This window comes from Pseudomonas sputi (genome assembly GCF_021603585.1).
Classification (GTDB): domain Bacteria; phylum Pseudomonadota; class Gammaproteobacteria; order Pseudomonadales; family Pseudomonadaceae; genus Aquipseudomonas; species Aquipseudomonas sputi.
Map to the genome: position 1 here is coordinate 1 of NZ_BQHI01000030.1, position 54902 is coordinate 54902.

Sequence of the window (54902 nt, forward strand, 5' to 3'; positions counted from 1 at the left end):
GAAAGTATTAATATCGCGCATAAGAACGCCGGTTTGTTAGATGTGTTTGCTCGCACGAACATCATCAACCAAATCGGCGTTCTTGTTTCTATGTTTCCCGGGATTCCGTGAAGAACCTTTTTTTTGCGCCGGTTTCTTGTTTCAGGGTTTTGCCATGCAGCTTTCGCAACGGCAGACACGACAACGGCCGACCCGAAGGTCAGCCGTTGCTCGACGTGTTGCGTCAGTTATCAATTCAAACGATGCCGGTTGCGGATCTCCTGTTTCACGCCCCAGCCCTCGATGATGCCGCCCAAGGGCTCGACCACCGCCGAAAAGCCCTGCTCGAAATCGCCAATGTCATCGTAGGTTGCGTACATCACCTTGCTCAATTCCAGAGACCAGGCGCCGTCGTCGCGCGCACTGACCTGGGCATTGATGGATTCACCGCGAAACTTGCCTGCCGCCCTGCGCGCCCGCTCCTCGTCCGGGAAAATGGCGTAGAACTCGATGGGATGGAATCGTGAAAAATCGAAACCGCCTTCTTTCATGCGGCGCAGCACGCTGCTGCTGATGTCTTCTTGATAGGCTGTGCTCATGAATCGTCCCCCTCGCATAGATGGATAGACTTTCCGTATTCCCTGCACCGGCCCCATGGCCTTGGTGCTACGACAACCGCGTTGCCGGCGGGAAACAAGCATGTAGCTGACAAGACCAGACCTTAGCGATCCGTTCGCTGATCTCGCTTGCAGAGTAGCCCCAAGATAGAGCCGCTGCCAAGGCCTGGTACGTAATGTAAAAGAAGATTCAGATTGGGGTGATGCTGCGGATTTCGATGCTGTTCTGGGTTTTCAGGTTTTTAACGCCGGCATCGGCGGTGCGCCCTTCCAGATCGTTCAGGTCAAGCTCGGCGGCGACCGGCAGCAATCGTTCTTTGATGAGGCGGGCTGCCCGTTCATGGCTGGGGCATTCCTCGCACTCGAAGACTTCGTTGATCGTTTCACCATGATCGTCCACGAAAGTGACTTTCCACTTTGACATCAGAGCCTCCTCGATCAAACCCGCAAGTGGGCTTACTCCTATCTCGACTTTTGTCAGGACTGATCGTTCAAAAGGTTTACATCGCTGCAACATGAAAAAAGCCGAGGCCGGCGTGATTTCGCACACCGGCCTCGGCTTTTTCTTTACCCGTGAACGATCAGTCGTTGCTTGGCTTGTTCACCGCTTGCAGCACGTACTGCGGCAAGGCAAAAGCACCGATGTGGATTTCCGGGTTGTAGTAGCGGGTGACGATGCCGCTGCCGATGAAGCGCTGTTGCAGAACTTCACGACTCAGCTTGCGGTAGGTCGGATTGGTCGAGCCCCAGGCGAACGTCATCGAACCGCCGATGTAGGTCGGCACGGCCGCCTGATAGAAGTGCCAGTCCGGGAACAGGCTGCGCAGGCGACCGGCGGTGGTTTTCACTTCTTCGATCTGCATGAACGGCGTGCCGTTCTGGGTCACGAGGATGCCGCCCTCGTTCAGGCAGCGGTGGCAGGCCTGGTAGAAGTTTTCCGAGAACAGCACTTCGCCCGGGCCGATCGGGTCGGTGGAGTCGGAAATGATCACGTCGAACTTCTCGGTGGTGGTCGCGACAAAGCGCATGCCGTCGTCGATCACCAGGTTCAGGCGCGGATCATCGTAGGCGCCGCTGGAGTGGTTCGGCAGAAACTCTTTGCACATGTCGACCACGGTGCCGTCGATCTCGACCATGGTGATGTGCTCGACGCTGGCGTGTTTGGTCACTTCGCGCAGCATGCCGCCGTCGCCGCCGCCGATGATCAGCACGCGCTTGGCGGTGCCGTGGGCGAGGATCGGCACGTGGGTGAGCATTTCGTGGTAGATGAACTCGTCGGCTTCGGTGGTCTGGATCACGCCGTCCAGCGCCATCACCCGGCCCATGCGAGGGTTCTGGAAGATCACCAGATGCTGGTGTTCGGTGCGCACTTCGTGCAGCAGTTTTTCCATGCGAAAACGCTGGCCGTAGCCTTCGTAGAGGGTTTCCAGGTATTCGCTGGTCTTGGTGACGGTCATGGTGAAGTGCTCCGATGAATGCGCGGGCGCCAATCGTCAGGTTCGATTGCCCGGGAAAGGCGCGCATTCTACGTTGCCGAAGATGACAGGTCGAACCTCAGTTCATCGGCCCGACCCCATCAGGGTGCGAACGGTCAGATCCGCACATTGCCCCGCGGTCCGGCAATCGCCCAAATGATCAGGCCGAGCACCGGCAGCAGGATGATCAACAACACCCAGAGGATTTTCATCCCGGTCTCGGCGCCGCTTTTCAGCACATTGATGATCGCCCAGATGTCGAGCGCAAGAATGATCAGGCCGACCAGGCCGTTGAACGTGGAACCCATGGTGTCGCTCCAGAATAGTGGCGTGCACTTTTAGGATAGACGGTCGCGCCCAGGGTTCCCTTTTATTGCGTTCAGACGTGAACGGCGACCTTCAGGGCTTCCAGCGACGGCGCGGCGGCAATGCCGGCTTCGGCGCACAGTTCCAGCACGCGCGGTACATCGTTGCCGTAGACCAGCACCACTTGCAGCTCATCGTCGAGCAACTGGCTGAAGTTCATCAGCGTGTAACCGCCGTTTTCCTTGTTCAGGCTGCTCATCTGCACCTGGATACGATTGAGCGCGGTCAGCGCCTCGGTCCTGGCCAGTTGCTTGGGCTTGAGGTTGAACTCGACGCCCGGGCCGAACGACGCGACGATCTGCGCGAACAGGTCAACGTAGGTGTCGGCCTGAAACAGCACGGTCTCGGGCAGACTGCCGACCACCACCCACTCGCCCAGCGGAATCGGGAAAGTTTCGTCGTAGTTGATGTCGGGATTGGCGGTCAGAAAAGCGTCGGCATCGGCATAGGCCTGCGCCGCTTCATCGGCGACTTTCAGGATCTCGTCTTCGCCCATGCAGCCGGAGCTGATTTTGCTGATGAGTTCGGCGAGTGCGGCTTTCATGGGGGCGGATCCTGTGGCGAAGAAAATTTGAGGGCGCGAAGGATAGCGCATTCTCGCCTTCGCCACAGAGCAGGTTCCGGCCAGCGGCTTCAGCCCAGCAGCTTTTCCAGCTGTGCGGTGGTGTCCACGGCGCCCATGGTCCGGGCCGCGTCCAGGGCGGTGACGCCATTGGCATCCTTGGCTTTCGGATCGGCGCCCTGGTCGATCAGGTAATCGACGATTTCAACCCGGTTGAACATCGCCGCCATCATCAGCGCCGTGCGGCCATCGAAGGAGGCGCCTTCAATCTGCGCCCCACCCTCGACCAGAGCCTTGACCACGGCCAGATCTCCCTTGAATGCCGCGCCGGCAATCGGACTCTGGCCGTTGCCGTTGCGCTGTTCCGGATCGGCCTTGTGCTTGAGCAGCACTTGCACCGCGTCCACGTGACCGTAGTAACTGGCGAGCATCAGCAGGGTGTCGCCCTTGCTGTTGGTCAGGTTCACCGGCAGACCGGCAGTGATCAGGCGATCGAGCATCACCGCATCACCCTCGCGCGCCTTGTTGAATACCTGCTCGGTGAATTCGGCGGCTTCTTCGGGGGTCATCTGGCGGCTTTGGTCGGACATGGGGCAACTCCACTTTCGGTCAATCGGAAAGCCGACAGTTTCCCGAGCGCAGCGATAGCTGTCATCCCCTTTTTTCCAAGACCGTCGATAGCCAATATCAATAGCGGTACTTGCCTGCCCGGATATCCGCGAGGATTTCATCTGTCACCTGCACGTAGGTTTCGGTCCCCGGCAGCCAGGCATAAATCGGGTCATCTCCCGTCAGGCCGGGGTCGAAGCCTTCGTTTTTCAGGCGCGTCTTCTGGTATTTGAAGGTGCCGGTGGTTTCCATCTTGACCTTCACCCGCAGGAACAGCGGCACCGCGTAGGCCGGCATGCGTTGGCGGGCGAAGGCCAGCAGCTCGGCGAAATCCAGGGTCGCCAGCGACTCGGCCGGGGTGATCGCCGCCATGCCGGCGCGGCCATTGGTGTTGGGAATTTCCACGCCATAGGCCACCGCTTCGGAAATGTGCGGGTGCTGGAGCAGCAGATTTTCGACCTCGGTGGTCGAGACGTTCTCGCCCTTCCAGCGATAGGTGTCGCCGAGGCGGTCGACAAACTGTGCATGACCGAAACCGATGTTGCGCAGCAGGTCGCCGGTGTTGAAGAAGCGATCGCCCTTGGCGAACACGTCCTGCAGCACGACCTTGGCGGTTTTCTGTGGATCGGTGTAGCCGTCCAGCGGCGCCTTGTCGTCGATCCGCGCCAGCAACAGGCCCCGCTCGCCCCGGCCGACCTTGCGCATGAATCCGTCATCACCACGAATCGGCTCGCCGCTGTCCTGGTCGTAAGCCACCAGCTCCCAGGCCATCAGCGAGAAACCGATGGTGTTGTCGAAATTGAGAATGTTGGTGAAGCCGATATTGCCGTCGCTGGCCGCGTACAGCTCGCAGATGTGATCCACGCCGAAGCGGGTCTTGAACTCGGCCCACGCACCGGGCCGCAAACCGTTGCCGATCATCTTGCGCACGTCGTGACGACTGTCGTCGGCGCTGAGCGGCTGATCCACCAGATACCGGCACAACTCGCCGACATAACCGATGGTGGTGGCGCGATAACGCCGCACATCGCTCCAGAACTGCCGGGCGCTGAACTTGCGACGGATGGCGAAGGCCGAAGCGCCATTGACCGCCGAACCCCAGCACACACAAAGTCCGGTGGCGTGGTAGAGCGGCAAGGTGCAATAGACGATGTCGTCCGGGCGCATGTCGAGGGCGATCAGGCCGAAGCTCGCCGAACTGCGCATCCAGCGGCCGTGTTTGAACACGCCAGCCTTGGGCAAACCGGTGGTACCGGAGGTGTAGATATAGAAGCAGGGGTCGTCGAAAAAAATCTGCCGACTGCTGGCCGGGTTGTCGCCGCAAGCGTCGGCACTGGCGCTGATCAGGTTGATGTAGCCCTCGGGCGCGATGCCCGGATGGCTGAAGGTATCCTGATCGGCGACGAACCAGGCACGCGCCGCCGGTATCGACACTTGCTCGCGTACCGCCGCAAATGCCGGCAGCAACTCTTCACCGACGACAATCGCCGCCGGCGCCACCAGATTGATGCTGTGGATCAGCGTATCGCGGGTCTGCGAGGTATTGAGCAGCGCGCTGACGGCGCCCACTTTGGCCAGGGCCAGAATCGTCACCAGCAATTCCGGGCGGTTTTCGATGAACACCGCCACCACATCGCCCTTGCCGATGCCCTGCCCGATCAGGTAGTGGGCGATGCGGTTGGCCCACTGGTTGACCTGCGAATAACTCAGCACCACCTCGCCCGACAGCAGCGCGGGGCCCTCGGGATTGCGCAGGGTCGCCTGCTCGAAAGTCCAGCCCAGGCCACAGGTCTGGGTCGGATCCGTGACGTTGGCCACCTTCATGCCTTTCACCACCCGAGGGATGGCTTTGGCAATCATCGGCAGTTTGCGGAGCATCATGCCCCAGGTAATCGTGTCGCTCGGCGCGTGGCGCATGGCAGCTCCCGTTCGACCTTGACGTGCAGGCCGGATTTTTATTGTCGGGCAATCGGGTGAGGCAACCGGCGCTTCTTGCGCGAGGGTCGAGGCCGAAAATACGTCAGGGCTTCGCGGGCTGTACACGCGGTTTTTGCAATGTTTTGTATCCGCCCCGGCGCTACGACACGCAGCGTGATTACCGCCGGGGGTATTGGTTCCATCGGATCGACCATGATCCCGCAAAATGCAGGATGCACGATGGCCATTCATGCAGATTGCACGACAACCGAAATGAACTAAATTAATAACCTATTGATTTATATAGATTTTTAAAAAAAACCATACTGGCACAATCGCTGCAACTCCCTATGCATGCTTGCCATTCAAGTGCATACGGAGCTGAAAGACATGAACCTGATCCAAGAAAAATTTACTTCCCTGTTCTCTAACTTCGCCGTCACTACCCAGCCACGTCCCGATGGCGGGATCCTGCTAACGCTCAAGAGTGCCGATGGCAAAGTATTCAAGCGCGCGCTCACCTATCAGCAATTGCACACCGGTGACCAACTGTCGTGGGCGATCAGCGCGATTCGTCGTGATCTGGCGGAACAAGCCAGCGAGCTGCCGCAGATCGGCATGCTGCAAAGCCAACAGCGTTTTGCCCTGCCGACCTATCATTCGATGTAATTCGAACACCGTATAAACAAACAGGCCGTGGAGCTTTCGCTTCACGGCCTGTTTTTTTTACTCGTCGAGTGTGTGGACTCAGAACGCTTCCGGTTCGATCCCGGTGAAACTGTCGACGGTCACATGCCCTTCCAGTTCCCCACCCTCACGGGCGAGCCCGCAGGTTTGCAGGCCGGCAGCCTGGGCAGCGTCGAGTTCCTGGACAATGTCGGACAGGAACAGGATCTCCTGCGGTTCGACTCCGATGGCCTGCTGGATGTTGCTGTACGACTGCGCGTCGCGCTTGGGCCCCGACGTGGTGTCGAAGTAGCCGCTGAACAATGGCGTCAGATCCCCTGCTTCGGAGCAGCCGAAAATCAGCTTCTGCGCCTGGATCGAACCGGACGAATAAACAAACAGTTGATAGCCGGCCTGATGCCAGCGCTGGAGCGCTTCAACGGCGTCCGGGTAAACATGCCCCTTCAACTGCCCGGCCTGATAACCCTGTTCCCAGACCATGCCCTGCAACGCTTTCAGCGGTGTGGCCTTGCGGTCTTCGGCGATCCAGCTCAGCAGAATTTCCACGACCCGCTCGACGTCAGCCTGCGGTTCGTTGCTGTCGCGGCGCACCGCGTCCAGTTGTTCGGCAACATCGGCGCGCTGGGCGTTCTGGCGAACGAAGTCCGGCAGGTGTTTGGCGGCATACGGAAACAGCACGTCGAACACAAAACTCACCGCGCTGGTGGTGCCTTCGATATCGGTGAGAATGACCTTGATCGACATCGGCTCAGTCCTCCAGACGCGGGAAGCGGCCGGCGATGTCTTCGCCGGTGAAGTTGGCGACCCAGCCTTCAGGATTGTTGAACAGACGGATCGCCACGAAATGCGGGTTCTCGCCCATGTCGAACCAGTGTTTGGTGCCGGCCGGCACCGAAATCAGGTCGTTCTTTTCGCACAGCACGGCGTAGACATAATCGTCGATGTGCAGGGTGAACAGGCCACGGCCGGCGACGAAGAAACGTACTTCGTCTTCGCCATGACGATGTTCTTCGAGGAACTTGGCGCGCAACTCGGCTTTTTGCGGGTGATCGCTGTTGAGGCTGATCACATCGACCGTGATGTAACCGCGCTCGGTCATCAGTTTGTCGATCTGCTCTTTATAGGCACCGATCACTTCTTCCTGGCTGGCACCGGGCTGGATCTTTGCGGCGGCTTGCCAGCGGTCGAAGCGCACGCCCTGCTCGGCCAGGGTCGAGGCGATGTCTTCGAAATGGGTCAGCACCTTGTTCGGAATCTCGGGGCTGGAAACGTGATAGACGGACAGGCTGCTCATGGGGCATTCCTCGGTATCGGCCTTGCCGTCCGGTTCTTTCAGACCGGTCGGGCACTGCATTCATCAGGCAAATGGGCTGGTTCTGGTGAAGTCAGCCTTGGCGGTTCATGACGCTGCGGGTCTTCAACTCGCATTCAAACAGGAATTCAAAGGCCTCGATCTGGCGCAACGCATCACTCATCTGCGCGCCCCAGGTGTAGAGGCCGTGGCCGCGAATCAGATAACCCACGCAATCGGGATGGGCGTCGAGCCAAGGCTGCACCTTGGTGGCGAGGCGTGCAATGTCTTGATCGTTGTCGAAGATCGGCACCCGCACCCGGGATTCGTGGGTCGAGATGCCGCTGAAGGCTTTTTGCAGTTCGTAATCTTCGAACTCGATGAAATCTTCCGGCGTCAGGCGCGACAGCACCGTGGCGTTCACCGAGTGGGTGTGCAGCACCGCGCCGATCTCCGGGCGCCAGCTGTAGAGCTGGGTGTGCAACAGCGTTTCGGCGGACGGTTTTTTGCCCGGTTCCAGGCTGTTGCCGGACAGGTCGGTGGCGAGCACGTCGTCCAGGCCCAACTGGCCCTTGTGCTTGCCGGATACGGTCAGCAGCGCTTCGCTCGGCGACAGGCGCGTCGAGTAATTGCTGCTGGTGGCCGGCGACCAGCCGCGACCATAAAGAAAACGCCCGGCGTCGACAATTTGCCGGGCAAGCTGTTCACGGGTAAGGCTCATGGCCTGTCCTCTTGCATTCGAATGGCAATGATAACGGCAGCGGCGAGCGCTGCGAGACTGGCAATACTAAAGGTCAATGTCGCGCCAAGGGCATTCCAGCTGTAACCGGAATACAACGCGCCAAGTGCACCACCGGTGCCGGCCAGCGCGGCATACAGCGCCTGGCCCTGCCCTTGCTGGCGCGCGCCGAAGCTACGTTGCACGAACGCGATGGCAGCGGCATGAAAGCTGCCGAACGTCGCCGCGTGCAGCACCTGGGCAAACAGCAAGACCCCAAGGAATTCGGCGAAAGAACCTAGCAGCAACCAGCGCAATGCCGCCAGCAGGAAACTCGCCATCAGCACCCGCCGCAGGGAAAACCGCGCGAGAATCCGGCTCATCGCCATGAACATCAGCACTTCCGCTACCACGCCGACCGCCCAGAGCATGCCGATCACGCCACGGCTGTAGCCCAGCCGTTCGAGGTGCAGGGTCAAAAACGTGTAATACGGCCCGTGACTCAGCTGCATCAGCGCCACGCAACCGTAGAACGCCAGCACCCCGGGATTGCGCAACTGCTTGAGAAAGCCCTCCCCGGTCGGCCGATTGCCTTGGGCCGGTTGCGCGTTCGGCACCCACAGGCTACTGAGCACGATCCCGGCCATGATCAGCACCAGCGCCGCCGGGTAGATGTCGAGGCTGAGCCATTCGAACAGGCGACCGAGGGCGACCACGGTGATGATGAAACCGATCGACCCCCACAGGCGGATCTGGCTGTAGCGGGAAGTCTGGCTCTGTAAATGCGCCAGGGTGATGACTTCGAACTGTGGCAGCACTGCGTGCCAGAAGAAAGCGTGCAAAGCCATGACCATCGCCAGCCACGCGTAGGTCTTGCTGACGAAAATCAGCGAGAAAGTCAGCAGCGTGCACACCGCGCCGAAACGCACGATGGCCAGGCGCCTGCCGGTGTAATCACCGAGCCAGCCCCAGATGTTCGGCGCCACGCAGCGCATCAGCATCGGGATCGCCACCAGCTCGCCGATGCGCGCGGCGCTGAATCCCAGGTGATCGAAGTACAGCGCCAGAAACGGCGCCGTCGAACCGAGCAAGGCGAAATAGAACAGATAGAAACTGGACAGCCGCCAGTACGGGAACGCCGCCACGGTCAGACCGCGACGGCTTTGAGGTCATCCATCAAAGCTGACCCAGCACCGGGGTGCTCACCCGCACATCGGCGTTCTGACCACGGTGACGCAACAGGTGATCCATCAGCACGATGGCCATCATCGCCTCGGCAATCGGCGTGGCGCGGATGCCCACGCACGGATCGTGGCGGCCCTTGGTGATCACGTCGACCGGATTGCCATCGATGTCGATCGAGCGACCCGGGGTGGTGATGCTCGAGGTCGGCTTCAAGGCCAGGTGCGCGACGATCGGCTGACCCGAAGAGATCCCGCCGAGGATGCCGCCAGCGTTGTTGCTGAGGAAACCTTCGGGCGTCAGCTCGTCGCGGTGTTCGGTGCCGCGCTGGGCGACGCAGGCAAAACCGGCGCCGATTTCCACGCCTTTGACCGCGTTGATGCTCATCAGCGCATGGGCCAGTTCGGCATCGAGACGGTCGAAGATCGGCTCGCCCAGGCCCGGCATCACGCCTTCGGCAACCACGGTGATCTTCGCCCCGACGGAGTCCTGATCGCGGCGCAACTGATCCATGTAGGCTTCCAGCTCCGGCACTTTGTCCGGATCCGGGCTGAAGAAAGCATTCTGCTCGACCGACTCCCAGGTCTTGAACGGGATTTCGATCGGCCCGAGCTGGCTCATGTAGCCGCGAATGACGATGCCCTGACTGGCCAGGTATTTCTTGGCGATGGCGCCGGCCGCGACGCGCATGGCGGTTTCCCGCGCGGAGCTGCGACCGCCGCCGCGGTAATCGCGCTCACCGTATTTGTGGTGGTAGGTGTAGTCGGCGTGGGCCGGGCGGAACAGGTCCTTGATCGCCGAGTAGTCCTTGGACTTCTGGTCGGTGTTGCGGATCAGCAAGCCGATGGAGCAGCCCGTGGTGCGACCCTCGAACACGCCGGAGAGGATTTCGACTTCGTCGGCTTCCTGGCGCTGGGTGGTGTGGCGGCTGGTGCCCGGCTTGCGACGGTCGAGGTCGCGTTGCAGGTCCTCAAGGGAAATCTCCAGGCCCGGCGGGCAGCCGTCAACAATGGCGACCAACGCCGGACCATGGCTTTCGCCCGCGGTGGTGACAGTGAACAGCTTGCCGTAGGTATTGCCGGACATGCAGGACGCTCCGTGATATCGAACCCAAATTCGTGATGCGCGCCAGTATACGCAGGCTAACCGAGTAGTTCATCCTCGAACCTTAGCGGTGTGGGTGAGTCCAACCGACACCTTGGCAAATGATGGCGTGATGATGCTGCGAGTTTTGATCTTGAGCCTTTCCCTGTTTACCGGCTTTGTCCAGGCGACTGTCCTGCAACGTCCGGTCACGTTGACCACCGACAACGGCGAACTTTTCGGCTCGCTGTTGTTGCCAAAATCCGACAACCCCGTGCCGGTTGTCCTGATGCTTTCCGGCTCGGGTCCTACCGATCGTGACGGAAACAACCCCGACGGCGGGCGCAATGACAGCCTCAAGCGACTGGCCTGGGTGCTGGCCAAACACAATGTCGCCAGTGTGCGTTTCGACAAGCGCGGCGTGGCCGCCAGCCTGGCGGCCACGCCGGACGAGCGAAACCTGTCGGTGGAAGCCTATGTGGCGGATGCCGTGGCCTGGGGTCAGAAGCTGAAAGCCGATCCGCGCTTCGGTCCGTTGATCCTGCTCGGCCATAGTGAAGGCGCACTGATTGCCAGCCTCGCGGCTCCAAAGATCGATGCGGCTGCGGTCATTTCGCTCTCCGGCACGGCCCGACCGATCGATCAGGTACTGCGCCGGCAACTGGCCCGCAGCCTCCCTCCTCCTTTGATGCTGCGCAGCAATGAACTGCTCGACAGTCTCAAGGCCGGGCGCACCGACGACAATGTGCCGGCGCCGTTGCAGGTGATTTTCCGTCCGAGTGTGCAGCCGTACCTGATTTCGCTGTTCCGTCAGGACCCGGCGGCAGCCTTCGCCCAGCTGAAAATGCCGGCGCTGATCGTGCAAGGCAGCAACGACATTCAAGTCCAGGTCGATGATGCGAAATTGCTCAAGGCTGCCAAACCGGACGCGCAACTGGCGCTGATCGAGGGCATGAACCACGTCTTGCGCATCGTGCCAAACGACCTGAAGCGGCAACTGGCCTCCTACAAGGACCCGAATTTGCCGCTGGCGGCGGAACTGGGGACACGCGTCCTTGAGTTTATTGACGGAATTCGCACCCGTTGAACTCTTTTTGCCCTCTAGTCTTGTAGAAAACGGCCGATAAGCCTTTGTCGCCAGCGTACTGGCTGGCGGCAAGCAGCTTGGACAGGATCTCGCCGTTATGACCGATACCCAGACTTCACCCGACACCACCGCTGAAAAAGACACACCGCCAGCGGTCGAGCTGCCCTGGGCGGATGTCCACGTCGAGCACCACAAGATGCTCCGCCTGGCGCCGTTGCAGACCGACCGCACCACCGGCGGACGGCCGCTGCGCTTCGTCGAATTCGGTTACGCCGAGCGCAACAGTAAAGAACACAGCCTGATGCGCATGGCGATCAAGTTGCCTGCCCAGCGCGTGCGTAAAGAACAGAATCACCTGGATGTGTGGGTCGATCACACGACCAAACGCGTGCATTTCGGCCCGGACAGCGGTTTGCAGATCGAACCGCTGAACCGTGGCATCGGCCGCTTCATGGCCGCCCAAGGCATCAACTGGGCAAAAAAGCGCTGGCCCGCCTACACCGTCGACGGCATGGACCTGAACAACAAGGACGCGCTGAACGAAGACACTCGCCTGCGCCGCGATCATTTTTTGCGGGTGCATGGCTTTGATGTGGTGTACGCCGACGCCCAGCATTTGAAGGGCAGCGTCAAAGAAGTGAAGGTTGGAGACCTGCTTGGCGACTGGAACAGCGAAAAGCTGCAGATCGTCGAAATTCTCGAAGCTGCGCAGATGTTGCAACAGGCCGAGCAGAATCTGGCCGAGCAGGAAGTGAAGCTGAAGAAACAGGAAGACAAAGTCAGCAAGTTCAAGCGCGAAGACGCCGGGTTGCGGTTCACCATTACTTGCCTGGTGGCGTTTGCGGTGTTTCAGGCCGGGTTGCTGATCTGGATTGCGACGCACCGCTGACTGATCGATCCCAGGCTCTGCGTTCAGCCTGAGGTGGGGCGCGGAGCGTCCCGGCTGCATTCCCACGCAGAGCGTGGGAACGATCAGAGCAATTTAGACGCGGGAAGCGAACAGCGCCTGATGATCGCGGCACTGTTCGGCGGTCAGCATGAACACGCCATGTCCGCCACGCTGGAACTCCAGCCAGGCGAAATCGACTTCCGGATACAGCGCCTCGACGTGTACCTGGCTGTTGCCCACCTCGACAATCAGCAAACCTTTCTCGGTCAGGTGATCCGCCGCTTCGGCGAGCATTCGGCGTACCAGGTTCAAACCGTCATCGCCGCAAGCCAGACCCAGCTCCGGCTCGTGCTGGTATTCGTCTGGCATGTCAGCGAAATCTTCCGCATCGACGTAGGGCGGGTTCGACACGATCAGGTCGAAACGTTGACCCGGCAAACCGTCGAAACCATCGCCCTGCACGGTGAACACCCGCTCATCGACGCCATGACGTTCGATGTTCTGGTTCGCCACTTCCAGCGCTTCGAACGACAGATCCGCCAGCACCACCTCAGCGTTCTGGAACTCGTAGGCGCACGCGATGCCGATGCAGCCGGAGCCGGTGCACAGGTCGAGAATTCGCACCGGCTCGTCGCCGATCCACGGGGCAAACCGGTTTTCGATCAGCTCGCCAATCGGTGAACGCGGGATCAGCACGCGCTCATCGACGATGAACGACATGCCGCAGAACCAGGCTTCGCCCAGCAGGTAAGCGGTCGGAATGCGCTCTTCGATGCGGCGCTTGAGCAGGCGCTGAAGATTGACCAGTTCATCGTCTTCCAGTGCGCAATCGAGGTAGCTGTCGGCAATTTCCCATGGCAGGTGCAAGGCGCCAAGCACGAGCTGCCGGGCTTCGTCCCAGGCATTGTCGGTGCCATGGCCGAAAAACAGATCCTCCCCATGGAAGCGGCTGACGGCCCAACGGATGTGGTCGCGCAGGGTACGAAGTCGGGAAGTGATCACGGGGCAGAACTCCAGAAAAAACGACTGGCGATTCTAGCAGCCAAAACGCGCCACGACGACGCAGGAAAAACTCCGAGGCGACGGTAGGACTCTTCCGATTTTCTCTTCAGCTATTGAACAGATCGTGTAACTTGACAAGGCTGCAGGCCAGCAACGACGGTGCCTACGATGGTAGCGATTCACAGAACCGCTCAGCCAGAGGACAATGTCGCAAAAGCCCCACCCGAAGGAGCCCCAGAATGTCCGTTCCAAAAACGATGTTTCAACTCAGCGGTCGCGGTTACGCAGCGGCCACGTTGAGCCATGCCACCGTGGTCATCATCGATGCCCAGAAAGAGTACCTCAGCGGCCCGCTGGCCCTGAGCGGCATGGACGCGGCTGTCGCGAACATCAAGCAACTGGTTGCCGCCGCCCGCACAGCCGGCCGACCGATCGTGCACGTGCGTCACCTCGGCACCGTCGGCGGTCTGTTCGACCCGCAGGGCGAACGCGGCGAGTTCATCCCCGGCCTGGAACCCCAGGGCGATGAAACCATCATCGGCAAGTTGCTGCCGAGCGCTTTCCACGGCACCGAACTCTACGATCGCCTGCAAACCATCGGCTCGCTGGACCTGATCGTCTGCGGTTTCATGAGCCACTCCAGCGTCAGCACTACCGTACGCGCGGCGAAGAACCTGGGCTTCCGCTGCACCCTGGTCGAAGACGCCTGCGCCACCCGCGATCTGCCGTTCAAGGGCCGCGTGCTCAGCGCCGAGCAGGTGCAGGAAGCGGAAATGGCGATCATGGCCGACAACTTCGCCACTCTCGCGCTGACCCAGGATCTGATCTGATCGACCGTAAATGAGCGGCTCGGCCCGCCGCTCATCTGCAAAAGCCTCGCATTTGCTTCAATTACCCTAGCCTCAGGAACAACCCGGTCAACTCCCGGTCGAAGGGCCGATACCCATTGAGGAAGGTCGGAATGAAGTTATCCGATGGATTTGACGCACGCCGCTTGCGGCCCAAAGGCCAAAGCAACTGGCGATTTCGATTCGGCGCGGCGATCGCGGCCATTCTGGCGACGTTCGGCGTGCTGCTGGCGATGGCCGGGGTCGCCAGCCTGCTGGGGCGCCCGCCAGCGCTCGGCGACCTGAACGCAACCCCGCTCGGCTCGGCGATCATTCTCGCAGTGGGCCTGCTGTTCCTGTATTTCGGCGTGGCCCTGTGGCGTCGTTGCCGGCGTCGCGCGCGGCAATCGCGGGAGCTGAACATGTCCCCGCACCTGATGAAAAAACACGATTGAATCGACGGCCTGGCTTTTTGCCGGGCCGTTTTGTGTCTGTTTGGGTAAACTGGCCGCCCTTCGCGGAGGCTGACATGCAAGACGACGATTTTTCCCTGTTCAAAAGTGCGATCCAAGGCGTCAAGCCGATCAAGCACGACCGCGCCGACACCGGCAAACCCAAGGCTGACCGCGCACAGATCGCCAAGCTGCGCCAGTCCGCCACCGTGCGCACCGACACCACGACCGTTGACGGCCTGTCCGATCAGTTCGTGATTGACGTCGGCCCCGAAGACGAGCTGATGTGGGCCCGTGACGGCGTGCAGGAAAGCCAGATGCGCAAGCTCAAGATCGGGCAGATTCCATTCGAAGGCAGCCTTGACCTGCACGGCATGAGCGTCGAAAAGGCCCGCGAAACCCTCTGGGCGTTTCTCGCCGAAGCCACCAAATTCGAAATCCGCTGCGTGCGCGTCACCCACGGCAAGGCTGTGCGTCTGGAGGGCAAGCGACCGATGATCAAAAGCCACGTCAACACCTGGCTGCGCCAGCATGCGCAAGTGCTGGGTTTCTGCTCGTGCCAGGCGAAACATGGCGGCGCCGGCGCGGTTTACGTGATGCTCAAACGCACCATGATGGAAGGTCGCGACGAATAAACCCGTCACACCGAACTTGCAGGGTCGTGTCCGCCACCGTACCCTTGCCCTTTGCGAAAATCCCCACAGGTAGTTTCATGTCCCTGGAACAGAATTACACCGCGATTCTCGGCCAATTGGGCGAGGACGTCTCCCGCGAGGGCCTGCTCGACACGCCAAAGCGTGCCGCCAAAGCCATGCAGTACCTCTGCCGCGGTTATGAACAGACGCTCGAAGAGGTCACCAATGGTGCCCTGTTCAGCTCCGACAACAGCGAAATGGTGCTGGTCAAGGACATCGAGCTCTACTCGTTGTGCGAACACCACCTGCTGCCGTTCATCGGCAAGGCCCACGTCGCGTACATCCCGAGCGGCAAAGTGCTGGGCCTGTCGAAGGTCGCACGGATCGTCGACATGTACGCCCGCCGCCTGCAGATCCAGGAAAACCTGAGCCGCCAGATCGCCGATGCGGTCCAGCAGGTCACCGGCGCGCTGGGCGTGGCCGTGGTGATCGAGGCCAAGCACATGTGCATGATGATGCGCGGTGTCGAGAAACAGAATTCGTCGATGATCACCTCGGTGATGCTCGGTGAGTTCCGTGAAAACGCGGCGACTCGCAGCGAGTTTCTCAGCCTGATCAAGTAATTCGCGACAGAAAAAAACCGGCGTTGATCGCCGGTTTTTTTTCGTCCGTGAAAAATCGGGTAAGCTGCGCGCCTTCTTCAATGTCCCTGTGAGGCTTGTAACGTGTTCGTCAAAGCGCTTCGTGTCGGTCTCGGCCAACTGATCATCTTCGTTGATTTCCTGACCCGCCCGGGCAAGAAACAGCGCCCCGCCGCTGCCCAGGCTCAGGTTGATGCTGCCGCCAAGGACCTGACGCTGTATCAGTTCCACGCCTGCCCGTTCTGCGTGAAGACCCGCCGCAGCCTGCGCCGCCTTAATGTGCCGGTGGCCCTGAAGGATGCGAAGAACAACGAGCAGGATCGCCAGACCCTGCTGGAACAGGGCGGCAAGATCAAGGTGCCGTGCCTGCGCATTGAAGAGAACGGCCAGACCACCTGGATGTACGAGTCCAACACGATCATCGACTATCTGAACCAGCGGTTCGCCGCAGTCTGAATCAAAAAAAACCGGCCTGATGGCCGGTTTGTTTATGCGGCCTGCGCGGCCTGGGCCTGGCGCACCACCGCCGCCAGACGTTTGAGCCCTTCGTCCAGTCGGGCCGGGTCGATGTGACTGAAGTTCAGGCGCAGATGCCCGGGGTTGCGATCCGGCTCGGGGAAGAAAGGTTCGCCCGGCATGAACGCCACATCGTTGGCCAGCGCGGTATTGAGCAACGTGCGGGTGTCCAACGGTTGCTTCAGGGTCAGCCAGAAAAACAACCCGCCCTGCGGTGTGTTCCAGTCCGCCAGATCGGCGAAGTGAGTTTCCAGTGCCGCTTGAAAGGCGTCGCGGCGCTGACGATAGAAGCCGCGCAATTCACTCAAGTGCTGCTGATATTGCTCACTGCCGATCCACTGCAACGCCTGCCACTGACCGATGCGGTTGGTGTGCAGATCCGCTGACTGCTTGAGTTTGAGCAGGTGCGGGAACAGATCCGGGCTGGCAATCAGATAACCGACACGCAGGCCCGGCAACAGGGTTTTCGACACGGTGCCGGTGTAGATCCAGCTGGACTTCTTCAGGCGCCCGGCAATCGGCTGGGCGCTGCCGCCGTCGAAGGTCAGTTCGCGATAAGGCTCGTCTTCGATCAGGATCACGCCGAATTCGTCGAGCAATGCCGCGACGGCCTCGCGCTTGGCCTCGCTGTATCGCACGGCGGACGGGTTCTGGAAGGTCGGAATCAAATAAATGAACGCCGGGCGGTGCTGTTCCAGACGCTGGCGCAATTGCGCCAGGTTCGGTCCATCAGCCTCCAGCGGCACGGTCAGGCAATCGGCGCCGAACAGCTGGAAGATCTGCAAGGCCGCCAGATACGTTGGCGCTTCGAGCAGGATTTCGGTGCCTTTGTCGATATATAGCTTGGCCGCCAGGTCGAGGGTTTGCTGGGAACCACTGACCACCAGCACCTGACTCGACTCGCACGACAAACCCAGCGCCCTCGCCTCTGCCGCCAGCGCTTCGCGCAGTGCCGGCTCGCCTTCACTCATGCCGTACTGGCCGAGAGACAGCGGCATGTCAGCCCACTCAACCTTCGGCAACATCGCTTCAGCCGGCAAACCGCCGGCGAACGACATGACTTCCGGGCGCTGGGCCGCGGCAAGGATTTCACGGATCAGAGAACTTTTGAGGCGCGAGACACGTTCGGAAAAAGCCATGGAAGTCACCGCTAGCGAGGCATGGGAAAAATGAGTCAAACTTGTTGACTGAAATTACGACACCCCACTCGGAAACGTCAATATGCTTGACCTTAAAAACTGCGCCAGCCAACAACAAGCCATGGAAGCGTTTTTCTTCGGTTACCAGGCGTTCACCGCCAAGGCCGACGAAATGCTCGAGCGTCGTGGGCTGTCCCGCGTGCATCAACGCATCGTGTTTTTTATCGCCCGCTATCCGAATCTGAGCGTCAAGGAGTTGCTAGCGCTGCTCGGCGTGAGCAAGCAGGCGCTGAACATGCCATTGCGCCAATTGCAGCAAATGCATCTGGTGGACAGCGTGGCGTCCGAGGCCGACAAGCGTAAACGCCTGCTGGAACTGACCGTCGAAGGTGCGAAATTTGAGCAGGCGCTGCGTCGTGAACAGGTGACATTGCTTGAACGCGTCTTTGCCGAAGCCGGCGAAACGGCGGTCAACGGATGGCTGGCGGTGAATCTGGCGCTGGGAGCCAACCGCCCGAACAAGTGATATAGCTCGATCACCAGTCTTTTCGTCTACAAAACCAAAAACAATATTTGCTTTATTTGTACACAAAAGCATAATCCACTGCGTGCGAGTTCCTGACCTTATGGTCAACAAATTCGCGTATGCCTCAAAGGGCCGCTGCCACCCCTCATGGGTCCGGCCCTGGAAATAACAATAAAACTCTTGAGGAGTACTCGCTGTGGAAAGCCGCAAATCCGAAGCATCGACGCTGGAACTCTCGCCGCCGTTACGCACTGGCCTGCTTGAGCGCATCTTCAAACTCAGCTTGCATGGCACCACGGTGAAGACCGAGCTGATTGCCGGTCTGACAACCTTCATCACCATGGCCTACATCATTTTCGTCAACCCGAACATCATGGCCGATGCCGGGATCGATCACGGTGCAGCCTTCGTCGCCACCTGTATCGCCGCCGCGCTGGGCTGCCTGCTGATGGGCCTTTACGCCAACTGGCCCGTGGGTCTTGCACCGGGCATGGGCCTCAACGCGTTCTTCACCTACACCGTGGTCGGCACCATGGGCTACAACTGGGAAACCGCTCTCGGTGCGGTGTTCGTCTCGGGCGTGCTGTTCATGATCCTGACCTTTTCGCGGATTCGCGAATGGCTGCTCAACAGCATTCCGGTCAGCCTGCGCTATGCAATGGGCGCCGGTGTCGGTCTGTTTCTCGGGCTGATCGGCCTGAAAACCGCCGGCATTGTCGTCGACAGTCCGGCCACCCTGATCAAGCTCGGCTCGTTGCACGAACCCGGCCCGCTGCTTGCCGCCATCTGCTTTCTGATGATCGCGATCCTCAGCTACCACAAGGTGTTCGGTGCGATTCTCATCAGCATCATCACCGTGACGCTCGCCGGTTGGGGAATGGATCTGGTGCACTACGAGGGCATCATGTCCGCCCCGCCAAGCCTGGCGCCGACCTTCATGGCCATGAACGTCGCCGGCGTATTCAACGTCAGCATGATCAGCGTGGTGCTGGCCTTCCTTTTCGTGCACATGTTCGACACCGCCGGCACACTGATGGGCGTCGCCCAGCGCGCCAACCTGGTGAACCCTGACGGCCGCATCGAGAACCTCTCCCGTGCGATGAAAGCCGACAGCGCCTCCAGCGTATTCGGCGCGGTAGTCGGCGTTCCGCCGGTCACCAGCTACGTAGAAAGTGCCGCCGGAGTGGCCGCTGGCGGTCGGACTGGTCTTACCGCAGTCACCGTGGGTGTGCTATTTATAGCCGCGATGTTCTTTGCACCGCTGGCCGGCATGATTCCCGCTTATGCCACCGCCGGTGCGCTGATTTATGTAGCGATGCTGATGATGGGCGGCATGGCGCACATCGAATGGGACGAAGCGACCGACAGCATTCCGGCAATCGTCACCGCGATCATGATGCCGCTGACTTTTTCGGTCGCCGACGGTATCGCGCTGGGCTTCATTACCTATGTCGCACTGAAAGCCGGCACCGGTAAATACAAAGAGATCTCGGTCAGCCTGTGGGTGCTCTGCGCGATCTTCATCGCCAAGTTCATTTTCCTGTAAGCGCCAGGCCGTTCTCGCTTCAAAACAGCCTCACCCGACCGGGTGGGGCTTTTGCACATTCTTGATAACGATAAAAAGGAGCACGTGATGAGTCTGGAAACCTGGCTGCTGTTCAGCGGCGCTGCGCTGGTGGTGATCCTGATTCCGGGGCCACTGTCGTTGCTGATGATCAGCAACAGTCTGAATTACGGTTTGCGTCGTTCGTACCCGGCGTTTCTCGGTGGTGTGTTCGCCTCGATCTGCCTGCTCAGTGCCTCGGCCCTGGGGCTGGGTGCCCTGCTGCTGGCGTCCGAGAAACTGTTCAGCGCCCTGAAAATCGTCGGCGCGATCTACCTGTTCTACCTCGCCTGGCAGAGCTGGCAGCAATCGCGCCAGCCTGCGGTGGGCGCCACAGTACCGGACGCAGCGCCTGTTCCGCGCTTTCGCGCACTGTTTGGGCGCGCCTTTGTACTCGGCGCCAGCAATCCGAAAGACATCCTGTTCTTTGCCGCTTTCCTCCCGCAATTCCTCAGCGCCGAGCAGCCTTTCCTGCCGCAGTTGCTGGTGATGATCGCGACCTGGACGGTACTCGATCTGCTGTGCAAGTTGACCTACGGCCTTGGCGCTCATGGCGCTGCGCGCTATTTGCGCAGCGGCAAGGGCCAGAGCTGGTTCAACCGCATCAGCGCCGGTCTGTTTGGTGGTGCGGGTGCAGCTTCGCTCCTGAGCAGTCACTGAGACCTCCAAGAGCACATGATGAACGGCAACATTTCGCCTGACACCTAGATATATGCACCGCACTGCGCAGCGTTGATTCACCGAACATCCGGGCTCTTCTGGCCAGATCAACGTGAATCGACCTTGCGAGTGAAATAATCCATGAGCCCCAAAAAACCGCTGAAACCCGGTACCAATACGCCCTCACCCGACGCCCCCTTCCACCTTTCCGACGTTGGGCCTCCAGCACTGCACCGGCTGCCACTGGACACTCATGCGGCAGACCAGGCATCTGTAGACCAGCCCGGCACCCCTGCTCAATCAACCCCCTCTCGTCCCGTGCCTCTGGAGATCGTCGACCTTCCGCTCGAAACGCATATCACCCCGGTCATTGTCCATGCGCCGATCGAGCATTTTTTTCTACCGCCCAATCAGTTATCCAGACTGCCGGCGCCGAATGCACTTTCCGGCATTCGAGAGCTCGGGACGCAAAGGCATTTCGTTGATCTTCAGGAAGGAGGAACCGTGCTGCTGGGCATCGACTCGGAAAATCATTACCGGGCCAGATTGAACAGCGACTACAACCCCTCCGGCCCACGTATCGAGCGGGTGGAAGGCACCCTCACCTGGCGCGTGAAGCCCTCCGACGAGAGCGCCGGCGACAATGACTCCAGATTGACTTTCAAGCGCCTGCGCACCCCGGATGACGATCCTGGGGAGGTTGTCGCGTCCAAACGCCCTTCCACTTCTACGGGTGATGACGGGTCAGATCCCTGGAAAAGATGGGCAGCGCCCCCTCAGCATGCATCCTTCGGCAGCCTCGAAATTGATGGCACCCAGTTTCTGCTGGTACCACGCGGAACCGATCCGGATCACCCGATCGTTTACATCAAGAATCCGGAGCACTGGGTTTACGATTTCGATTACCTGGAGCGCATCCTCGACACTGACTTGATGCAGCAACCCCGGGGCGCCATCCGAGTTCCACCGGCCAATCAATGGGAAGTAGACCCGAACCTTCCCTTTCAACACCCGCTGAAACAATACGTTGCCGCCTATTTTCCGCGGTTGTCGGAGACCTCAGTGGCTAAAGTGGCGCGACACCAGTTCAGCCTGGCCAACGATGGCGACATGGCAACAGGTGTCGGCCTGACCCGCCTCCGTCAAACGTTCAATGACTGGAAAAGTGGCAACAGCGCACCTCGCCCGCGGCTGGCTGATCCCCTGCTGATGCTCCCGGTATTACCAACGTCCGGCAGCGGTTCGGGATTCTCCCGGACCCTGGATTTGCCGAATGCATCCCCGCAAGGCCCTCTGGAGCGGCTGGACTTCGATCTGACGAGGCAGGAATGGGACCATTTCACGAAAACGCAATCGGGTACCGAACTCAAACGGATGATGACCGGCATCCTGACACGGCAGGGCTATGATGTTTTCCCGCCGACCATGGCGAATGCCTTTCCGGCGTTGGTCTTTCGTCGAAAAAATCACCCCTTCGTCTTTTTCATCAGCCTGTATCGCGTCAAGGGCAGAAAAATTCACCAGCCTTTGAATTCCGATCCGAATGCGACCGATGCCCGGCTGAATACCCAGATCGGATACGCAGCACTGCAGGAAATCCTCCAGGCACACGCGGAGAAAAAACTGGTCTGGCTCAAGGGCGGTTCGCAGGTGCTGACTTCGCAAACGGATACCGTTTTCATTGTGAGGGATGACGAGTCGAGACTCGGAACGCTTGCCAATCTGTAATCAGGAACGCCTTTTGCGAAACGAAAAAAAGCCCGCAGTGTGAGCGGGCGAAAGACCAAAGAAGCTATATGCGCAGTCGCTTCCCGGCAGGGGCAGCTGCTTGGGGGTCAGCTGCCCCGATAGGTGGAATAGCTGTAAGGCGAGATCAGCAACGGTACGTGGTAGTGATCCTGTTCGGCAGAAATGCCGAACCGCAGCACCACCACGTCCAGGAATGCCGGCTCCGGCAACTGGACGCCACGGGCGCGGTAGTAATCGCCGGCGTGGAACTGAACCTGATAGACACCGGTACGGTAGTCATCGCCTTGCAGCAGCGGCGCATCGACCCGGCCATCGCTGTTGGTAAATGCACTGGCGACCAATTCCAGGTGCGAACCTTCAACGCGGTACAGCTCGACCTTGATCGAGCTGCCCGGGCAACCGTGTGCAGCGTCCAAAACGTGTGTTGTCAAACGTCCCATTGATTCTGCGCGCCTGCCTGCGTGGAGCAGTCAGACCTCGCGCCTCCCGAAGTCAGTTGAAAAGGAGACCGCACCGTTTCGGAGCACGAAAAGCTGCGGCGAGCGATTGATTAAGACACTTTTCAAAAAAATTGTACACAATAAAAACGACATTTTTCCTCCTACCCCCGCCATCCTTCGATTTCCCGGTGGTTTGCCCTTCAACCTTGCATTCATTGAACCCCCAATCCATTAGCTGACTGGTCAGGCAGGTTTCTTGCAGGCTCAGGCCATTAACAGCAAAAGATGACAGCCGGTGAAAAATGCGAAAATTCAGGCTTACAAAATGAGAATAAAGTTGTATACAATCAGCCCATCGCTGTGACGCCAGCCTGCCATCCAGACCTCAGGGCGCCACACAATCTGTCAACGAATAAGAAGGAAGACTGCAGTGAGCGCTGACTACCCACGCGACCTGATCGGTTACGGCAGTAACCCTCCTCACCCACACTGGCCGGGGAATGCCCGGATCGCCCTGTCCTTCGTACTCAATTACGAGGAAGGTGGCGAGCGCAATATCCTGCACGGCGACAAGGAATCGGAAGCCTTTCTCTCGGAAATGGTCGCGGCCCAGCCTCTGCAAGGCGCGCGCAACATGAGCATGGAATCGCTTTACGAGTATGGCAGCCGTGCCGGCGTCTGGCGGATCCTGAAACTGTTCAAGGAATTCGACATTCCGCTGACCATCTTCGCCGTGGCCATGGCCGCCCAGCGCCACCCGGATGTGATCCGCGCGATGGTCGAAGCCGGTCACGAGATCTGCAGCCACGGCTACCGCTGGATCGACTACCAGTACATGGACGAGGCGCAGGAACGCGAGCACATGCTTGAAGCGATCCGCATCCTCACCGAACTCACCGGCGAGCGCCCGCTGGGCTGGTACACCGGTCGTACCGGCCCCAACACCCGCCGTCTGGTGATGGAGGAAGGCGGTTTCCTCTACGACTGCGACACCTACGATGACGACCTGCCCTACTGGGAACCGAACAACCCGACTGGCAAGCCGCACCTGGTGATTCCGTACACCCTGGACACCAACGACATGCGCTTTACCCAGGTCCAGGGTTTCAACAAGGGCGACGATTTCTTCGAATACCTCAAAGATGCGTTCGACGTGCTGTATGCCGAAGGCGCTGAAGCGCCGAAGATGCTGTCGATCGGTCTGCACTGCCGCCTGATAGGCCGTCCGGCGCGTCTGGCTTCGCTCAAGCGCTTTATCGAATACGCTAAAAGTCATGAACAGGTGTGGTTCAGCCGCCGCGTCGACATTGCGCGGCACTGGCAGGAAACCCACCCGTACCAAGGGGCTGCCCAATGAGCACCTTTCAAACCCTGCAACCGTCGACCCTGAGCCGCGACGCTTTTGTCAAAGCCTTCGCCGACATCTACGAACATTCGCCATGGGTGGCCGAGAAGGCCTTCGACCTGGGCCAGGACGCCTCGATCGACCAGATCGAAACCCTGCACCAGCGCATGAGCGACATCCTGTTGAGCGCCGATCACGCCAGTCAGCTGGCCCTGATCAACGCTCACCCGGACCTGGCCGGCAAAGCTGCCGTCCAGGGCGAGTTGACCGAAGCCAGCACCCATGAACAGGCTGGCGCCGGTATTCACCAATGCACGGCCGAAGAGTTCCAGCGCTTCACCGAGCTGAACGACGCCTACAAGGCCAAGTTCAAGTTTCCCTTCATCATGGCGGTAAAAGGCAGCAACCGGCATCAGATCCTCGCGGCGTTCGAAACGCGCATTCACAACCCGGTCGACACCGAGTTCAAGTGCGCGCTGGCGGAGATCAACAAGATCGCCCTGTTCCGATTACTGACTCTCTAGCGAGCCTGGCCCGAGAAACCTCTAGAACGCTTGTGTTTCCCAGGGCCCTGCAAGCATCCCAAGCCACTTATTTAAAGGCAGACAAGAAGAATGAAAGCTTACGCCGTACCTTTCGAGAAGTTCGTCAACCTGGCCGATGCCCGTCTGGGCACCAAAATCATCTCGGTCACCGATGACTGGTTCGCAGACGCCAATCGTCTGTTTCAGCCGACCCCGGCCGTGTGGAAGGAGGGCGTGTTCGATGACAACGGCAAGTGGATGGACGGCTGGGAGTCCCGCCGCAAGCGCTTCGAAGGCTACGACAGCGCGGTGATCCGCCTGGGCGTACCGGGTTCGATCAAAGGCGTGGACATCGACACTTCATTCTTTACCGGCAACTACCCGCCATCGGCCTCGCTGGAAGCGTGTTTCCTGGCGTCGGGCGAGCCGGATGAAAACACCCAGTGGACTGAAGTGCTGTCGGCCGTCGAGCTGCAGGGCAACAGCCACCACTACCACGAAATCAGCAACGACCAGGCGTTCAGCCACCTGCGCTTCAACATCTACCCGGATGGCGGCGTCGCCCGTCTGCGCGTGTACGGCATTCCGTTCCGCGACTGGTCGGCCGTTGGCGACAACGAGCAAGTCGACCTGGCTGCAGCCCTCAACGGTGGCCGCGCCCTCGCCTGCTCCGACGAACACTTCGGCCGCATGAGCAACATCCTCAACCCGGGCCGTGGCATCAACATGGGCGACGGCTGGGAAACCGCACGTCGTCGTACCCCGGGCAATGACTGGGTGATCGTCGCGCTGGGCCATCCGGGCGAGATCGAAAAGATCATCGTCGACACCCTGCACTTCAAGGGCAACTACCCGGACAGCTGCTCGATCCAGGGCGCGTTCGTCAAGGGCGGCACCGACAGCCAGATCGAAACCCAGTCGCTGTTCTGGCGCGAACTGCTGCCGAGCCAGAAGCTGGAAATGCACGCCGAACACACCTTCGTCGAGCAGATCAAGGCACTGGGGCCGATCACCCACATCCGTCTGAACGTGTTCCCGGATGGTGGTGTGAGCCGCCTGCGCGTACTGGGCAAGGTCGCGAAGTAACACCGTAATGATCGTTCCCACGTCGAGGCGTCGAACCGTCTGCGTGGGAATGCATACCGTGACGCTCTGCGTCACAGTGGACGCGGAGCGTCCATGGCGGCGTTCCCTCGCAGAGCGTGGGAACGATCATATTCAAGAGATTAAGAAGAACAGCATGCGCACACTGACGATTGAACCGCTGACCAAAGAAGCCTTCGCCCCTTTCGGTGACGTGATCGAAACCGACGGCAGCGATCACTTCATGATCAACAACGGTTCGACCATGCGCTTCCACAAACTGGCGACGGTCGAAACCGCGACGCCTGAGGACAACGCGATCATCAGCATCTTCCGCGCCGACGCGCAGGACATGCCGCTGACCGTCAGCATGCTGGAACGCCATCCGCTGGGCAGCCAGGCTTTCATTCCGCTGCTCGGCAACCCCTTTCTGATCGTGGTCGCGCCACTTGGCGATGTACCTGTATCAGGCTTGGTCCGCGCCTTCGTCACCAACGGCAGGCAGGGCATCAATTACCATCGCGGCGTCTGGCACCACCCGGTGCTGACGATCGAAAAGCGGGATGACTTCCTGGTGGTTGATCGCAGTGGCACAGGCAATAACTGCGATGAGCATTTTTTCAAAGAGGATGAGCGTTTGATCCTCGCCCCCCACCAATAAGAGAAGGTCTGATCACTCGACAACAAGAGTGACAGGCGAGAGGTAAAGACTGTGGAAGCACATCTGTTGGAATGGCTGAACCTGAGCGTGCGCTGGGTTCACATGATCACTGGCGTGGCCTGGATCGGCGCGTCGTTCTACTTCGTCTGGCTGGAGAACAACCTCAACCGCGTCAACCCGAAAACCGGTCTGGCCGGTGACCTGTGGGCGATCCACGGCGGCGGTATCTATCACCTGGAAAAATACAAACTGGCCCCTCCGTCGATGCCGGAGAACCTGCACTGGTTCAAATGGGAAGCCTATTTCACCTGGATGTCGGGGATCGCGCTCCTTTGCGTGGTGTTCTACTCCAACCCCGTGCTCTACCTCGTGGCACCCGGCAGCGGCCTGACCGGCCCTGAAGGCGTGGCCATCGGCATCGGCTCGCTGATCGCCGGCTGGTTCATCTACGACTTCCTCTGCGATTCGCCCCTCGGCAAGAAACCGGCCCTGCTCGGCTTCATCCTGTTCGTGCTGATCATCGGCGCGGCGTATGGCTTCAGCAAGGTGTTCAGCGGTCGTGGTGCGTACCTGCATGTCGGCGCGATCATCGGCACCATCATGGTGGGCAACGTGTTCCGCATCATCATGCCGGCCCAGCGCGCACTGGTGGCCGCGATCGCCGAGAACCGCACGCCGGATCCGGCGCTGCCGGCCAAAGGCCTGCTGCGTTCGCGTCACAACAACTACTTCACCCTGCCGGTGCTGTTCATCATGATCAGCAACCACTTCCCGAGCACTTACGGCAGCCAGTACAACTGGCTGATCCTGGCCGGGATCGCCGTGCTGGCGGTGTTGGTGCGTCACTACTTCAACACCCGTCACGACAGCCACAAGTTTGCCTGGACCCTGCCGGTGGCAGCGGTGGGCATGATCAGTCTGGCGTACGTCACCGGCCCGGCGCCGATGTCGACCGCTCCGGACGTGGCCAAGGCGCCTGCGAAAATCGAGTACCAGCCGCTGCCGGAAACGGCGCTGGGTGGTGGCGCGAAACCGGCTGAAGCGGCACAACCGGCAGCACCCGCTGCGCCGGCCGCCGCTCCGGCTCAGGCGTCCAACGCCGGCCCTGCGTTCGACAAGGTGCACAACGTGATCCAGGAACGCTGCACGGTCTGCCACTCGGCCAAACCGACCAGCCCGCTGTTCAGCGCGGCGCCGGCCGGGGTAATGCTCGACACTCCCGAGCAGATCCGTCAGAACGCGGCGCGGATCCAGGCGCAAGCCATCACCACGCAGATCATGCCACTGGGCAACATCACACAGATGACCCAGCAGGAACGTGACCTGATCGGTGCATGGATCGCCCAGGGAGCCCAGACCAACTAAGCCGTAAAAACCTCGCGAGCAGGCTCGCGCCCACACGGATCATCCGGATCCTGTGGGCGCCGGCTTGCCTGCGATTGGCCGCATAAGCGGTCTGCCTGATGCAAAGAGGACAGCGGCAAGCAACCCGGCCGCTGTTCATCACAAGAATAAAAAAGATCCGAGGTGTTGCATGTCCGAGCTGTCCAAAGCGCGCATCCCCGACGCACCCGCCATTCAGCGTTTGCCCCTTTTGCAACTGATCCTGGTCGGTCTGCAACATGTTCTGCTGATGTACGGCGGCGCCATCGCGGTACCGCTGATCATCGGACAGGCCGCTGGCCTGAGTCGTGAAGAAATCGCCTTCCTGATCAACGCCGACCTGCTGGTCGCCGGCATCGCCACCATCGTGCAGTCCCTCGGCATCGGCCCGATGGGCATTCGCATGCCGGTGATGATGGGCGCCAGTTTTGCCGCCGTCGGCAGCATGGTCGCCATGGCGGGCATGCCCGGCATCGGTCTGCAGGGCATCTTCGGCGCAACCATCGCCGCCGGGTTCTTCGGCATGCTCATCGCGCCGTTCATGTCCAGGGTCGTACGCTTCTTCCCGCCGCTGGTGACCGGCACGGTCATCACCTCGATCGGTCTGTCACTGTTTCCGGTGGCCGTGAATTGGGCCGGTGGCGGTGCTGGCGCCGCTCAATTCGGTTCACCGATTTATCTGGCCATCGCTGCACTGGTGCTGGCCACCATTCTGTTGATCCACCGCTTCATGCGCGGTTTCTGGGTCAACATTTCCGTGCTGATCGGCATGTGCCTGGGCTACGTGCTCTGTGGCGCCATCGGCATGGTCGACCTGAGCGGCATGGCCAATGCGCCGTGGGTTCAGTTCGTCACCCCGCTGCACTTCGGCATGCCGAAGTTCGAACTGGCACCGATCCTGTCGATGTGCCTGGTGGTGGTGATCATCTTTGTCGAGTCCACCGGGATGTTCCTCGCGCTGGGCAAGATCACCGGTCAGGAAGTCTGCCCGCGCATGCTGCGTCGCGGCTTGCTGTGTGATGCCGGCGCGTCGTTCTTCGCCGGATTCTTCAACACCTTCACCCACTCCTCCTTCGCCCAGAACATCGGCCTGGTACAGATGACCGGCGTGCGCTGCCGCTCGGTAACCATCGTCGCCGGCGGCCTGCTGATCGTCCTGAGCCTGCTGCCGAAAGCGGCGTTCCTGGTGGCGTCGATTCCACCGGCGGTGCTGGGTGGCGCGGCGATAGCGATGTTCGGCATGGTGGCGGCTACCGGCATCAAAATCCTGCAGGAAGCCGATATCGGTGACCGTCGCAACCAATTGCTGGTGGCGGTGAGCATCGGCATGGGCCTGATTCCGGTGGTGCGTCCGGAGTTCTTCGCCCACCTGCCGTTGTGGATGAGCCCGATCACCCACAGCGGGATCGCCATGGCCACCCTCAGCGCGCTGACGCTGAACCTGTTGTTCAACATCCTCGGTGGCGCCGAACGCGCCGCGATCAACGACTGCCAGGCACACCCGCACTGATCCGAAGAGTAAAAAAGGGGCTCGCCAACGCCAGCCCCCTCGCGACAGCTTTGCCTCAAACAATAAAAACAAGAGGGAGCAACAGATGATCCGGACTCAAACCAACGTGTTGTTGAGCGGCGGCCTGCTGGCCGCCTCGCAAGCCATGGCCGGCGATTTACTGCTGTGGCAGACCAACAGCCTGAGCTACCTGTACGGCAAGAACTTTGCGATCAACCCGTCGATCCAGCAGACGGTGACGTTCGAGCATGCCGACAAGTGGAAGTACGGCGACAACTTCCTGTTCGTCGACAAGATCTTCTACAACGGCCAGGAAGACCGCAACAAAGGCCCCCACGCCTTTTACGGCGAATTCAGCCCGCGCCTGTCGTTCGGCAAGATCTTCGACAAGAAGCTGGAATTCGGCCCGATCAAGGACGTGCTGCTGGCCATGACTTACGAATACGGTGAAGGCGACAGCGAGGCCTACCTGATCGGCCCCGGCTTCGACCTCAAGGTGCCGGGCTTCAACTATTTCACCCTGAACTTCTACCGCCGCCAGACCGAAGGCCCGCGCCCCGGCGATGGCGTCTGGCAGATCACTCCGGGCTGGTCCTACAGCATTCCCGTGGGCAACTCCGACCTGCTGATCGACGGCTACCTCGACTGGGTGGTCGACAACGATCAGAACTCACGCGGCACCTATCACGCCAACCTGCACATCAACCCGCAGATCAAATACGACCTGGGCAAAGCCCTCGGATGGGGTGAAAAGCAGGTGTACGTCGGCACCGAATACAGCTACTGGAAAAACAAATACGGCATCGAGAACACCCACAGTTTCGACACCAATCAGAACACCGCCAGCCTGCTGGTAAAGGTGCACTTCTAAGATGGCCCGCAACCGTGCCCCCTACCTGTCGTCGGTGCCCTGTTGCGGGGCACTTGAGGCCTGGCCGTTGAGTCAGTATTCTCCGCGGCCTCCTGAATTCGGTCTAAAAAAAAGCCCGAATTTAATTTCTGACCGAAAAGCCAACTTATCCCGGCCGCGGTCAGTACCGAGGCATCCCGAAAACACGCTCAATCGACTGTTTTTCAGCAGCCGACGGGCGTTTTTTTGCTTTTCGAAAAGCCTTGGCTCAGCTCTTGCTAACAGCATGAAAGCTGACCGGATGGATGATTTTTGCTGCAACGAAAAAGGCGCCACACCAGAGCGCCGACTTAAAAAAAATAAACGTGGAACACCTACTTTGGGAGCAACCGAATGAAACGTATGTGCACCAGCCTGATGCTTGCGGGATCGCTGCTGGCAGGGGGTCAGGCCATGGCCGACGGCCTGCTGCAATGGCAGAACAACAGCCTGACCTACCTCTATGGCAAGGACTTCCAGGTCAACCCGCGCATTCAGCAGACCGTCACCTTCGAGCACGCCGATGCCTGGAAGTACGGCGACAACTTCGTGTTCGTCGACAAGATCTTCTACAACGGCAAGGATGACGGCGGCGTCGGCTCGAACACCTACTACGGCGAAATCAGCCCGCGTCTGTCGTTCGGCAAGATCTTCGATCAGAAACTGGCTTTCGGTCCGGTGACCGACGTACTGCTGGCCATGACCTACGAATTCGGTGAAGGCGATACCGAGTCGTACCTGATCGGTCCAGGCTTTGACCTGGCAATCCCGGGCTTCGACTACTTCCAGCTGAACTTCTACCAGCGCCACACCGAAGGCTCCCGTGCCGGTGACAACGTCTGGCAGATCACCCCGGTCTGGTCCTACACGATTCCGGTCGGCGACTCGAACATCCTGATCGACGGTTTCATGGACTGGGTGGTCGACAACGACTCCAACTCCAAAGGCGACTACCACGCCAACCTGCACTTCAACCCACAGGTCAAATACGACCTGGGCAAGGCGCTGAACATTGGCGAGAAGCAGCTGTATGTGGGTGTCGAGTACGACTACTGGTCGGACAAGTACGGGATCAAGGACAGCCAGTACTTCAAGACCGATCAAAGCACCACGAGCTTCCTGGTGAAGTTCCACTTCTGATCCTGGTGTCAGTGGCGTCTGAAAGGACGCCTTCGCCAGCAAGCCCGCTCCCCCACTGGTTTTGTGTCGTTCACAAAACCAGTGGGGGAGCGGGCTTGCTCGCGAAAGGCGGCACCACAAATCTCAAGCGGGAGCCACCGCCTCGCCAATCCCGAGGAACCGGCACAGCTCATCGCGCTTGGCCAAGGCATCGCGCCGGCCCAGATCGATCAATTCGCTGCAATACCCCGCCTCGAACAGCAAGTAACTCAACACCCCTGCCCCGCTCGTCTTGGTCGCTCCCGGCCCACGCAGAAACAGACGCAACGCCGCCGGCAATTCCTGACGATGCCGCGCCGCGATTTCATCGATCGGCTGACTCGGCGAAATCACCAGCACGTCCACCGGCGCCACACCCAACGCCCGGGTCGGCGTGCCTTCGGGCATCAGACGGCTGAACTGGTTGAGACGCTGAAGCAACTCGATGTCGCTTTCCAGGCTATCAATGAAGGTGCTGTTGAGCATGTGCCCGCCGATCTGCGCCAGCGTCGGCTGCTGCCCGGTATAGGCGCGCGCCAGCGGTTGCGCCGGATCGAAACCGCGCGGATTGCCACTGACACCCACCACCAGCACCCGGCTCGCGCCCAGGTGCAGCGCCGGGCTGATCGGTGCCGATTGCCGCACCGCGCCATCGCCGAAATATTCATCGCCGATCTTCACTGGCGCAAACAACAGCGGGATCGCCGAACTGGCCAGCAAGTGTTCCACCGACAACTGCGTCGGCACACCGATGCGCCGATGACGCAGCCAGGAATCGATGGTCCCGCCGCCCTGGTAGAAGGTCACCGCCTGCCCCGACTCATAACCGAACGCCGTCACCGCCACTGCGTGCAGTTGCTTGCGCGCGATGGACTCGGCGATACCGGGCATGTGCAGTTTTTCGTTGAGAAGATGATGCAGCGGCGAACTGTCGAGCAGCGCCACCGGCAGTTGGCGGCCCATGCCCAACAGGCTGTGACTGACGAAACGGCTGGCCTGGCGAATCACCCCCGGCCAGTCGCTGCGCAATACGCGATGGCTGCGAAAGCCTTGCCAGAACAGCGTCAGGCGCTCGATGGCCGCGCGAAAATCGGTCGCACCGCTGGCCAGACTGACCGCGTTGATCGCCCCGGCCGAGGTGCCGACGATCACCGGAAACGGATTGTCCGCCCCCAGCGGCAGCAATTCGGCAATCGCCGCCAGCACCCCCACCTGATACGCCGCCCGAGCCCCGCCGCCGGAAAGAATCAAACCTGTGACCGGTTCAGCTGGGCTCATCGCAACGCTCCGTGGTGCTTATGGGAATGGGTCAATCAACCGCGTTTGGCGTACAGCTTCGGCTCGCCCGGTGGCCGGCTCTTGAAGCGTCGGTGTGCCCACAGGTATTGCTCGGGGCACTCACGCAACACGCCTTCGACCCACTGATTGATGCGGATGCAATCTTCTTCCTCGGTCTCGCCCGGGAAACCTTCCAGCGGCGGATGAATCACCAGACGATAACCGCTGCCGTCGGCCAGACGTTGCTGGGTGAACGGCACCACCAGCGCCTTGCCCAGCCGGGCGAACTTGCTGGTGGCGGTGACCGTTGCGGCCTGAATGCCGAACAGCGGCACAAAGATGCTTTGCTTGGCGCCGTAGTCCTGATCCGGCGCGTACCAGATCGCCCGGCCCGCGCGCAGCAACTTGAGCATGCCGCGCACGTCGTCACGTTCCACGGCCAGCGAATCGAGGTTGTGCCGCTCGCGGCCCTGACGCTGGACGAAGTCGAACAGCGGGTTCTTGTGTTCGCGGTACATGCCGTCGATGGTGTGTTGCTGGCCGAGCAGCGCCGCGCCGATTTCCAGGGTGGTGAAATGCACCGCCATCAGAATCACGCCCTTGCCTTCGCGCTGAGCCTTCTGCAAATGCTCAAGACCTTCTACGTGAGCCAGTTTCGCCAGACGCTGACGCGACCACCACCAGCTCATGGCCATTTCAAAGAAGGCAATGCCGGTGGAGGCGAAGTTTTCCTTGAGCAGACGCTTGCGTTCAGCGGCGGACTTTTCCGGGAAACACAGTTCCAGATTGCGCTTGGCGATGCGCCGTCGGTCGCCGGCGAAGCGATACATCAGGGCACCAAGAAAACGACCGATGGCCAGCAAGGCCGGATACGGCAGCTGCACGATCAGCCACAACAGCCCGAGGCCGCACCAGAGCGGCCAGAAGCGTGGGGCAAGAAATGCTTTTCGAAAACGCGGGCGATCCATTAAAGCTTCCGTAAATACAGTGGCCGCGCATTCTACATCGTTCGACCCGGCTTGCGGCCTGCGGGCGTTCTCGTTATAAGTCTCGGCACTTTTAGTGACAAGCCGTTGTATGCCGACATGAGCCAAACCGAACCGAAAGACCAAGATCCCGTGTTCCAGCTGAAGGGCAGCATGCTCGCCATTACGGTGCTGGAGCTGTCCCGCAACGACCTGGACAGCCTCGATCGGCAATTGGCCGCCAAAGTCGCCCAGGCACCGAATTTCTTCAGCAATGCGCCGCTGGTTCTGGCGCTGGACAAACTGCCGCCAAGTGAAGGCGCTGTTGACCTGCCGGGCCTGATGCGCGTGTGCCGTCAGCACGGCCTGCGCACCCTGGCAATCCGCGCCAGCCGCATCGAAGACATCGCCGCTGCCATCGCCATCGACATCCCGGTGCTGCCGCCCTCCGGCGCCCGCGAGCGACCGCTGGAAAGCGCTGAACCCGTCGCACCGAAAAAACCGGAAAAGCCGCCGGAGCCGACCGTCAAAGCGACCCGCGTCATCACCACGCCAGTACGTGGTGGCCAACAGATATATGCGCAGGGTGGCGATCTGGTCGTGGTTTCCTCGGTCAGTCCGGGGGCGGAACTTCTCGCCGATGGCAACATCCATGTATACGGCCCGATGCGCGGTCGTGCGCTGGCCGGGGTCAAGGGCGACACCAAGGCGCGGATTTTCTGTCAGCAATTGAGCGCTGAACTGATCTCCATCGCAGGCCATTACAAGGTTTCCGAAGACCTGCGTCGCGATCCGATGTGGGGTTCGGGCGTACAGGTCAGCCTGTCGGGCGACGTGTTGAACATCATTCGGCTTTAACGGATACTGCCGCATTTTCCAAGCATCTCTAAAACGTAGCGAAAACGGCTCAAACGAAGTAGGAAAAAGGCCAAAAGCCGAATTCCAGCCAAGGCTGTCCGACTGCAGTAGTTTTCTAGAGATGTTTTTCAGGGGCTGAACAGTCCTTCTTCCTTAGGGGTGAAACACCTTGGCCAAGATTCTCGTGGTTACATCCGGCAAGGGTGGTGTGGGTAAGACCACCACCAGCGCCGCTATCGGTACCGGCCTCGCTCTGCGCGGCCACAAAACAGTCATCGTCGACTTCGACGTGGGCTTGCGTAACCTCGACCTGATCATGGGTTGCGAGCGCCGCGTGGTGTATGACTTCGTCAACGTCGTGAACGGCGAAGCCAACCTGCAACAGGCCCTGATCAAAGACAAGCGCCTGGAAAACCTTTACGTGCTGGCCGCCAGCCAGACCCGCGACAAAGACGCGCTGACCCAGGAAGGCGTGGAAAAAGTCCTGATGGAGCTCAAGGAACAATTCGAGTTCGTCGTCTGCGACTCCCCGGCGGGCATCGAAAAAGGCGCGCACCTGGCCATGTACTTCGCTGACGAAGCGATCGTCGTGACCAACCCTGAAGTGTCTTCGGTACGTGACTCCGACCGCATGCTCGGCCTGCTGGCCAGCAAGTCCCGTCGCGCCGAACGCGGCGAAGAGCCGATCCAGGAGCACCTGCTGATCACCCGCTACCACCCGGAGCGCGTCGAAAAAGGCGAAATGCTCGGCGTCGAAGACGTCAAGGAAATCCTCGCCGTGCGCCTGCTGGGCGTCATTCCGGAATCCCAGGCCGTGCTCAAGGCCTCCAACCAGGGCGTACCTGTGATCCTCGATGATCAGAGCGACGCCGGCCAGGCCTACAGCGATACCGTTGATCGCCTGCTGGGCAAGGAAAAAGAACACCGGTTCCTGAATGTCGAGAAGAAGGGATTCTTCGAGCGTCTGTTTGGAGGTAGGTAATGAACCTTTTTGACTTCTTTCGTGCCAATAAAAAGCCAAGTACCGCCTCGGTCGCGAAAGAGCGTCTACAGATCATCGTGGCGCATGAACGCGGCCAGCGCAGCACCCCTGACTACCTGCCATCCTTGCAGAAGGAACTGGTGGAAGTGATCCGCAAGTACGTCAACATCGGCAACGACGACGTGCACGTGGCACTGGAGAGCCAGGGCAGCTGCTCGATTCTGGAACTCAACATAACCCTGCCAGACCGCTGAGTCGATCCGGCAGGAACGACGGCGGCTCAGGGCCCTTCCGACACCGGAAGGGCCCTGAGCCGCCGTTGGCATTTGTTACGAGGCTGTTTTAATGCCGTTGTCCAACGTCCAAATCATTCATCAGGACGCCGCCGTTCTGGTGGTGAACAAACCGACCCTGTTGCTCTCCGTCCCCGGCCGGGCCGATGACAACAAGGACTGCCTGATCACCCGCCTGCAGGAAAACGGCTACCCGGAAGCGCGTATCGTCCATCGCCTGGACTGGGAAACCTCGGGGATCATTCTGCTGGCCCGTGACGCCGACACCCACCGCGAACTGTCGCGCCAGTTTCACGATCGTGAAACAGAGAAAGCCTACACTGCGCTCTGCTGGGGTCAGCCGGAACTGGACAGCGGCAGCATCGACCTGCCCCTGCGCTACGACCCGCCGACCAAACCGCGCCACGTGGTCGATCATGAACATGGCAAACACGCGCTGACGTTCTGGCGCGTGCTGGAACGTTGCGGCGACTGGTGCCGTGTCGAGCTCACCCCGATCACCGGCCGTTCGCACCAGTTGCGGGTGCACATGCTGTCAATCGGTCATCCGCTGCTCGGTGACGGACTCTATGCCCACGAGCAAGCCCTGGCTGCCTGGCCGCGTCTGTGCCTGCACGCGAGCATGCTCAGTTTCACCCACCCGCAGTCCGGCGAACGCTTGCGTTTCGAATGCCCGGCACCGTTTTAAGCACTGTCGGACCGACAGCTGCCCGATTTATAGGATTTTGTTCCGGATGAGTTGTACCGATTCCCTGGCAACACCCGTCAAGAAGACACGTCATCAATTGCTCTACCTGATTTACGGCAATCAGGATGTCTACCGGCGCGAAGCCAAGTTCAGCATCCTGACCGCCCTGTCCCAGGCCAAAAACGGCAAACGCCCGGCGATCAGGATTCTCACTGACCGGCCGCAGGATTACGAAGGCTGGCCAGTCGACACCGTGTTGCTCGATGAAGCGACCCTGACTCGCTGGCAGGGACACAACGGCTATCACCATCGGCGCAAGGCCTGCGCGATCGCCGCCGGCCTGCAACTGGCCGAGAAAACCCTGTTCGTCGACACCGACACGCTGTTCACCAGCCACCCGAACAGCCTGTTCAAATACATCGATGCAAAACAGTCGGTGATGGATCGCTTCGAATACGACTGGAAAGACGTCTTCGAACGGCCGGACTATCTGAAGCTCGCTCGCGACCTCAGAGCCCATGGCGTTTGCCCACAGAACGGTTTCAAGCTCTACAACAGCGGCCTGTGTGGCGTCACCGACCGCGATTTGGCGCTGTTCGAGGAATCGATCCGCCTGATCGATGAGTGGACGGCCGGCGGATTCGAGATTCATACCATCGAGCAGATCGCCCTGTCTTACGCAATGCGCGAACGGCCGGTGGTGGAAGCGCGCAAACACGTCTACCACTACTTCGCGGAAAAACGCTTCTTCCATGCGATGCAGGCGTTTTTCTTCGCTCAGCACGGCGAGAAATTCAGCCAGCGGCTGGTAGACCTGTGCACTGACGTGCCCCGGGTCAAACCGTTCCCGTCCGCCTGGCAGCGCCTGAAGATCAAGTGGAAATTGCGCAACCAGAGCGGCCCCCTGCGCAAGGTCGGCCGGGACCTGTTGTACGGCAGCGCCGCGCCGGATCACCCCTACTACAGCGCCTGTCGTCATGAGTGGTGGGAATGCGCCTCACGGGAAATCCTGCGCTGGGACGAAAGCCGGCAGAAAAAGCTTCTGGAACACGATCGTTGGCCAAAGCAGCTGCCTCGTCCCGACAAGCCTGAAGACGAAAAAGTGATCATGAACTACCTGAAAAAACGCGTGGCCGCCGCTCGTTGACGCGAGCGGCACATGTCATGTCCCAAGCATCAGGCCGATGCGTTAAACTCCCGCCCATTGCTGTCTGGAGCTTCTTATGCGCGAAGAGTTGAACCAAGGCCTGATCGACTTCCTCAAGGCCTCCCCTACCCCGTTCCACGCCACCGCCAGCCTTGTTCAACGCCTGGAGGCCGCCGGTTATGTGCGCCTCGACGAACGCGAAACCTGGCACACCGAAGCCAATGGTCGTTACTACGTGACCCGTAACGACTCCTCGATTGTCGCGATCAAGATGGGCCGCAACTCGCCGCTGCACGACGGCATCCGCCTGGTCGGCGCCCACACCGACAGCCCGTGCCTGCGGGTCAAGCCACAACCTGAATTACAGCGCCAGGGCTTCTGGCAGCTCGGCGTCGAAGTCTATGGCGGCGCACTGCTGGCGCCATGGTTCGACCGCGACCTGTCGCTGGCCGGCCGCGTCACCTTCCGCCGTGATGGCAAGGTCGAGAGCCAGTTGATCGACTTCAAGGCCCCGATCGCGATCATTCCCAACCTCGCGATCCACCTCAATCGTGAAGCAAACCAAGGCTGGGCGATCAATGCCCAGACCGAACTGCCGCCGATTCTCGCGCAGTTCGCCGGTGACGAGCGCGTGGACTTTCGCGCGGTGCTTACCGATCAACTGGCCCGCGAACACGGCCTCAACGCCGACGTGGTGCTGGATTACGAGCTGAGCTTCTACGACACCCAGAGCGCTGCGGTCATCGGTCTGCATGGCGACTTCATCGCCGGTGCGCGCCTGGACAACCTGCTGTCGTGCTACGCCGGCCTGCAGGCCCTGCTGACCGCCGACACCGAAGAAACCTGCGTGCTGGTGTGCAATGACCACGAAGAAGTCGGCTCCTGCTCGGCCTGCGGCGCCGACGGCCCGATGCTGGAACAGACCCTGCGGCGTCTGCTGCCGGAAGGTGACGAGTTCGTACGCACCATCCAGAAATCCTTGCTGGTCTCGGCCGACAACGCCCACGGCGTGCACCCGAACTACGCCGAGAAGCACGACGCCAACCACGGCCCGAAACTCAACGCCGGCCCGGTGATCAAGGTCAACAGCAACCAGCGCTACGCCACCAACAGCGAAACCGCGGGCTTCTTCCGTCATCTGTGCATGGCCGAAGAAGTGCCGGTGCAGAGCTTCGTGGTGCGCAGCGACATGGGCTGCGGTTCGACCATCGGCCCGATCACTGCCAGCCATCTGGGCGTGCGCACCGTCGACATCGGCCTGCCGACGTTCGCCATGCACTCGATCCGCGAACTGTGCGGCAGCCACGACCTGGCTCACCTGGTCAAAGTGCTGAGCGCGTTCTACGCCAGTCGCGAATTGCCGTAGGACACCGCCAGGATCGCAGCGTTGAGCTGCGATCCTCGGGCCTGTAGAACCGCCTCATTTCTGATACACATCAGCACCGTCCAGCGAAAACCCACCTAGACTTAAAACATTCTCTTCGACAAGGCTGTCGCCATGATCTCGATGTCTGCGTTCCACTCCATGCTCATTCCCATCCTGAGTGGAATGATTCTGCTGGCCATCGGCTTCAACTTCCGTGACAAGAATGCCGGCGTGTTCGCCATGTGGATCGGCATGCTGATGATCCTGGCCACCGTGGTCTACAAGATCCTCGCCAAACTCAACGAATAAATCCGCGCCCGGCTCGCATTGAATCCGGCGGGCTCGTACACTCGCCCGATCCGCCCCTTGCGAGGTTGACCGCCTAGTGTTTGCTCGTCTTTTTGCCCTGCCCTGTCTTCTTCTCGTCTGCCTGATGACATTGATGTCGCCGGCACCTGCCGATGCCGCCGGCCTGCCGGGAATGCTCACGGGCGCCGGCAAGGCTCAGCCTGAAGCTCAGGAACCGCTCGGACAATCACTGGACGAAGTCATCAAGTCCCTGGAAAACGACAAGCAACGCGCCCAGTTGCTGACCGACCTGAAAAAACTGCGCGACGCCACGAAAAAAGCCCAGGCCACCCCGGAAGAAGGCGTGCTGGGACTGATCGGCGGCACCCTCTCCACCTTCGAAAAACAGTTCACCGGCGCCGACAGCCCACTCAATCGCTGGTCTGCCGAATTCGACATGGCCAAGGACGAGCTCAAAGGCCTGATGTTGCCGGCCAGCGAATGGCTGCCGATCATCTTCGCCTTCGCCGTGATCCTCGCCGTCTGGAGCCTGCTCGCCGCCGCGCTGATCTGGCTGGGTCATCGGGTACGCATGCGCTTCGGTCTGACTGAAGAACTGCCGCAACATCCCCGAGCCCTCGACATGCTGCGCTTTGCCCTGCGCAAGCTCGGGCCGTGGATGATCGCCCTGGTCATCACGGTGTACATGAGTTACGCGCTGCCCTCATCGCTGGGCAAAAGCCTGGCCATGGTGCTGGCCTACGCGCTGGTGGTCGGCACCTGCTTCTCGGCCATCTGCGTGATCGCCTTTTCCGTACTCGACGGCCCGCACCGCCACCGGGCGCTGTATATCCTGCGTCACCAGGCCTTCCGCCCGCTGTGGCTGATCGGCAGCTTCGCTGCATTCGGAGAAGCCTTGAACGATCCGCGCCTGGTGGCCGGCCTCGGCGTACATCTGGCCCACACCGCCGCCACCGTCGCCAATGTCCTCGCGGCGCTGTCGACCGGCCTGTTCATCCTGCGCTTCCGCCGGCCCATCGCCCACCTGATCCGCAACCAGCCACTGTCGCGCCGCCTGACCCGTCGCGCCCTCAGCGACACCATCGAAATCCTCGGCACCTTCTGGTACGTCCCGGCGCTGGTGCTGGTGGGCATTTCGCTGTTCGCCACCTTCGTCTCCGCCGGCGACACCAGCACCGCCCTGCGCCAGTCGCTGATCTGCACCGTGCTGCTGGTGTTGTGCATGGTCATCAACGGCCTCGTCCGCCGTCACGCCCTCAAACCCCAACGCGGGCCGAAGCGCCACGCGCTGTATTCCGAGCGTCTGAAAAGCTTCTTCTACACCCTCGCCCATTTGCTGGTGTGGCTGGCCTTCATCGAACTCGGCCTGCGGGTCTGGGGCATGTCGCTGATCGGCTTCACCGAAGGCGAAGGCCACGATGTCAGCGTCAAACTGTTCAGTCTGATCGGCACGCTGATCTTCGCCTGGCTGATCTGGATCCTCAGCGACACCGCCGTGCACCACGCCCTCACCCGCTCACGCAAAGGCCTGGCCAACGCCCGCGCACAAACCATGATGCCGCTGATCCGCAACGTGCTGTTCGTGGCGATCTTCATCATCGCCCTGATCGTCGCCCTGGCGAACATGGGCATGAACGTCACGCCGTTGCTGGCCGGTGCCGGCGTGATCGGTCTGGCGATCGGCTTCGGCGCCCAGTCACTGGTGGCCGACCTGATCACCGGCCTGTTCATCATCATCGAAGACTCCCTGGCCATCGACGACTACGTCGACGTCGGCGGCCACCTCGGCACCGTCGAAGGCCTGACCATCCGCACCGTACGCCTGCGGGACATCGACGGTATCGTCCACACCATCCCGTTCAGCGAAATCAAAAGCATCAAGAACTACTCCCGCGAATTCGGCTACGCGATCTTCCGTGTGGCCGTGCCGTTCAACATGAGCATCGACGAAGCCATCAAACTGATGCGCGACGTCGGCCAGAAAATGCGCACCGACCCGCTGCAACGGCGCAATATCTGGTCACCCCTGGAATTTCAGGGCGTGGAAAGCTTTGAATCCGGCAACGCGATATTGCGCGCCCGGTTCAAGACCGCACCGATCAAACAATGGGAAGTTTCACGAGCGTTCAACCTGTCGCTGAAACGGCATCTGGACGAGGCCGGACTGGACTTGGCGACGCCAAGGATGAATGTGCAAGTAATAACCGCAGGCGCTGGCGGCCAAACTCAGGAATAGCCCAGCCTCACCACTCACCACTCACCACTCACCACTCAAAACGATGAGCGTTAGCTCGAGTACCGCTTTTGACGTGCCGGCCCCATCGGAAGGCTGAGTGGAGGGATTTATCCGGGGGTGGGAGCGCAGCGACCGTGCGGCGAAGCCGCATGCATCGAGAGGAGGTGCAGCGAAGCAAACCGTAGGCGATGCCCCCGGATGAATCCCGGAACGAAGGAACACCGAGCCTCAGCGAGGTGCCGAACGCCGGGGCCAAGCGTTTTGCTTACTTTTGGGCGTCTGCAAAAGTGAGTCGCTGTAAAAGCGAAACCGCCAGCCGCAACCCCCGAAGCAACGGATATTCACCCAAAACAACCCAAAACCTGGTCGGCCCAGAGGCCGCCAAGGTCAAACAACATCAACACCGACGTGAATCGCATCATGCCGCCAAAACTCCAGATCACAATCAATCAACCGCCCAAACTGATCATAATTAACCCGAGCAATCCTCAACCCCGGACTCCCCACCGACACCCGTAAAGCCGCCGCCGCATCGACCGACAAAGACGTCGGCACAATCTCGAACCGCACCCGCCCATAGTGCAAATCGTAATGCCGCGCATACAGCTCGGTAATCGACTGATTCAAATCAAACTCCAGAATCCCCGGGAAGTACTGCGGATTCAGATAATGCTCCACATACAACACCAGCCGCCCATCGATCCGCCGCGACCGGCAAATCTGAATCACGCTCGACAGCGCCGGCAACTGCAACCACGCACAGACCGCCGCTGAAGCCGGCTGCAACCGCGCCGAAATCACCTCGGTCGACGGCACCCGCCCCTGCGCGCTGACCATCGCGTGAAAGTGACTGCGCTGCATCAGGTTGTAGGCCAGACGCGGCGGCGACACGAACCAGCCCCGACGCTCCTCGCGATAAATCTGCCCCTGCGCCTCCAACTGCAACAAGGCTTCCCGTACCGTAATCCGCGTCGTGCCGAACAGCTCACTGAGCTTGCGCTCGGCCGGCAACTTGCTCCCCGCCGCCAGCAACCCATGGTCGAGTTGCTCCTGGAGGATCTGGCCAATGGCTGTCACCGCTTTTGTTGCCTCATCGCGCATCAACGTTACCTATCTGGACTAGACCAGCACTGTTTCGGGGCAAAACCGCACGGTTATTTCGCCGTTCGATCACGTTGCAAGCCTAGGCAGTGCAGATGACCGAGAGATGACAAAACTACCGAACGGTCGTCCTGACAACTTGCAATACATCGGCCAAGTCCCTTGCCCACCGGGACTTGGCGGGTGGTCTACGCTTACCGGGCAGCCGTCGATACCGGAGGAATAAAACGCGGATCGGACATCTGCCGACATCAAAGTGTCATCCAGCCCCCCTACATTGGCTCAGGTATTGCTGACCTAGACCAACACAAACCGCAATCGCAGCGTTGAACACGACCAAGGAGCTTCGGAATGAAACAGCTTTTCCTGGCAACACTGTTAGGCTCGACCATTGCCATGTGCACCGCCGCCATGGCGGCTGACGATCTGAAAACCCTCGAAGCCGCTGCGAAAGCGGAAGGCGCCGTCAACAGCGTCGGCATGCCCGATGACTGGGCCAACTGGAAAGGCACCTGGGAAGACCTGGCCAGGAAATACGGCCTCAAACACATCGACACCGACATGAGCTCGGCCCAGGAAATCGCCAAGTTCGCCGCTGAAAAAGACAACGCCACCGCCGACATCGGCGACGTCGGTGCGGCCTTCGGCCCGATCGCGGTCAAGCAAGGCGTGGTGCAACCGTACAAGCCAAGCACCTGGGACCAGGTGCCGGACTGGGCCAAGGACAAGGACGGCAACTGGGCGCTGGCCTACACCGGCACCATCGCCTTCATCGTCAACAAGAAGCTGCTGCACGGCTCCGAAGTGCCGACCAAATGGGCTGACCTCAAGGGCGGTAAATACAAGGTCTCGATCGGTGATGTGAGCACTGCCGCACAAGCTGCCAACGGCGTACTCGCCGCAGCACTGGCCAACGGCGGCGACGAGAGAAACATCCAGCCGGCCCTGCTGCTGTTCGCAGACATCGCCAAGCAGGGGCGCCTGTCGATGGCCAACCCGACCATCGCCACCATGGAAAAAGGCGAGATCGAAGTCGGCGTGGTCTGGGACTTCAACGGTCTGAGCTACAAGGCCAAGATGGCCAACCCGGATGATTACGTGGTGCTGATCCCGTCCGACGGCTCGGTGATTTCCGGCTACACCACCATCATCAACAAATACGCGAAGAACCCGAACGCCGCCAAGCTGACCCGCGAATACATCTTCAGCGACGCCGGCCAGACCAACCTCGCCCGCGGCAACGCTCGCCCGATTCGCGCCGAGCACCTGCAACTGCCGGAAGACGTGAAAGCCAAACTGCTGCCGAACGAGCAGTACAAGAAAGTTACGCCGATCAAGGATGCCGATGCGTGGGAGAAAACCTCCAAGGCCCTGCCGCAGAAGTGGAACGAAGAAGTCATCGTCGAGATGAAGTAAGGCAACAGCTCACCCTTTTGTGATCTGCTGAAGATCCAAATGTGGGGGCGGGCTTGCTCGCGAATGCGGTGGATCAGTCAAAAAATTATCGACTGACACTCCGCTTTCGCGAGCAAGCCCGCTCCCACAGGGGGATCCGGGTTGAACCTGAAATTTTCTGTTTCGCGGAGTTTTTGCCCCTATGAAGCACACTGTCATCCTTGTCGTGCTCGACGGCCTCAACTACGAGGTCGCGCGTCACGCCATGGGGCATCTGCAGGCTTACGTTGGCGCAGGACGCGCCGCGCTCTACCAGTTGGAGTGCGAGCTGCCGGCCCTGTCCCGACCGCTTTACGAATGCATCCTTACCGGCGTGCCACCGATCGACAGCGGCATCGTCCACAACAACGTCTCGCGCCTGTCCAACCAGCGCAGCATCTACCACTACGCTCGCGATGCCGGCCTGAAAACCGCTGCCGCGGCCTACCACTGGGTCAGCGAGCTCTACAACCGCTCGCCGTTCGTGGCGGCACGGGATCGGCATACCGATGACCCGACGCTAGCGATCCAGCACGGCCACTTTTACTGGAACGATCACTACCCGGATTCGCACCTGTTCGCCGACGCGGAAAACCTGCGTCTGCGTCATGCGCCGGACTTTCTGCTGATCCACCCGATGAACATCGACGACGCCGGCCACAAGCACGGCCTCGACACCCCGCAATACCGCAACAGCGCCCGCAGCGCCGACATCATCCTCGCCGACTACCTGCAAGGCTGGCTCGACGCCGGCTGCCAGGTGCTGGTGACTGCCGATCACGGCATGAACAACGACCGCTCGCATAACGGCCTGCTGCCGGAAGAACGCCAGGTGCCGCTGTTCGCGCTCGGTGACGCCTTCAGCCTGAACGCCGATGCCGCACCGAAGCAGACCGACATCTGCGGCACCGTGTGCGAACTGCTCGGCGTGCCCCACGACAAACCTGTGTGCCGGGAGTTGCTCAAGTGAACTCAATGACCCGCGGCAAATGGCTGGCGGCCCTGTGCCTGGTGCCTTTCGCGCTGTTCTTTATCGTGTTCGAAATCGCCCCGCTGATCTGGGTGATGATCAACAGCCTGCAATCGGAAGAGTTCGGTTGGGGTTTCGCCAACTTCAGCAAGATCTTCAATTCGAAGTTCTATCTGCAGGCGATCCAGTACAGCCTCGAAATCAGTTTCTGGTCGAGTGTGTTCGGGATCATCATCGCGGTGCTGGGTGCGTATTCCCTGCGCCGGGTCGATTCGAAACTGCGCAACTTCGTCAACGCCTTCGCCAACATGACCAGCAACTTCGCCGGCGTGCCCCTGGCGTTTGCGTTCATCATCCTGCTCGGCTTCAACGGCAGCATCACCATCATGCTGAAGCAGGCCGGGATCATCGAGGACTTCAACCTGTACTCGAAAACCGGGCTGATCATCCTCTATACCTACTTCCAGATTCCCCTCGGCGTCCTGCTGCTGTACCCGGCATTCGACGCCCTGCGCGAAGACTGGCGCGAGTCCGCCGCACTGCTCGGCGCTGATGGCTGGCAGTTCTGGCGCCACATCGGCCTGCCGGTACTAACCCCGGCTCTGCTCGGCACCTTCGTGATCCTGCTGGCCAACGCCCTCGGTGCCTACGCCACGGTCTACGCGCTGACCACCGGCAACTTCAACGTGCTGCCGATCCGGATTGCGGCGATGGTGTCCGGCGACATTTCCCTCGATCCGAACCTGGCCAGCGCCCTGGCCGTGGTGCTGGTGGCGCTGATGACCCTGGTGACCGTCGTGCATCAACTGCTGCTGAAGAGGAGCTACCATGTCTCGCGCTGAATCCGGCCCGGCCGGCGTCTACCACCGCGTCGTGGTCTATCTGTTGTTCGCCATCCTCCTGCTGCCGCTGGTGGGCACGCTGATCTACTCGATCGCCAGCAGTTGGTCGGCCACCATCCTGCCCAGCGGTTTCACCTTCAAGTGGTACCTCCAGTTGTGGAGCGACCCACGGTTTCTGCACGCCTTCGGCCAGTCGCTGCTGGTGTGCGTCGGGGCGCTGATCCTGTCGGTGGTGCTGATTCTGCCGCTGCTGTTCGTGGTGCATTACCACTTCCCGAAACTCGATGCGCTGATGAACATCCTGATCCTGCTGCCCTTCGCGGTGCCGCCGGTGGTGTCGTCGGTGGGGCTGTTGCAGCTCTACGGTTCCGGGCCGTTTGCGATGGTCGGCACGCCATGGATTCTGATCGGTTGCTACTTCACCGTGGCACTGCCATTCATGTACCGGGCGATCACCAACAACCTGCAAGCGATCAACCTGCGCGACCTGATGGACGCCGCCCAACTGCTCGGCGCCAGCACCTTTCAGGCGGCCTTCCTGGTGGTACTGCCAAACCTGCGCAAGGGCCTGATGATCGCGTTGCTGCTGTCGTTCTCGTTCCTGTTCGGTGAGTTCGTGTTCGCCAACATCCTGGTCGGAACGCGCTACGAAACCCTGCAGGTCTACCTCAACAACATGCGCAACAGCAGCGGCCACTTCACCAGTGCGCTGGTGATTTCCTACTTCTTTTTCGTGCTGGTCCTGACCTGGGTCGCCAACATCTTGAACAAGGACAAAAGCGAATGAGCTATGTCAGCGTCCAACACCTGCAAAAAAACTACGCCGGCACCACGGTGTTCAGCGACATCAATTGCGAAATCCAGAAGGGTGAATTCGTCACCCTGCTCGGCCCGTCCGGTTGCGGCAAATCCACCCTGCTGCGTTGCATCGCCGGCCTGACGCCGGTGGATGGCGGCAAGATTCTGCTCGATGGCGTCGACATCGTTCCGCTCACCCCGCAGAAACGCGGGATCGGCATGGTGTTCCAGAGCTACGCACTGTTCCCCAACATGACCGTCGAGCAGAACGTCGCCTTCGGTTTGCGCATGCAGAAGGTCAACGCCGACGACAGCCACAAGCGGGTTGCCGAAGTGTTGAAGCTGGTTGAACTCAACGATTTCGCCAGTCGCTATCCGCATCAGCTGTCCGGCGGTCAATGCCAGCGTGTCGCCCTTGCCCGCTCGCTGGTGACCCGTCCGCGCCTGTTGTTGCTGGATGAGCCGCTGTCGGCCCTCGATGCGCGGATTCGCAAACACTTGCGGGAACAGATCCGGCAGATCCAGCGCGAGCTCGGCCTGACCACCATTTTCGTCACACACGATCAGGAAGAAGCCCTGACCATGTCTGACCGGATTTTCCTGATGAATCAGGGAAAGATCGTACAAAGCGGCGATGCCGAAACCCTCTACACCGCACCGGTCGACGTGTTCGCCGCCGGCTTCATCGGCAACTACAACCTGCTGGATGCCGAGAGCGCGTCGAAGCTGTTGCAGCGGCCGATCAACCATCGCATCGCGATTCGCCCGGAAGCCATCGAACTGAGCCTCAGCGGCGAACCCGATGCGCAAATCCGCAGCCACAGCCTGCTGGGCAACGTGATTCGCTACCGCGTCGAAGCCCGGGGCGTGGAATTGGTCGTGGATGTGCTCAACCGCTCGGCGGCGGATCTGCATCCCGACGGCCAGCGCCTGTCACTTTCCATCGATCCCACCGCCCTGTGTGAGGTAGCCTGATGACTTCGCTGACACCCAAGAGGGAACTGAACTGATGGCCCTGGCAATTTTTGATCTGGACGACACCCTGATCCACGGCGACTGCGCCACTCTCTGGAGCGAGCAGATGGGGCGCCTGGGCTGGGTCGATCCCGAGTCGTTCATGCGCCGGAACAACGAGCTGATGGACGCCTACAGCCATGGCAAGTTGCGCATGGAAGACTACATGGACTTCAGCCTCGAACCGTTGATCGGCCGTACCCCGGAAGAAGTCGAACATCTGGTCGGGCCGTGGGTGGAAGACTTTATCGAGCCGATCATCTTCAGCGACGCGACCAAAACCATCGCCGCCCACCGCAAGGCCGGCGACCGGATCCTGGTGATCTCGGCCTCGGGCACGCACCTGGTCAAACCGATTGCGGATCGACTGGGCATCGACGAGGTGCTGGGAATCGAACTGGAAGTGGCGCACGGTGTATACAGTGGCCACACCGTGGGCACCCTGACCTACCGCGAAGGCAAGATCACCCGCCTGCTGGAATGGCTGGACGCCGAAGAGGAAAACCTTGAGGGCGCGAGTTTCTATTCCGACTCACGCAATGATCTGCCGCTGCTGTTGAAGGTCGACTACCCGCACGTGGTCAATCCGGATCCGGTGCTGCTGGCAGAGGCCGAGAAATCCGGCTGGCCGATCCACCTCTGGAAATAAGCGATGGTCTTGTGGGAGCAAGCCTGCTCCCACAAACGTCGATGATCAGCTCAGGCTTTCATCGATCACCAGCACCAGCTTCCCGGCCACCGTGTTGCTCGCCAGCTCCGCAAACGCCGCCTCGGCATCCTTGATCGGGAACGCCTTGGCCAGTTGCGGCTTCAGGCGCCCTTCGGAAAACAGCGGCCACACGTGCTGGCTCAGATCGCTGAACAGGTCGGCCTTGAACTGATCGTCACGGCTGCGCAGGGTCGAACCCAGCAGTTGCACCCGCTTGGCCAGCACCTGGGCCAGATCCAGTGTTGCCTCACGGCCGCCCATCAGACCGATCAGCACCCAGCGTCCGTCCTGCGCCATCAGCTTGAGGTTCAACGCCGAATAGTTGCCGCCCACCGGATCCAGGATCACATCGAACGGCCCGAAATCCCGCAGGCTCTCCAGGTCGTCGGTGCGCACCACCCCGCCCTGGGCGCCCAGCGATTCGCAATAGGCCAGCCGTTCAGCCGAGCCGACGCTGACCCAGCACGGATTGCCGAAAGCCTTGCACAATTGAATGGCGGCCGAGCCGATGCCGCTGGCCCCGGCGTGCAGAAGAACTTTCTCACCCGGTTTGAGCGCAGCGAGTTGAAACACATTCAGCCAGACGGTCGCGTAAACCTCGGGCAAGGCAGCGGCCTCGATCAGCGATACGCCTTCCGGAACCGGCAGCACATGCCGTCCGTCGACGACCACCTCTTGTGCCATCCCGCCCCCGGCCAGCAAGGCGCAGACCCTGTCGCCGACCTGCCAGGAAGAACCCGCGCCGACCTCGCTGATCACCCCGGAACACTCAAGACCCAGTACCTGGCTGGCACCCGGAGGGGGTGGATAAAGTCCGGCTTTCTGTAATAAATCCGCGCGATTGAGTCCCGCTGCCGCCACCCGGATGCGAACTTGTCCTACATCACATGTAGGACTTGGTTCATCAACCCATGCCACTTGACCTTCAACGCCTTGCAATGCCTTCACAGTGCCTCCATAGTGAGTCTGGACTGAGCCCGAAGCTGTAGCGCCGGGCTTTTTGCATTATGCGACCGGCCCTGGGGTCTGAACGAACGCTGAACAGCAGTTATCGTACAGAGCGTAGAGGTACCGGCGACTTCAAAGACGGCCTAATATGCGTTATCAATTGTCCCTGCGTCGAATCAGCATGAAGCATCTGCTCCCCAGCACCGCCCTCGCTCTTTTCATCGGTATCGGCCTGTTGCCGGTGTCGGGCACCACATTCGCAGCCAACAGCTGGGACAAGTTGCAGCCTGATCGCGACGAAGTGATCGCCAGTCTGAACGTCGTCGAGTTGCTCAAGCGTCACCACTACAGCAAGCCGCCGCTCGACGATGCGCGCTCGGTGATCATCTACGAAAGCTACATCAAGCTGCTCGACCCGTCCCGCAGCTACTTCATGGCCAGCGACATCGCCGAATTCGACAAGTGGAAGACCCAGTTCGACGACTTTCTCAAGAGCGGCGACCTCAACGCCGGGTTCACCATCTACAAGCGCTATCTGGACCGCGTGAAGGCGCGTCTGGACTTCGCCCTTGCCGAGCTGAACAAAGGCGTCGACAAGATGGACTTCACCACCAGGGAAACTTTGCTGATCGATCGCAAGGACGCACCGTGGCTCAAGTCCACCGCCGAACTCGATGACCTGTGGCGCAAACGCGTCAAGGACGAAGTGCTGCGGCAGAAGATCGCCGGCAAAGATCCGAAGCAGATCCAGGAAACCCTGACCAAGCGCTACAAGAATCAACTGGCGCGTCTGGACCAGACCCGCGCCGAAGACATCTTCCAGGCGTACATCAACACCTTCGCCATGTCTTACGATCCGCACACCAACTATCTGTCGCCGGATAACGCGGAGAACTTCGACATCAACATGAGCCTGTCCCTCGAGGGCATCGGTGCCGTGTTGCAGAGCGATAACGACCAGGTAAAAGTCGTGCGTCTGGTGCCGGCAGGCCCGGCCGACAAGACCAAGCAGGTTGCACCGGCCGACAAGATCATCGGCGTTGCCCAGGGCAACAAAGAGATGGTCGACGTGGTCGGCTGGCGTCTGGACGAAGTGGTCAAACTGATCCGTGGCCCGAAAGGCACCGTGGTACGTCTGGAAGTCATCCCGGCCAGCAATGCGCCGAACGACCAGACCAGCAAGATCGTGCCAATCACCCGTGAAGCGGTGAAGCTCGAAGACCAGGCCGTGAAGAAGTCCGTGCTGAACCTGAAACAGGACGGCCGCGACTACAAGCTCGGCGTGATCGAGATTCCGGCGTTCTACCTCGACTTCAAGGCCTTCCGTGCCGGCGATCCGGACTACAAGAGCACCACTCGTGACGTCAAGAAGCTGCTGACCGAACTGCAGAAGGAGAAAGTCGACGGCGTGGTCATCGACCTGCGCAACAACGGCGGCGGTTCCCTGCAGGAAGCCACCGAGCTGACCAGCCTGTTCATCGACAAGGGCCCGACCGTGCTCGTGCGTAATGCCGACGGCCGGGTCGACGTCCTTGAAGATGAAAACCCGGGCGCGTTCTACAAAGGCCCGATGGCGCTGCTGGTCAACCGCCTGTCTGCCTCGGCTTCGGAGATCTTTGCCGGTGCCATGCAGGACTACCACCGTGCGCTGATCATCGGTGGCCAGACCTTCGGCAAAGGCACCGTGCAGACCATCCAGCCGCTGAACCATGGCGAACTGAAACTGACCCTGGCCAAGTTCTACCGGGTTTCCGGTCAGAGTACCCAGCATCAGGGCGTACTGCCGGACATCGATTACCCGTCGATCATCGACACCAAGGAAATCGGCGAGAGCGCACTGCCGGAAGCCATGCCGTGGGACACCATCCGCGCGGCGATCAAACCGGCGAGCGATCCGTTCAAGCCGTTCCTGGCCCAGCTCAAATCCGAGCATGACACCCGTTCCGCCAAGGACGCGGAGTTCGTGTTCATCCGCGACAAGCTGGCCCTGGCGCAGAAACTGCTGGAAGAGAAAACCGTCAGCCTCAATGAAGCCGAGCGCCGTGCCCAGCACGCCGACATCGACGCCAAGCAACTGGCGATGGAGAACATCCGTCGCAAGGCCAAAGGCGAAGAACCGCTCAAAGAACTGAAGAAAGAAGACGACGACGCCCTGGCAGCCGCGGAGCAGGACAAGGTCAAACCGGAAGACGACGCCTACCTGAGCGAGACCGGGCGCGTGCTGCTGGATTACCTGAAGCTGAGCAACCAGGTCGCAAAGAAGTAAGGTGATGGCAATTTAATGCTGACGATCCCCGGATCGTCATCAAACAGTCATCATTCTGTCGTGCAATAAAGGACTGGGAGCGGTTCTCTTCATCGAGAACGCTCCCAGTCCTTTTTTTATCGCCAGAGATTGCCATGACCACGACCGAACAGCTGAGTGCCTTGAGCTCGATCCTGACTCAAAGCGGTTTACACAGCCTGTTCCAGCCGATCATTTGCCTCTCCGAACGACGCATTCTCGGCTACGAAGCCCTGACCCGCGGCCCGTCCAACAGCCCGCTGCACTCCCCCATCGCCCTGTTCGCCGTGGCCCGCCAGGCCGGACGCTTGAGCGAACTGGAAATCGCCTGCCGCCAGAGTGCCTGTCGTCGTTTCAACGAACAGCAGTTGCCGGGCAAGCTGTTTCTCAACGTCTCGCCCGAATCCCTGCTCGAAGCGGCGCACCAGCCGGGGCGCACGCTGCAGCTGCTTCAGGATTTCGGCATTCCACCGAGTCAGGTAGTGATCGAACTCACCGAACAGACACCAATCGATGATTTCCAGTTGCTGCAAACTGCGCTGCATCACTATCGGGCAATGGGGTTTTCAATTGCCCTCGATGATCTTGGCGCCGGTTATTCGAGCCTGCGTCTATGGTCGGAATTGCGACCGGATTACGTGAAGATCGATCGGCACTTTATCGACGGCATTCACCAAGACGCATTGAAACGCGAGTTCGTCGGATCGATCCTGCAAATCGCCAAGGCCTCAAGGGCACAGGTGATTGCCGAAGGCATCGAACTGCCGGAAGAGTTGGCGGTGTTGACCGAAATGGGGGTGGATCTGGTACAGGGCTATCTGCTCGGACGCCCTCAAGAGCACCCGCCGCGCGATGCCCGGGCCTTGATGCCCAAACACGACAGCAGCGCCGTTGCGCTGAACGATGAAGGCAGCGACCTCAGCGCCCTGCTCAACGATCAACCGGCCGTGAATCGCGAAACGCCGACCGCCACCGTACTTGAGGCCTTTCGTCGCCAGGCCAATCTCAACTCGCTGGCGGTGCTCGACGAACAGGGCCAGCCCTGCGGCATCGTTCATCGTCACTCGTTGTCCGATGCGCTGCTCAAACCGTTTGCCACCGACCTGTTCGCCCGCAAACCGATCAGCCGCCTGATGAACGACGACTTCCTGGCCGTGGAAATGAGCCAGTCGCTGCAACAGGTCAGCCGCCTGATCACCAGCCGCGCCCGGCAACGCATCGAAGAAGATTTCATCATCACCCTCAACGGCAGCTACCTGGGTCTGGGCCGGGTGATTGATGTGCTCAAACTGATTACCGAGCTGAAAATCCAGCAGGCCCGCTATGCCAATCCGCTGACGTTGTTGCCGGGGAATGTGCCGATTCAGCAATGCCTGACGCGGTTGCTGCAACAGGGACGGGAGTCGGTCATTTGTTATGTCGACATCGACAGCTTCAAACCCTTTAACGATATCTATGGGTATGGGCGTGGGGATGAAGTGTTGCTGTGTCTGGCGCAATGCCTCAACGAACGCGTCGACCCGTCCCGCGACTTTGTCGGGCATATTGGGGGGGATGATTTTCTATTGGTGCTCGGCCCTGAGGATTGGCGCAAACGACTTAACCAATTGCTTGATGACTTCCAGAGCCAATGCCGACGCTTCTATCGCCCGGAACATCTGGAGGCTGGGTGTTTTGTTGCGCCGAATCGCCAGGGTATACGTCAGGAATTTCCGTTGTTGTCACTGTCCATTGGCGTGGTGCATTTGCATCCTGAGGCGTGTGCGCAACTGGATGCGAGTCAGTTGGCGGAAATGGCGTCGCAGGCGAAGCATCATGCGAAGAATGTTCCGGGGTATAGCGTGCATTTGATTGATAGTCTTATTACCGCAGACGTCCATTCGCCTCAGTCAATCGGCCAACGCTAACTCCTCAGACAACACAAATCCCTGTGGAAGCGGGTTTGCCCGCGAACTACCAAGACGACTGATTCTCCGCACGTGCTTTTTTTAGTTCATCATTCCATTGTTCAACTGCCAATCTATATATATCTTCAAAAAAGCCACGTGGATCGTCTACCATCGTTTCATCCCACGCAACACACGTATTCGAGTCGTAGTCATCTTCAAATAATTTTGAAAAATCAAAACCTGGCGAACTCAAAGCCTCTTCAAGAACTTTAACCATCAAAAATTTATGCCTATACGTATATCCAAAAAAACCACCTAAAATAAACTTCCTTATAACAACCTCTCTATCGACTGCATCATTGGGGTCGTAAATAGATAGGGCTACCCCCAATGTCTCCTCCAGATCATAGGTTCCTATCCCACCAAGCCAATAAGAAAGCTGGGGGATAAACGGAAGATTCACACCCGGCGACATCAACATAAAACGCTCCTAATCCGGAAAAGCTGTGTAAGGGCTACTAACATTTTGTCTGCGAAACCGCACTTCAGAATAATTCAACTCATCTACATATCGTGGATTTTGTTGATCTCTCCTATTCGGCTTATATCCTCTACCACCATTCGGCATCTCTTTCCTCACCACCGGGTCTCCCTGTGGTGTAAATCCTGTAGGAGCAGAAGGTGTTCGGCTCATTCTGGAAACAGCATCATTGATAGCATGGAGCTGCAGTCGCCAACTCTTGAACTGAGAGCTCGAATTTACCCTCTCCCGTACTCCACTTACTGTGGGATGACTGCCATCAACAGATCTTTGCTTGAGCGCATGATCTGGAATTTCCGGATTATGTTTAGCGACAGTATGCATTTGGTACAAAGCCTCGTATTCATTCACTCGCCTCTTCGCATTCGCCTCTGCCAACTCATCAATCTTCGCCCGCCGTTCCTGCGCTGTCATGCGCGGCAGCTGGGGCTCGCCTTCATGAACAACCGAACCACCTACCCCATCTGGCACCGAACAACCCGGCTTATTCGGCGGCGGACAGTTGGACGTCAACCCCAACGGATCCACCCACCCCGTCGGATTCGGTACATACCGGTACTGATTCAGCCCACCCGCCAGCTTCACCGGATCCGGCGTCAAGTACCGTCCCACGTCCGGGTCGTAATACCGGTGCCGGTTGTAATGCAGCCCGCTTTCGTCATCGAAGTACTGCCCCTGAAAGCGCAGTGGCTGGTTCAGGTAGTCCTCGGTCGCCAGTTCCAGCGAGGTGACTTTGCCGTAGGCGCTGTATTTGGCTGACCAGACGATCTCGCCGCTGTAGTCGGTCAGCTCCTGCGGGGTGCCGAGGTGGTCGAGTTGGTAGTAGAACGGGCAGGCGCGTTTCGGGCCTTTGCCGTCGAGCATCGCCAGCGGGCGGAAGGTGCCGGGTTCGTAGATGAAGCTGCGATGCTGGGTCGGGCTGCTTTCGGCGATCAGGTGGTCGCCTTGCCAGAAGAACTCGGTGGTCTGGCCGTCGACGGTCTTGCGGATGCGCCGGCCGAAGGCGTCGTACTGGTAGCTGGCGCTGGTGCCGTCGGGACGGGTC

At 60.1% G+C, this 54902-nt stretch carries 58 protein-coding genes; 37 read left to right on the forward strand and 21 right to left on the reverse strand.

The genetic code is table 11. The features are described from left to right. Positions 1-230: 230 nt before the first annotated feature. The 7 genes from L6D81_RS25670 to L6D81_RS25700 form a co-directional block, all read right to left on the reverse strand. Positions 231-578 (reverse strand): ribonuclease E inhibitor RraB, encoded by a 348-nt coding sequence (locus L6D81_RS25670; protein WP_007959978.1) that lies wholly within the window; start codon positions 576-578, stop codon positions 231-233. A 208-nt stretch (positions 579-786) separates the two neighbouring features. Further along, entirely contained in the window at positions 787-1020 is a 234-nt protein-coding gene (locus L6D81_RS25675; RefSeq protein ID WP_236182449.1) for a hypothetical protein, read from the reverse strand. A 157-nt stretch (positions 1021-1177) separates the two neighbouring features. Further along, complete coding sequence (gene speE / locus L6D81_RS25680; RefSeq protein ID WP_236182450.1) at positions 1178-2053, reverse strand: polyamine aminopropyltransferase; 876 nt, start codon at positions 2051-2053, stop codon at positions 1178-1180. 134 nt (positions 2054-2187) lie between these two features. Beyond that, positions 2188-2379: a PLDc N-terminal domain-containing protein gene (locus L6D81_RS25685; RefSeq protein ID WP_007959984.1), complete on the reverse strand. Its 192-nt coding sequence runs from the start codon at positions 2377-2379 to the stop codon at positions 2188-2190. 71 nt (positions 2380-2450) lie between these two features. Beyond that, positions 2451-2981 carry a hypothetical protein gene (locus tag L6D81_RS25690; protein WP_236182451.1) on the reverse strand — a complete coding sequence of 177 codons (531 nt, stop codon included), beginning with the start codon at positions 2979-2981 and terminating at the stop codon, positions 2451-2453. 89 nt (positions 2982-3070) lie between these two features. Beyond that, positions 3071-3589 (reverse strand): ankyrin repeat domain-containing protein, encoded by a 519-nt coding sequence (locus L6D81_RS25695; RefSeq protein WP_039769928.1) that lies wholly within the window; start codon positions 3587-3589, stop codon positions 3071-3073. A 97-nt stretch (positions 3590-3686) separates the two neighbouring features. After that, positions 3687-5525, reverse strand: a complete 1839-nt coding sequence (locus L6D81_RS25700) for a long-chain-acyl-CoA synthetase (RefSeq protein ID WP_236182452.1) — start codon at positions 5523-5525, stop codon at positions 3687-3689. A 390-nt stretch (positions 5526-5915) separates the two neighbouring features. Between L6D81_RS25700 and L6D81_RS25705 the strand changes: the two genes are divergently transcribed. Further along, entirely contained in the window at positions 5916-6194 is a 279-nt protein-coding gene (locus tag L6D81_RS25705; protein ID WP_039769924.1) for a DUF3509 domain-containing protein, read from the forward strand. 78 nt (positions 6195-6272) lie between these two features. On the opposite strand, the gene mtnC is transcribed toward L6D81_RS25705, so the two are convergent. From mtnC to aroC, 5 genes are all read right to left on the reverse strand, one after another. Further along, complete coding sequence (gene mtnC, locus L6D81_RS25710; protein ID WP_236182453.1) at positions 6273-6956, reverse strand: acireductone synthase; 684 nt, start codon at positions 6954-6956, stop codon at positions 6273-6275. Positions 6957-6960: 4 nt separating this feature from the next. Further along, positions 6961-7506, reverse strand: coding sequence for a 1,2-dihydroxy-3-keto-5-methylthiopentene dioxygenase (locus tag L6D81_RS25715; RefSeq protein WP_039770173.1), 546 nt, complete (start codon positions 7504-7506; stop codon positions 6961-6963). Between the two features lie 91 nt (positions 7507-7597). Further along, positions 7598-8224, reverse strand: a complete 627-nt coding sequence (locus L6D81_RS25720; protein ID WP_236182454.1) for a methylthioribulose 1-phosphate dehydratase — start codon at positions 8222-8224, stop codon at positions 7598-7600. After that, the gene (locus tag L6D81_RS25725) at positions 8221-9366 is read right to left on the reverse strand and encodes an MFS transporter (RefSeq protein WP_236182455.1); all 1146 of its coding nucleotides are present in this window, start codon (positions 9364-9366) and stop codon (positions 8221-8223) included. Before L6D81_RS25725 ends, L6D81_RS25720 begins: the two co-directional genes overlap by 4 nt. A 31-nt stretch (positions 9367-9397) precedes the next feature. Continuing rightward, positions 9398-10489: a chorismate synthase gene (aroC, locus tag L6D81_RS25730; RefSeq protein ID WP_011333207.1), complete on the reverse strand. Its 1092-nt coding sequence runs from the start codon at positions 10487-10489 to the stop codon at positions 9398-9400. A 130-nt stretch (positions 10490-10619) separates the two neighbouring features. On the opposite strand from aroC, the gene L6D81_RS25735 reads away from it, so the two are divergent. Together L6D81_RS25735 and L6D81_RS25740 are read left to right on the forward strand one after the other, a co-directional pair. Continuing rightward, positions 10620-11573 carry an alpha/beta hydrolase gene (locus tag L6D81_RS25735; protein WP_236182456.1) on the forward strand — a complete coding sequence of 318 codons (954 nt, stop codon included), beginning with the start codon at positions 10620-10622 and terminating at the stop codon, positions 11571-11573. Positions 11574-11670: 97 nt separating this feature from the next. Beyond that, positions 11671-12462, forward strand: a complete 792-nt coding sequence (locus tag L6D81_RS25740; RefSeq protein WP_236182457.1) for a hypothetical protein — start codon at positions 11671-11673, stop codon at positions 12460-12462. Between the two features lie 93 nt (positions 12463-12555). Here the strand turns inward: L6D81_RS25740 and prmB are convergent, their stop codons facing one another. Beyond that, positions 12556-13464 carry a 50S ribosomal protein L3 N(5)-glutamine methyltransferase gene (prmB, locus tag L6D81_RS25745; RefSeq protein ID WP_236182458.1) on the reverse strand — a complete coding sequence of 303 codons (909 nt, stop codon included), beginning with the start codon at positions 13462-13464 and terminating at the stop codon, positions 12556-12558. 239 nt (positions 13465-13703) lie between these two features. Here prmB and L6D81_RS25750 point away from each other — a divergent pair, with 239 nt between their 5' ends. From L6D81_RS25750 to L6D81_RS25770, 5 genes are all read left to right on the forward strand, one after another. Continuing rightward, complete coding sequence (locus L6D81_RS25750) at positions 13704-14294, forward strand: cysteine hydrolase family protein (protein ID WP_236182459.1); 591 nt, start codon at positions 13704-13706, stop codon at positions 14292-14294. Between the two features lie 131 nt (positions 14295-14425). Further along, positions 14426-14746, forward strand: coding sequence for a hypothetical protein (locus L6D81_RS25755; RefSeq protein ID WP_236182460.1), 321 nt, complete (start codon positions 14426-14428; stop codon positions 14744-14746). 74 nt (positions 14747-14820) lie between these two features. Next, a complete protein-coding gene (locus L6D81_RS25760) occupies positions 14821-15378 on the forward strand; it encodes a Smr/MutS family protein (protein WP_236182461.1) in 558 nt (185 codons plus the stop codon). A 77-nt stretch (positions 15379-15455) separates the two neighbouring features. Beyond that, positions 15456-16001, forward strand: a complete 546-nt coding sequence (gene folE, locus L6D81_RS25765; RefSeq protein WP_003204506.1) for a GTP cyclohydrolase I FolE — start codon at positions 15456-15458, stop codon at positions 15999-16001. Between the two features lie 102 nt (positions 16002-16103). Beyond that, entirely contained in the window at positions 16104-16475 is a 372-nt protein-coding gene (locus tag L6D81_RS25770) for a glutathione S-transferase N-terminal domain-containing protein (RefSeq protein ID WP_236182462.1), read from the forward strand. A 32-nt stretch (positions 16476-16507) separates the two neighbouring features. Here L6D81_RS25770 and L6D81_RS25775 read toward each other — a convergent pair whose 3' ends face one another. After that, positions 16508-17674: an aminotransferase-like domain-containing protein gene (locus L6D81_RS25775; RefSeq protein ID WP_236182463.1), complete on the reverse strand. Its 1167-nt coding sequence runs from the start codon at positions 17672-17674 to the stop codon at positions 16508-16510. A gap of 82 nt (positions 17675-17756) precedes the next feature. Between L6D81_RS25775 and L6D81_RS25780 the strand changes: the two genes are divergently transcribed. From L6D81_RS25780 to L6D81_RS25795, 4 genes are all read left to right on the forward strand, one after another. After that, positions 17757-18200: a MarR family winged helix-turn-helix transcriptional regulator gene (locus L6D81_RS25780; RefSeq protein ID WP_236182464.1), complete on the forward strand. Its 444-nt coding sequence runs from the start codon at positions 17757-17759 to the stop codon at positions 18198-18200. 196 nt (positions 18201-18396) lie between these two features. Next, positions 18397-19746, forward strand: a complete 1350-nt coding sequence (locus L6D81_RS25785; RefSeq protein WP_236182465.1) for an NCS2 family permease — start codon at positions 18397-18399, stop codon at positions 19744-19746. A gap of 87 nt (positions 19747-19833) precedes the next feature. Beyond that, positions 19834-20463, forward strand: a complete 630-nt coding sequence (locus L6D81_RS25790) for a LysE family translocator (protein WP_192564082.1) — start codon at positions 19834-19836, stop codon at positions 20461-20463. Positions 20464-20604: 141 nt separating this feature from the next. Further along, on the forward strand, positions 20605-22191 hold the full coding sequence (locus L6D81_RS25795; RefSeq protein ID WP_236182466.1) for a hypothetical protein: 1587 nt from the start codon (positions 20605-20607) through the stop codon (positions 22189-22191). Positions 22192-22298: 107 nt separating this feature from the next. Here the strand turns inward: L6D81_RS25795 and uraH are convergent, their stop codons facing one another. Then, on the reverse strand, positions 22299-22652 hold the full coding sequence (gene uraH / locus L6D81_RS25800; RefSeq protein WP_236182467.1) for a hydroxyisourate hydrolase: 354 nt from the start codon (positions 22650-22652) through the stop codon (positions 22299-22301). 430 nt (positions 22653-23082) lie between these two features. Here uraH and puuE point away from each other — a divergent pair, with 430 nt between their 5' ends. The 9 genes from puuE (at position 23083) to L6D81_RS25845 (ending at position 31187) form a co-directional block, all read left to right on the forward strand. After that, the gene (gene puuE / locus L6D81_RS25805) at positions 23083-24009 is read left to right on the forward strand and encodes an allantoinase PuuE (protein WP_236182468.1); all 927 of its coding nucleotides are present in this window, start codon (positions 23083-23085) and stop codon (positions 24007-24009) included. Beyond that, positions 24006-24521 carry a 2-oxo-4-hydroxy-4-carboxy-5-ureidoimidazoline decarboxylase gene (uraD, locus tag L6D81_RS25810; protein ID WP_064594598.1) on the forward strand — a complete coding sequence of 172 codons (516 nt, stop codon included), beginning with the start codon at positions 24006-24008 and terminating at the stop codon, positions 24519-24521. The genes puuE and uraD overlap by 4 nt, the downstream gene beginning before the upstream one ends. A 90-nt stretch (positions 24522-24611) precedes the next feature. After that, the gene (gene alc / locus L6D81_RS25815; RefSeq protein WP_236182469.1) at positions 24612-25607 is read left to right on the forward strand and encodes an allantoicase; all 996 of its coding nucleotides are present in this window, start codon (positions 24612-24614) and stop codon (positions 25605-25607) included. Between the two features lie 154 nt (positions 25608-25761). Then, a complete protein-coding gene (locus L6D81_RS25820) occupies positions 25762-26265 on the forward strand; it encodes an ureidoglycolate lyase (RefSeq protein ID WP_027613342.1) in 504 nt (167 codons plus the stop codon). 51 nt (positions 26266-26316) lie between these two features. Continuing rightward, on the forward strand, positions 26317-27630 hold the full coding sequence (locus L6D81_RS25825; protein ID WP_236182470.1) for a urate hydroxylase PuuD: 1314 nt from the start codon (positions 26317-26319) through the stop codon (positions 27628-27630). Between the two features lie 169 nt (positions 27631-27799). Continuing rightward, positions 27800-29158, forward strand: a complete 1359-nt coding sequence (locus L6D81_RS25830) for a nucleobase:cation symporter-2 family protein (protein ID WP_236182471.1) — start codon at positions 27800-27802, stop codon at positions 29156-29158. Positions 29159-29243: 85 nt separating this feature from the next. Next, positions 29244-30029, forward strand: coding sequence for an outer membrane protein OmpK (locus tag L6D81_RS25835; protein WP_236182472.1), 786 nt, complete (start codon positions 29244-29246; stop codon positions 30027-30029). Between the two features lies 1 nt (position 30030). Further along, entirely contained in the window at positions 30031-30405 is a 375-nt protein-coding gene (locus L6D81_RS25840) for a hypothetical protein (RefSeq protein ID WP_236182473.1), read from the forward strand. Further along, positions 30402-31187: an outer membrane protein OmpK gene (locus L6D81_RS25845; protein WP_103387058.1), complete on the forward strand. Its 786-nt coding sequence runs from the start codon at positions 30402-30404 to the stop codon at positions 31185-31187. The genes L6D81_RS25840 and L6D81_RS25845 overlap by 4 nt, the downstream gene beginning before the upstream one ends. Before the next feature lie 123 nt (positions 31188-31310). On the opposite strand, the gene L6D81_RS25850 is transcribed toward L6D81_RS25845, so the two are convergent. Together L6D81_RS25850 and L6D81_RS25855 are read right to left on the reverse strand one after the other, a co-directional pair. Beyond that, positions 31311-32483, reverse strand: coding sequence for a patatin-like phospholipase family protein (locus L6D81_RS25850; protein WP_236182474.1), 1173 nt, complete (start codon positions 32481-32483; stop codon positions 31311-31313). A 35-nt stretch (positions 32484-32518) separates the two neighbouring features. Further along, on the reverse strand, positions 32519-33451 hold the full coding sequence (locus tag L6D81_RS25855) for a lipid A biosynthesis lauroyl acyltransferase (protein ID WP_236182475.1): 933 nt from the start codon (positions 33449-33451) through the stop codon (positions 32519-32521). Between the two features lie 117 nt (positions 33452-33568). On the opposite strand from L6D81_RS25855, the gene minC reads away from it, so the two are divergent. The 8 genes from minC to L6D81_RS25895 all read left to right on the forward strand — a co-directional run bounded on the left by minC (position 33569) and on the right by L6D81_RS25895 (position 41327). Next, positions 33569-34306, forward strand: a complete 738-nt coding sequence (gene minC, locus L6D81_RS25860; RefSeq protein ID WP_236182476.1) for a septum site-determining protein MinC — start codon at positions 33569-33571, stop codon at positions 34304-34306. 169 nt (positions 34307-34475) lie between these two features. After that, a complete protein-coding gene (minD, locus tag L6D81_RS25865; protein ID WP_064378705.1) occupies positions 34476-35288 on the forward strand; it encodes a septum site-determining protein MinD in 813 nt (270 codons plus the stop codon). Further along, entirely contained in the window at positions 35288-35542 is a 255-nt protein-coding gene (gene minE, locus L6D81_RS25870; protein WP_007960071.1) for a cell division topological specificity factor MinE, read from the forward strand. The genes minD and minE overlap by 1 nt, the downstream gene beginning before the upstream one ends. A gap of 91 nt (positions 35543-35633) precedes the next feature. Beyond that, positions 35634-36269 carry an RluA family pseudouridine synthase gene (locus L6D81_RS25875; protein ID WP_039769876.1) on the forward strand — a complete coding sequence of 212 codons (636 nt, stop codon included), beginning with the start codon at positions 35634-35636 and terminating at the stop codon, positions 36267-36269. Between the two features lie 46 nt (positions 36270-36315). Then, complete coding sequence (locus L6D81_RS25880; RefSeq protein WP_236182477.1) at positions 36316-37416, forward strand: hypothetical protein; 1101 nt, start codon at positions 36316-36318, stop codon at positions 37414-37416. A gap of 76 nt (positions 37417-37492) precedes the next feature. Next, positions 37493-38782 carry a M18 family aminopeptidase gene (locus L6D81_RS25885; RefSeq protein WP_007960074.1) on the forward strand — a complete coding sequence of 430 codons (1290 nt, stop codon included), beginning with the start codon at positions 37493-37495 and terminating at the stop codon, positions 38780-38782. A 132-nt stretch (positions 38783-38914) separates the two neighbouring features. Then, on the forward strand, positions 38915-39091 hold the full coding sequence (locus L6D81_RS25890; protein WP_169429504.1) for a hypothetical protein: 177 nt from the start codon (positions 38915-38917) through the stop codon (positions 39089-39091). Between the two features lie 76 nt (positions 39092-39167). After that, positions 39168-41327 carry a mechanosensitive ion channel family protein gene (locus L6D81_RS25895; protein ID WP_236182478.1) on the forward strand — a complete coding sequence of 720 codons (2160 nt, stop codon included), beginning with the start codon at positions 39168-39170 and terminating at the stop codon, positions 41325-41327. Between the two features lie 387 nt (positions 41328-41714). On the opposite strand, the gene L6D81_RS25900 is transcribed toward L6D81_RS25895, so the two are convergent. Continuing rightward, complete coding sequence (locus L6D81_RS25900) at positions 41715-42428, reverse strand: UTRA domain-containing protein (RefSeq protein WP_236182479.1); 714 nt, start codon at positions 42426-42428, stop codon at positions 41715-41717. A 351-nt stretch (positions 42429-42779) separates the two neighbouring features. On the opposite strand from L6D81_RS25900, the gene L6D81_RS25905 reads away from it, so the two are divergent. The 6 genes from L6D81_RS25905 to L6D81_RS25930 all read left to right on the forward strand — a co-directional run bounded on the left by L6D81_RS25905 (position 42780) and on the right by L6D81_RS25930 (position 48135). Beyond that, a complete protein-coding gene (locus L6D81_RS25905; RefSeq protein ID WP_236182480.1) occupies positions 42780-43844 on the forward strand; it encodes an ABC transporter substrate-binding protein in 1065 nt (354 codons plus the stop codon). Between the two features lie 181 nt (positions 43845-44025). Continuing rightward, positions 44026-44832 (forward strand): alkaline phosphatase family protein, encoded by an 807-nt coding sequence (locus L6D81_RS25910; protein WP_236182481.1) that lies wholly within the window; start codon positions 44026-44028, stop codon positions 44830-44832. Between the two features lie 5 nt (positions 44833-44837). Then, a complete protein-coding gene (locus L6D81_RS25915) occupies positions 44838-45674 on the forward strand; it encodes an ABC transporter permease (RefSeq protein WP_197869673.1) in 837 nt (278 codons plus the stop codon). Further along, positions 45661-46461 carry an ABC transporter permease gene (locus L6D81_RS25920; protein WP_236182482.1) on the forward strand — a complete coding sequence of 267 codons (801 nt, stop codon included), beginning with the start codon at positions 45661-45663 and terminating at the stop codon, positions 46459-46461. The genes L6D81_RS25915 and L6D81_RS25920 overlap by 14 nt, the downstream gene beginning before the upstream one ends. Next, positions 46458-47447, forward strand: a complete 990-nt coding sequence (locus L6D81_RS25925) for an ABC transporter ATP-binding protein (protein WP_011333173.1) — start codon at positions 46458-46460, stop codon at positions 47445-47447. Before L6D81_RS25920 ends, L6D81_RS25925 begins: the two co-directional genes overlap by 4 nt. Positions 47448-47481: 34 nt before the next feature. Beyond that, on the forward strand, positions 47482-48135 hold the full coding sequence (locus tag L6D81_RS25930; protein ID WP_236182483.1) for an HAD family hydrolase: 654 nt from the start codon (positions 47482-47484) through the stop codon (positions 48133-48135). Positions 48136-48180: 45 nt separating this feature from the next. Here the strand turns inward: L6D81_RS25930 and L6D81_RS25935 are convergent, their stop codons facing one another. After that, entirely contained in the window at positions 48181-49143 is a 963-nt protein-coding gene (locus tag L6D81_RS25935; RefSeq protein WP_236182484.1) for a zinc-binding dehydrogenase, read from the reverse strand. A 181-nt stretch (positions 49144-49324) separates the two neighbouring features. On the opposite strand from L6D81_RS25935, the gene L6D81_RS25940 reads away from it, so the two are divergent. Both L6D81_RS25940 and L6D81_RS25945 read left to right on the forward strand, forming a co-directional pair. Continuing rightward, entirely contained in the window at positions 49325-51409 is a 2085-nt protein-coding gene (locus tag L6D81_RS25940; RefSeq protein ID WP_236182485.1) for a carboxy terminal-processing peptidase, read from the forward strand. A gap of 134 nt (positions 51410-51543) precedes the next feature. Further along, complete coding sequence (locus tag L6D81_RS25945) at positions 51544-53334, forward strand: bifunctional diguanylate cyclase/phosphodiesterase (protein ID WP_236182486.1); 1791 nt, start codon at positions 51544-51546, stop codon at positions 53332-53334. Between the two features lie 46 nt (positions 53335-53380). Here L6D81_RS25945 and L6D81_RS25950 read toward each other — a convergent pair whose 3' ends face one another. Both L6D81_RS25950 and L6D81_RS25955 read right to left on the reverse strand, forming a co-directional pair. Then, positions 53381-53797, reverse strand: a complete 417-nt coding sequence (locus L6D81_RS25950) for a hypothetical protein (RefSeq protein ID WP_210710131.1) — start codon at positions 53795-53797, stop codon at positions 53381-53383. A 9-nt stretch (positions 53798-53806) separates the two neighbouring features. Next, a partial coding sequence (locus L6D81_RS25955; protein WP_236182487.1) for an RHS repeat domain-containing protein occupies positions 53807-54902 on the reverse strand: 1096 nt, incomplete at its 5' end.

Excerpts from the sequence above, each read along its gene's own strand:
- L6D81_RS25670 (WP_007959978.1), bottom strand. The coding sequence starts at position 578 with ATGAGCACAGCCTATCAAGAAGACATCAGCAGCAGCGTGCTGCGCCGC.
- L6D81_RS25675 (WP_236182449.1), bottom strand. The coding sequence starts at position 1,020 with ATGTCAAAGTGGAAAGTCACTTTCGTGGACGATCATGGTGAAACGATC.
- speE (WP_236182450.1), bottom strand. The coding sequence starts at position 2,053 with ATGACCGTCACCAAGACCAGCGAATACCTGGAAACCCTCTACGAAGGC.
- L6D81_RS25685 (WP_007959984.1), bottom strand. The coding sequence starts at position 2,379 with ATGGGTTCCACGTTCAACGGCCTGGTCGGCCTGATCATTCTTGCGCTC.
- L6D81_RS25690 (WP_236182451.1), bottom strand. The coding sequence starts at position 2,981 with ATGAAAGCCGCACTCGCCGAACTCATCAGCAAAATCAGCTCCGGCTGC.
- L6D81_RS25695 (WP_039769928.1), bottom strand. The coding sequence starts at position 3,589 with ATGTCCGACCAAAGCCGCCAGATGACCCCCGAAGAAGCCGCCGAATTC.
- L6D81_RS25700 (WP_236182452.1), bottom strand. The coding sequence starts at position 5,525 with ATGCGCCACGCGCCGAGCGACACGATTACCTGGGGCATGATGCTCCGC.
- L6D81_RS25705 (WP_039769924.1), top strand. The coding sequence starts at position 5,916 with ATGAACCTGATCCAAGAAAAATTTACTTCCCTGTTCTCTAACTTCGCC.
- mtnC (WP_236182453.1), bottom strand. The coding sequence starts at position 6,956 with ATGTCGATCAAGGTCATTCTCACCGATATCGAAGGCACCACCAGCGCG.
- L6D81_RS25715 (WP_039770173.1), bottom strand. The coding sequence starts at position 7,506 with ATGAGCAGCCTGTCCGTCTATCACGTTTCCAGCCCCGAGATTCCGAAC.
- L6D81_RS25720 (WP_236182454.1), bottom strand. The coding sequence starts at position 8,224 with ATGAGCCTTACCCGTGAACAGCTTGCCCGGCAAATTGTCGACGCCGGG.
- aroC (WP_011333207.1), bottom strand. The coding sequence starts at position 10,489 with ATGTCCGGCAATACCTACGGCAAGCTGTTCACTGTCACCACCGCGGGC.
- L6D81_RS25735 (WP_236182456.1), top strand. The coding sequence starts at position 10,620 with ATGATGCTGCGAGTTTTGATCTTGAGCCTTTCCCTGTTTACCGGCTTT.
- L6D81_RS25740 (WP_236182457.1), top strand. The coding sequence starts at position 11,671 with ATGACCGATACCCAGACTTCACCCGACACCACCGCTGAAAAAGACACA.
- L6D81_RS25750 (WP_236182459.1), top strand. The coding sequence starts at position 13,704 with ATGTCCGTTCCAAAAACGATGTTTCAACTCAGCGGTCGCGGTTACGCA.
- L6D81_RS25755 (WP_236182460.1), top strand. The coding sequence starts at position 14,426 with ATGAAGTTATCCGATGGATTTGACGCACGCCGCTTGCGGCCCAAAGGC.
- L6D81_RS25760 (WP_236182461.1), top strand. The coding sequence starts at position 14,821 with ATGCAAGACGACGATTTTTCCCTGTTCAAAAGTGCGATCCAAGGCGTC.
- folE (WP_003204506.1), top strand. The coding sequence starts at position 15,456 with ATGTCCCTGGAACAGAATTACACCGCGATTCTCGGCCAATTGGGCGAG.
- L6D81_RS25775 (WP_236182463.1), bottom strand. The coding sequence starts at position 17,674 with ATGGCTTTTTCCGAACGTGTCTCGCGCCTCAAAAGTTCTCTGATCCGT.
- L6D81_RS25780 (WP_236182464.1), top strand. The coding sequence starts at position 17,757 with ATGCTTGACCTTAAAAACTGCGCCAGCCAACAACAAGCCATGGAAGCG.
- L6D81_RS25790 (WP_192564082.1), top strand. The coding sequence starts at position 19,834 with ATGAGTCTGGAAACCTGGCTGCTGTTCAGCGGCGCTGCGCTGGTGGTG.
- L6D81_RS25795 (WP_236182466.1), top strand. The coding sequence starts at position 20,605 with ATGAGCCCCAAAAAACCGCTGAAACCCGGTACCAATACGCCCTCACCC.
- uraH (WP_236182467.1), bottom strand. The coding sequence starts at position 22,652 with ATGGGACGTTTGACAACACACGTTTTGGACGCTGCACACGGTTGCCCG.
- uraD (WP_064594598.1), top strand. The coding sequence starts at position 24,006 with ATGAGCACCTTTCAAACCCTGCAACCGTCGACCCTGAGCCGCGACGCT.
- alc (WP_236182469.1), top strand. The coding sequence starts at position 24,612 with ATGAAAGCTTACGCCGTACCTTTCGAGAAGTTCGTCAACCTGGCCGAT.
- L6D81_RS25820 (WP_027613342.1), top strand. The coding sequence starts at position 25,762 with ATGCGCACACTGACGATTGAACCGCTGACCAAAGAAGCCTTCGCCCCT.
- L6D81_RS25830 (WP_236182471.1), top strand. The coding sequence starts at position 27,800 with ATGTCCGAGCTGTCCAAAGCGCGCATCCCCGACGCACCCGCCATTCAG.
- L6D81_RS25835 (WP_236182472.1), top strand. The coding sequence starts at position 29,244 with ATGATCCGGACTCAAACCAACGTGTTGTTGAGCGGCGGCCTGCTGGCC.
- L6D81_RS25840 (WP_236182473.1), top strand. The coding sequence starts at position 30,031 with ATGGCCCGCAACCGTGCCCCCTACCTGTCGTCGGTGCCCTGTTGCGGG.
- L6D81_RS25845 (WP_103387058.1), top strand. The coding sequence starts at position 30,402 with ATGAAACGTATGTGCACCAGCCTGATGCTTGCGGGATCGCTGCTGGCA.
- L6D81_RS25850 (WP_236182474.1), bottom strand. The coding sequence starts at position 32,483 with ATGAGCCCAGCTGAACCGGTCACAGGTTTGATTCTTTCCGGCGGCGGG.
- L6D81_RS25855 (WP_236182475.1), bottom strand. The coding sequence starts at position 33,451 with ATGGATCGCCCGCGTTTTCGAAAAGCATTTCTTGCCCCACGCTTCTGG.
- minC (WP_236182476.1), top strand. The coding sequence starts at position 33,569 with ATGAGCCAAACCGAACCGAAAGACCAAGATCCCGTGTTCCAGCTGAAG.
- minE (WP_007960071.1), top strand. The coding sequence starts at position 35,288 with ATGAACCTTTTTGACTTCTTTCGTGCCAATAAAAAGCCAAGTACCGCC.
- L6D81_RS25875 (WP_039769876.1), top strand. The coding sequence starts at position 35,634 with ATGCCGTTGTCCAACGTCCAAATCATTCATCAGGACGCCGCCGTTCTG.
- L6D81_RS25880 (WP_236182477.1), top strand. The coding sequence starts at position 36,316 with ATGAGTTGTACCGATTCCCTGGCAACACCCGTCAAGAAGACACGTCAT.
- L6D81_RS25885 (WP_007960074.1), top strand. The coding sequence starts at position 37,493 with ATGCGCGAAGAGTTGAACCAAGGCCTGATCGACTTCCTCAAGGCCTCC.
- L6D81_RS25890 (WP_169429504.1), top strand. The coding sequence starts at position 38,915 with ATGATCTCGATGTCTGCGTTCCACTCCATGCTCATTCCCATCCTGAGT.
- L6D81_RS25900 (WP_236182479.1), bottom strand. The coding sequence starts at position 42,428 with ATGCGCGATGAGGCAACAAAAGCGGTGACAGCCATTGGCCAGATCCTC.
- L6D81_RS25905 (WP_236182480.1), top strand. The coding sequence starts at position 42,780 with ATGAAACAGCTTTTCCTGGCAACACTGTTAGGCTCGACCATTGCCATG.
- L6D81_RS25910 (WP_236182481.1), top strand. The coding sequence starts at position 44,026 with ATGAAGCACACTGTCATCCTTGTCGTGCTCGACGGCCTCAACTACGAG.
- L6D81_RS25915 (WP_197869673.1), top strand. The coding sequence starts at position 44,838 with ATGACCCGCGGCAAATGGCTGGCGGCCCTGTGCCTGGTGCCTTTCGCG.
- L6D81_RS25920 (WP_236182482.1), top strand. The coding sequence starts at position 45,661 with ATGTCTCGCGCTGAATCCGGCCCGGCCGGCGTCTACCACCGCGTCGTG.
- L6D81_RS25925 (WP_011333173.1), top strand. The coding sequence starts at position 46,458 with ATGAGCTATGTCAGCGTCCAACACCTGCAAAAAAACTACGCCGGCACC.
- L6D81_RS25930 (WP_236182483.1), top strand. The coding sequence starts at position 47,482 with ATGGCCCTGGCAATTTTTGATCTGGACGACACCCTGATCCACGGCGAC.
- L6D81_RS25940 (WP_236182485.1), top strand. The coding sequence starts at position 49,325 with ATGAAGCATCTGCTCCCCAGCACCGCCCTCGCTCTTTTCATCGGTATC.
- L6D81_RS25945 (WP_236182486.1), top strand. The coding sequence starts at position 51,544 with ATGACCACGACCGAACAGCTGAGTGCCTTGAGCTCGATCCTGACTCAA.
- L6D81_RS25950 (WP_210710131.1), bottom strand. The coding sequence starts at position 53,797 with ATGTTGATGTCGCCGGGTGTGAATCTTCCGTTTATCCCCCAGCTTTCT.